Consider the following 57,671-nt stretch of genomic DNA (forward strand, 5'->3'; position numbering starts at 1 on the left):
TCTACAGCGTCTCTTGTATCTGTCAAGCGGTTATTTTAAGAAGTTTTCAAAGTTTCCTTATCAACTTCAACCACTTGCGCTTCGTTCGACTTGGCGTCTCACGTCAGCGGGAGGCGAATTCTACAGCGTTACAACCTGCTGTCAACTGCCTTTTTCACCGCTGTCGATTCAAGCATCTGAACCGAAGCATTCCTCGCTGCTTACTTCGTCCAACTCTTTGATTATCAAGGAGTTTTCCGTTTCGTCTGCGCCGGAAGTGGGGCGAATTATAGACAGATCCAGAGGGGCGTCAAGCACTTATTTTCACTTACCGCCAATCAATGATATTCGCCGCCTTTGCTGATTAACCGACCTCAATTCATAGATTCCTATATGGAGTGTGAGGCTGGAGACCCACTCCACATGCGGCTCTGAGAAGCAAGCGGGAGCAACGCCATCGGCGTGATACACGATGTCACTGGCATTTGTCTCACTATTGAGCGATGTTTAGCCCGTGCGCCTTAACATGCGCGCCCTCTCCACACGGACGTGAACGTCGGCGGCAGCATGCGAATTCTGGATAGTCACTGACCGCAACGTGCCGGTCAGGTAAGGATATGAATGAAGTACTTTTTGATGGCACTGGCAGCATTGGCTGTCGCTGGATGCGCAGCGACATCTAAACCGGTCATGGGCAAACGCGGTATTCATATCAATTGCTCGGGGCTGTCGTCCTCATGGGAGCAGTGCTATGAAATGGCGACCAACTCCTGCGTTTCCAAGCAATATCGGGTAATCGCCAAATCCGGTGACGGCGCCGAAGACACTGGAGGCTACCCGCTCGGTCTCAATCCGGCCGGCTACACCAGCCGCAGCATGATCATTGTGTGCAAAAAGCCGACTAACCCCTAGTCGGCTACCTGCATACCACCCTCTGCTAACCCGGCAGGTTTCTAACGGCGCCTATAAAGAACGCCAAAGGCGTCTATATAGAAAGACGACGCCAGGCACACGACCCGCACGTGGTGCCACCGCCTACACAGCGGCGGCAGTGGCATCAGACCGCTTGAGTACGACCGTTCAGCCACGACAACGCGGCGCCCCCACTAAGGGACTGAGCCGCTGCCTGACCTGGGCGTGGTATTCATTCAGCCATTCACGCTCCTCTTTCGTCAGCAAACTGATTTCCAGGCAACGCGTGTCTATCGGGCACAGCGTGAGGGTCTCGAACTTGAGAAACTCGCCGAACTCGGTCTTGCCCGCCTCCTGATTGATCACCAGGTTTTCAATGCGCACGCCCCACTGTCCCGGCCGATAGGTGCCCGGCTCGATCGACGTGATCATCCCCGGCTGCATCGCGGTTTGCGGTGTAGCGGCGGCTTGATAGGCAATCACCTGCGGGCCTTCGTGCACGTTCAGGAAGTAGCCGACGCCATGACCGGTGCCGTGGCCGTAGTTGACACCCTCGGCCCAGATCGGTGCGCGAGCGATGGCGTCGAGCAGCGGCGAAAGAATGCCGCGCGGAAAGTGCGCACGAGACAACGCGATGACGCCCTTCAGAACGCGCGTGCAGTCGCGCTTCTGCTCCGCCGTCGGCGTGCCGATGGGCACCATGCGGGTGATATCGGTCGTGCCGCCCAGGTATTGGCCGCCGGAATCGATGAGCAGCAAGCCATCACCTTCGATTCGCGCGTGCTCTTCTTCGGTGGCGCGGTAGTGAGGCATCGCCCCGTTACCGTTGAAGCCGGCAATGGTGGCGAAACTCTGGGACACGTAGCCCGGACGACGGGCCCGCGCCGCGCTGAGCTTCTCGTCGATGGTCAGTTCGCTGACGGGCTCGTTACCCAGCGCTGAATCCAGCCAGGCGAAGAACTCGCACAGCGCCGCGCCGTCCTGCTCCATCGCCTGGCGGATATGCCGGGTGTCGGCAGCGCTCTTCTGCGACTTGAACAGCGTGGTCGGGTTCAAACCTTCGACCAGGGTGACTTCGCTGTCCAGGTAATCCAGCAGGCCACAGGTGACCCGCGCCGGATCCACCAGCAGACGCGCGTCCTTAGGCACGTTGCGCAACGCAGTGCCGATGCGGGTGTATTCATGCAGGGTGATGCCTTCTTGCTCCAGCGTGCTGCGCAGCGCGGCATCGACTTTCTCTGATGCGACAAACAGATTGATGCTGTTCGGGCCGATCAGGGCGAAGGAGATGAACACCGGGTTGTAGGAGACATCGGCGCCACGCAGGTTAAATAGCCAGGCGATGTCGTCCAGCGTCGCGAGGAAATGCCAGTCTGCGCCGCGCTCGGTCATCACTGTGCGCAGTCGAGTCAGTTTGTCGGTGCGGGTTTCGGTAGCGTGGGGCGCCGCGTGCTCATAGACAGGCTGGGCCGGCAACGCAGGCCGGTCGTTCCACAGCTCCGTTAAAGGGTCGAGGTCGGTGCGAAGCCGCGCGCCTTTTTCGTACAAGTTGGCAGCCAACGTACGCGACGACGCTACGGCTAATACCGCACCATCCACAGCGACGACGGAATCCGCCTTTGCCTGGCCAGCCAGCCATTCAAGTGGGCCGGTCTGGCCGGGCTGCAGCTTGACCAGTTCGATACCGCTGCCTGCCAGTTCCTTGCTCGCCTGCTCCCAATAACGGCTGTCTGCCCAGAGGCCGGCGAAGTCCTGAGTGATGATCAAGGTGCCGACGGAACCGTGGAAGCCGGACAGCCACTGCCGCCCTTGCCAGTAACCGGGCAGATATTCAGAGAGATGAGGGTCGGCCGACGGCACCAGCCAAGCGTCGATGCCTTCACGGCTCATCAGGGCGCGCGCCTGCGCAAGGCGTTGCATCGCCACTCCAGTGGTTTTCGACTGCGTATTCATTGAATCTCCTGGTGACCCGAATTGTTTGCATCGCAGACCCGGATAATGGAGCAGCGATCAAAGCTGAGCAACCGCAGCGCCGCCTCCACCGTCGGGCGCAGTAAGGGCGCGTAGGATCCACTTCCTGGCGCACTGATGAAAGCTTCGTCATATCAACCACTTCACCCGCGTCGATTTATATATAACCGAACACAGTTCCATCTATAAAACTGCAACACCGCTGTGGTCGCTTAATTAACCACTTACCGCTCAGTGGATTAGTTACTCAACCGCACCATTACGTTTGTATGACGGGATTCAATCATTGAGCGCCATAAAACCGTTAACCCCACCCGCGCCCAAGTTCTGACGTTGGAAAAACGTCTTTCCGGCTATTTTTGACGGCCAGTTAGGTGGTCTTCAGGAGTGCCTAAAAAGCGTCGCGCACCACGACGGGGCGATGATGTTTTATTGACTCACAATAAAATCAACGACTTAGCGATGCTGACGGCCCGCTTATCAAAAATCTAACAGAATGATGGCGAAATAATTTGACAGAAACTCCGCCTCCGTCGATATATAGGCACGTCCAATGTTTTTCCGTTTTTGCAGTGCGGCCCTAGAGCTGTGCGCCGAGAGCATTCCGACTTAATTACCCTGCGACTGCCCAAAAAGTTGACGATTCAAACGGTGTGAAATCAGCGCCGGTGGGCAGTTTTTGGTTCAGAGAAAGGTTTTTTCGAATTACTGAATTTGCTCGGTGGGGCGGTAGCTTTGCCCAACGCTTTAGTCAGCCAGTGCTGAATAAGGCCGCCGTTTGAATGCACGCCTAATTAATACAACGGCAGGATCTGCAGATTCGGGCGGTAGCGTGCCTGAAGCGCAATCTACCCCCTGCCCTGCACTCCTCACTCTCTCCGAGGGCCTGATGCAATGCCTTTATCTTTCGACATGGATGAGCAGCTGGTTCAGCGACTGGCTGACGAAATCGATACCAACGGCTTTGCAAAACTGAACGCGGCCGTTCCGGACTCGGACCTGCAGCAGCTACAGGCCTGGACTGACGAGCAGGCGCAGAAACACCGGGGCGAATACTTTGCCTACCACGGCGAAGCTGCACTGAGCGAAAGCCTGCTGGCGAGCTACTGGTCTGACCCGCGTTTCAAGGCGCTGCTGGGTCGTCTCTATAAGCATGCAGCCCGCCGCGACGCTGCCAGTGACCGCATCTTCCCGGTCCTGCGCTGCGTGCAGGGCAATCAGGGCAAGCGCGAATCCAACAGCTTCCATTACGACGCCAGCCTGGTGACCGCGCTGATCCCGGTGTTTATCCCCAGCGAAGGCGAAGGACGCGGCGATCTGATGCTGTTTCCCAACATCCGTCGGGTGCGCTCATGGGTGTTATTCAACGTGATCGAGAAAGCTCTGCTGCAGAACAAGATCACCCGCGGCTGGATCATCAAAGGCATGCAGCGCAACTGGCTTAAGCCATATGTCCTGCGCCTGGAGCCGGGCAGCGTTTATTTCTTCTGGGGTTATCGCAGCCTGCACGCCAATCAGGCCTGCCGGCCGGACGTGAAGCGCGCCACCGCGCTCTTCCACTTCGGTGACCCCCATACCGGCAGCCTGGCCACCCGGTTGATCCTGAAAATCAATCAAGGCCGCGCGCGGCGGATGAGCAACAAGGCAGGCAACCCGCCGCCGGCATCCACCCCCAACTGATTCCCCTTGAACCTGGCGTTGACGGCCCGGCGTCAGACCGGCGCCACCGCATCACTGCCCAAAAGCCTTTTAAAAGCTTTGCATCTGAAATGGAGAATTCGATGATCAACGTCACCAAGACTTACCTGGGCGATATCGACAAGTTCAAGGGCTACGTCGAGGGCATTTATGCGCGCGGCTGGCTGACCAACCACGGGCCGCTGGTGTGCGAGCTCGAACAACGCCTGAAAGAATATCTGGGCGTCAAACACGTCATCCTCACCAACAACGGCACCCTCGCCCTGCAGGTCGCTTATCGCGCGCTGGGCCTGAGCGGCAGCGCAGTGACCACGCCGTTCAGCTTCGTCGCGACCAGCAGTTCGCTGCAGTGGGAAGGCATTCGACCGATCTTCGCTGACATCGACGCCCAGACCTGGAACATCTCGCCCGACCACATCGAGAGCCGCATCGTCTCCGACACCACCGCCATTGTCGGCACCCACGTGTTCGGCAACCCGTGCGCTGTTGAGCGCATCGAAGAGATCGCCCGTCGGCGTAATCTGAAAGTCGTGTACGACGGCGCCCATGCCTTCGCCGTGCGCCACGCTGGCCAGTCGGTGCTCAACTGGGGCGACATCAGCACCCTGAGCTTTCACGCCACCAAGCTGTTTCACACCATCGAAGGCGGCGCGATCATCACCAACGATGACGAAACAGCGCGCCGGGTTCACCTGCTGTGCAACTTCGGCATCGTTGACGTCGACAAGATCGAAGGCATCGGCATCAACGCCAAGCTCAACGAATTCTCCGCCGCGATGGGCCTGTGCATTCTCGACGACATCGAGAACATTCTTCAGGAACGTGCCGAAATCGCTGACCGCTACACCACTCGCCTGGGCGATTACGTCGACCTGCAGCGGCCGGAAAACAACAGCCAGCTCAATCACAGCTATTACCCGATCGCCCTGAGCGACGAACAGCAACTGCTGCGTTTGCGTTCAGCGCTGAACACCAACGGGATCAACCCGCGCCGCTACTTCTATCCCTCGCTGGACACCCTTGAGTACTTGCAGCCGCAAGCGGCACAAACCGCTTCGCGTTCATTGAGCGAGCGCGTGCTGTGTCTGCCGATTTACCCGGGCCTGCTGCGCGACGATCAGGACCGCGTGATCAGCACGGTGATCGCCGAAACCAGCGGCGCCCACTCGCCCTACCGTGTGCCGTCCCTCGCGCAGGTCATGTAACACCGCCGGGCCAGCCATTGCGCCATTCACCCTGTTTCGCCGGAAGGACTTTCGATGCAAACCAAGCGCTCAGTCATACGCAACACTGCGTTGAGCTATGCAGGCCAGGCCTACACGCTGCTCGTAGGGATCCTGATCATGCCGTTCTATCTCGGCCACATGGGCGCCGAGGCATACGGGCTGATCGGGTTCTTCTCAGTGCTGCAGGCCTGGCTGCAATTGCTGGATGCGGGGTTGTCGCCAAGTCTGGTCAGGGCAGTGGCGCATCGACAAGGCAGTGAAGGACTGGATCGCTACACAGGTCGCCTGCTGCGCTCGTTCGAAATCATTTTCCTGCCACTGGCGGGGTTCTGCTGCGTGGCGATGTACGCCGGCAGCGAATGGATCGCCGTGCACTGGCTCAATGCTCAGCAATTGTCGACCGAGACGCTGGTGCAGTGCATTGGGCTGATGGGCATCGTCATCGCCCTGCGCCTGTTTTCAACGCTCTATAAAAGCGGAATTCAAGGCCTTGAACAGCATGCATGGCTGAACATCGCCAACGTGATCATCGCCACGCTGCGCTACTTCGGTGGCCTGCTGCTGGTGAGCACGATTTCCAACGACCCGGTGCACTTCTTCGAATTCCAGGCGCTGGTGGGACTGATCGAAGCTGTGATCTTCGCGGCCCGTGCCTATCAGCAGATGCCGACGCCATCGCCGCTGACCGGTTTTGACTGGGATCTGGTCAAGCCGATCATCCCGTTCGCGGCGAGCATGTCCGGCACCGCGGTGCTGTGGATCGTGCTGACCCAGATCGACAAGGTGCTGCTCTCAGAGCTACTGCCGCTCAATGAATATGGTTACTTCTCGCTGGTGGCGCTGATCACCACCGGGATCATGATGCTCTCCAACCCGCTGGCGCAGACGCTGCTGCCGCGCCTCACCGTGTTGATGGCCGAAGGACGCCGGGACGACATGCATCAGCTGTATCTGGCGGCCAACCGGTTTGTGTGCACGTTCCTGTTTCCGCTCGCGGCGCTGATCGCGCTGCACGCCGACGAAATGGTCTTTGCCTGGTCGGGGATCGCCCTGCTGCCGACTGGAGCCGAACGATTCTGCCGTGGTACTCGCTGGGCAGCGCCATCATGGCCGTCAGTGCCTTCCAGTTTTATCTGCAATACGCCTACGGGCGCATGCACCTGCATGTCTGGTACAGCATCGTTTCGGCGCTGATCACGGTGCCGGTGATGTTTCTGGCAATTCGTGGTTATGGCGCTTACGGCGCGGCGATCGCCTGGTTCGTGTTGCGCGTCGTGTCCATCGCCGTCTGGCCGGTCATCGTCCACCAGCGCCTGGCCCCGGGCATTCACAGCCAATGGCTGCGCGACATCATCCGCATCAGCGTGATGACCGGCGTGGGCCTTGCGATCACCGAGCCCTTGCTGCGCCTGATCGCCAATGAAAACCGCATCAGCATCTTCCTGGGTCTGGCCGTCAGCGGCCTGCTCACGCTGCTGATTGTGGCCGCCAGCTACAAGCCGCTGGTCATGAAGATTTCCGTTCTGTTCAGCAAACCCAGTGTTTAACTCCGAGTACCCAAGCCATGGATGCTAATAGCAATAAGACGAGCACCTCGCCGTCCGCCGCGCCCTTGGTCAGCATCGTCTGTCCAGCCTACAACCAGGAAGCCTACGTCGCGCAGACGCTGGAAGGCTTCCTGATGCAGCAAACCACGTTCGCCTTCGAAATCCTGGTGAACGACGATGCCTCCACGGATGGTACTGCCCGCATCATTGCCGATTACGCCAAGCGCTTCCCGACGCTGATCCGGCCCTTCTATCACGAGACCAATCAGTACTCGCAGAACAACCCGCCGGTGCCGCGCCTGTTCGGCGAAGCGCGGGGCCGCTACATCGCCTACTGCGAAGGCGACGATTACTGGACTGACCCGCGCAAGCTGCAGATCCAGGTGGACTTCCTCGAAAAAACCCGGATTACGTGCTGACCTACCACGACGCGATCCCCTTCGACATCAGCGGCCAGTACCCTATTCAGCTGCAAGGCAAGCTGCGCGGGGATGCCACGGCGCTGGAGCTGCAGAAGGCGCGGCCGATCTCGACGTTGACCACGGTATTCCGCAACGTCTTCGATTCGTTGCCACCCGAACTGCGCGCCGCGCCACTCAACGATCTGGTCTGGTGGTCGCTGCTCGGTGCCTACGGCAAGGGCAAATTCATGGGTGAGGTCAAGCCGGCGATGTATCGGTTGCACCCGGGGGCGTGTTTTCCATGCGCTCCAACAAACGCAAGCTGCACATGGCGCTGCAGACCTCCGGCGCCCTGGCCAACTACTACAACCGGCTCGGCAATCAGGAGCTGTATGAGCACTTCCTGATGGAGCTGGTCGAGTATTCGCTGTCGGCGATTACCCCGAAACGCAAGATGCAGACGCTCCTGGCAGTCGGGCAGAACTTCAGCACCAACATCAGCAAGAGACTGATGACGAGCCTCAGCAAAGGTCATGTTCAGTAACGTACTGGTGGTCTGCGTCGGCAATATCTGTCGCAGCCCCATGGCCGAAGCCATGTTCCGACAACGGATGCCGAACGCACGCGTCCAGATCTCGTCGGCCGGGACCCACGCCATGCTCAGCTCCACCATTGACCCGCTGGCTCAGGCCGTGCTGCTGGTCAATGGCGTTCCCGCCCACAAACATCGAAGCCGTCAGATCGATCGGCAGATGCTCCACGAAGCAGAGCTGATTCTGGTCATGGAGCATCGTCAGACCCAGAGCGTCCTCAAGCTGGCCCCCGAGGTACGCGGCAAGACGTTTCTGATTGGCAAATGGCAACAAGCGCTGGAAATCGCCGACCCCTACCGGCGCCCGAAACTAGCCTTTGAACAGACCTACGAGCAGCTTTCGCGTTGCGTCGACGACTGGCTTCCTTATCTTCAGTCAGGAGATCCAAGATAAATGACCGCTATGAACCGTACTTCTCTGGACGAGGTCCAGGACTCCCGGATCGATCTGGCGACTATCTTGCGCACACTTTTCGATCACAAAGGATTGATTGCGTCGATTGTCGGCATCTGCGTCCTGCTCGGCGCCACCTACGCCATTCTCGCCACGCCGATCTTCCAGGCCAACGCGATGATTCAGATCGAGCCGCGCAAAGTCGGCATCGAGGGTCGCACCGAAGTCTCCAGCAAACCGCTGTCGGTTTCCCAGGCGACCACCGAAATCGAGCTGATCAAATCCCGCGCGGTGCTGGGCAAGGTCGTTGATGACCTCAAGTTGTACATCGTGCAGAAGCCCAAATACATCCCGGGCCTGGGCAGCTACATGGCGCGTCGGTTCAAGCCCGAGCGTGAAGGCGCGCTGGCCGATCCGATGTTCGGCCTGAACAGCTACGCCTGGGGCGGCGAAAAAATCGACGTCTTTCAGCTGGACGTGCCGGACGCACTGCTGGGCGAAAAGATGACCATGGTGGCGGGCAAACCGGGCACCTTCACCCTGTATGACGAAGACCGCAACAAGCTGCTCAGCGGCCCTGTCGGTCAGACCGTCGAAGGCAGCGGCATCAAAATCCAGGTGGCTGCGCTCAACGCCCGTCCGGGCACCGAGTTCACCGTGGTGCGTCAACGCACCCTGACCGCCGCGCTGGATTATCAGGACCGTCTGAAAATCATGGAAGCGGGCAAGGACTCCGGGATCGTCTACCTGTCGATTCAGGACCCCGACCCGGCACTGGCCAAGCGCATCCTCAACGAAGTCAGTCGCCTGTATGTGCGCCAGAACGTCGAGCGCAGTTCGGCCGAAGCCGCCCAGCGTCTGGAATTCCTGCGTTCGCAACTGCCTGCCGTGCGCAAGCAGCTGGAGCAGTCGGAAATCGCGCTGAACAACTTCCAGATGGGCGCCAAGTCGGTTGACCTGAGCGTTGAGACCAAATCGGTTCTGGATCAGGTGGTCAAGCTGGAAGGCACCCTGTCGGACCTGAAAATGAAGCGCGTCGATGTCGAGCGTCTGTACACGCCGGAGCATCCGACCTACCGCGCCCTGATGACTCAGATCGGCCAGGTTGAAGCACAGAAAACTACGCTGCTGAAGAAGATCGAAGCCCTGCCGGCCACGCAACAAGAGCTGCTGCGCCTGAACCGTGACATGCAGGTCACCTCGCAGACCTACACCCTGCTGCTGGACAAGAGCCAGGAGCAGGACATTCTGCGCGCCGGCAGCATCGGCAACGTCCGCATCATCGACAACGCCGACGCCAACGTCGAAGAGCCGGTCAAGCCGATGCGCAAAATCATCGTGCTGGTCGCCGCCCTGATCGGCCTGCTGCTGGCCGTTGCCACCGTGTTCGTGCGCCAGGCGTTCTACCGCGGCGTGGACAACCCGGAAGTCATCGAAAACCTCGGCATGCCGGTGTACGCGTCGCTGCCGTATTCGCGACTGCAGGAACGCATGGAAAAGGCCGCTCAGAGCCGTTCGACAAGCAAAGAGCCACGCCTGCTGAGTGTCAGCGCGCCGACGGAACTGGCAATCGAAGCGTTGCGCAGCCTGCGCACCAGCCTGCACTTCGCCATGCTCGAAGCCCGCAACAACGTGCTGATGATTTCCAGCCCGACGCCGGGCGTGGGCAAGTCGTTCGTCTCCAGCAACCTGGCGGTGATCATTGCGCAGACCGGCAAACGCGTGTTGCTGATCGACGCCGACATGCGCAAAGGCTACCTGCACAAGATGTTCAACCTGACGCCCAAGCATGGTTTGTCGGACACCCTCGCTGCGCGTCTGGGCAGCAAGGAAGTCATCAACCACACCGAAGTGCGGAACCTGGATTTCATCTCCTGCGGTTACGCGGCGCCGAACCCGTCCGAGCTGTTGATGCACGACAACTTCAACAAAATGATCAGCGAGCTGTCGCCGCTGTATGACCTGGTGATCATCGACACCCCGCCGATTCTGGCCGTGACCGATGCCACGCTGGTCGGCCGTCAGTCCGGCACCTGCCTGCTGGTGACCCGCTTCGGCCTGAGCACCGCCAAGGAAATCGAAGCGTGCAAACGCCGCCTGATGCACAACGGCATTCTGATCAAGGGCGCGATCTTCAACGGCGTCCTGCGCAAGGCGTCGACCGCCGACTACGACTGCGCCGCATACGGTTACGACTACACCACGGTCCGCAAGTAAATCGACACGCACGCCAAGGAGAAACACATGGCCAGGACCCTTGCAGTGATGCAGCCCTATCTGTTCCCGTACCTGGGCTACTTTCAGCTCATCGCTGCTGCAGACGTCTTCGTCCTGGGAGATGATCTGCAGTATGTGCGGTCCGGCTGGGTCAATCGCAATCGCATCCTGCACAACGGCGCGGCCAGGCTGATCAGCTTCCCGTTGAAGAAAGACCGCTTTCAGCTGCAGATCAATCAGCGCCAACTGTGTGAGCATTTCAGCGATGAAGCGCCACGGCTGATCGATCTGCTCGCCGAGAACTACCGAGAGGCGCCCTACTTCGCGCAGGTCATGCCGCTGCTGGAACGGTTGATCCGTTTCCCCCAGCAGAACATCGCGCTGTATGCCGAACACGCCATCCGTGAAATGTGTGCTTATCTCCACATCGTGACGCCGATCCTGCGCAGCTCGGACCTGATATTAGGTAGCGCTGCGGACAAGCAAGAGCGCATTATCCGCATCGCTCACACGTTTGAAGCCACCACGTTCATTACCCCGGAAGGCGGCTCGGTGCTCTACGACCGTGATCACTTTGCCCGCAACGGTTTGCTGGTGCGGTTTTTCCGGATGAACCCCGTGGCGTATCGGCAGTTCGGGCAACCTTTCGTCGCCAACCTGTCGATTATTGATGTGCTGATGTTCAACTGCGTCGAGCAGGTGCAGCAACTGTTGACCGAATACGGGCTGGACAAAAATCCACCCTGCGCAAGGCCCGTCATGATGCACGGGCTGGCGCAAAAACCTGACGTTGTCCTGACCGGGTCGCACCGGATCGCAGTGGAGTGAAGTGTATGTCTGAAGTCGTCAATAGCTCCGGTGGCTCCGCGCGCTGGTACCTCATCCAGACCAAACCCCGTCAGGAAGCACGTGCGGCAGAGCACCTGCAACGTCAGCAGTTCGAGTGCTACCGCCCGGTCAAGCACGGTGAGAAAAAACGCGGCTCACGGGCGCCAGCCGAAGAAGAGCTGTTCCCCGGTTACCTGTTCATCCACATGGACCAGGCCAGCGACAACTGGTACCCGATCCGCTCGACCCGGGGCGTGGCGCGCATCGTTACGTTCGGCGGCATGCCGGTTCCGGTGCAGGATGCGTTGATCGAGCAGATTCGCCAGCGTCTGTTGGCGCCGCCGGCCAGGGTCGCCTTTCAAGAAGGCGAAACGGTGCGGGTCACGGCCGAGGGCTTCAACGACGTCGAAGCGATCTTCCTCGCCGCCGACGGTGATGAACGTGCGGTGATTCTGCTCAACCTGCTGCAACGCGAGCAAAAGGTCACCCTGCCGGTCAGCAGCCTGTCGCGGATGCAAGCGCAGGCGTGAGCCGTTAGCGTTGTCCGTACTGATCCACACATTCTGACCCACACATCCTGATTCCCACGGGGCTGATGCTTTCAGCCTCTTGACCCCCTTCGCCCGGAACTCGCCATGACCCAGAAAACCACACTGGTGACGCTCACCTATGGTGATCGTTTCAACTACCTGCACACGCTGGTCAGCCGCTCGCTGGAAAGCCCGCTGATCGACCGCGTGATCATTGTCAGCAACGCATCCACCGCGCCGCTGGACACCCTGCGCCGCAACTGGCCGAACCAGGTCAGCGTGATCTACATGCATGAGAACACCGGTTCTGCGCGGGGTTATTCAGTGGGGATTCAGGCCGCGCTGGACGCCGGGGCCGAGCACATCTGGCTGATGGACGACGACAACGCGCCGACCATCAACGCCATTGCCACGCTGCATCAGGTGCTCGAAGAACGTAAACGCGTCGACGGCGAGGACAAGGCCGCCGTACTGGGCTTTCGTCCGACCCATCAGGCGGATATCGCCGCCGGCGTGCCGAATCGCTTCGCCATTCAGCGCCGTTCGAGCTTTTTCGGTTTTCACATCGCGCAGCTGCCGTACAAGGTCTGGCGTCGCCTGCCATGGGGCGCGCCGCAAAGCCCCCATCGCAAACTGCCGATGGTGCAATTGCCATTCGCTACTTACGGCGGCCTGCTCGCCCATCGCAACCTGTATCGCCGCATCGGCCTGCCGCTGGATGCGTTGATGCTCTATGCCGACGACAGCGAATACACCTTTCGCATCACCGCCGGTGGCGGCCGGATCTTCCTGGTGCCGGATGCCTTGCTCGATGATCTGGAAAGCTCGTGGAACATCAAGGCGCGCACCAACAACATCTACGAGAGCTTCCTGCTGGGCGGCTCGGACTTGCGCGCCTACTACGGCGCGCGCAACCAGGCCTGGTTCGACAAGAACATCTGGGCCAATTCGTCGCTGCTGTACGGCCTCAACCGCTGGGTGTTCTTCCGCCTGCTGCGGCTGATCGCCAAGCGACGCGGTGCCGAGGAACGCCTGGGCCTGATCGAAAAAGCCATCCGTGACGGTGAGTCCGGGGTACTGGGTCTGAATCAGTCGTATCCATTATGAAAATACTGTTCATCAGCAGCCTGTATGCCCCTCACATTGGAGGCGGCGCGGAAATCATTCTTCAGCGTACCGTCGAAGGCCTGCAGCAGCGCGGCTGTGAAGTCAGCGTGCTGGTGACCGGTCCCGACGCAGGTTTGAGCGTTGAAGCGGTGAACGGCGTCAAGGTCTACCGCGCCGGCCTGCGTAACTTTTACTGGCATTTCGGTGCGCAGCGGCCTGGCCGTCTGGCGCGCCTGGGCTGGCATCTGCGCGACCGCTACAACGGCGCGATGCGCAGCTACGTTAAAAAGGTCATCGGCAACGAGCAGCCGCAACTGGTGGTCTGCCACAACCTGGCCGGCTGGTCGGTGTCCGTCTGGGACGAGATCACCGCTGCAAAGCTGCCGATCGTTCAGGTGCTGCATGACATGTACCTGATGTGCCCGAGCAGCAACATGTTCAAACGCGGCCAATGCTGCCAACAGCAATGCGGCAGTTGCCAGACCTTTCGCAAGGGCCACGATGTTCGGTCGGCACAGGTCGCGGCGGTGGTCGGGGTCAGTCGCTTCATTCTTGAAAAGCTGCAGTTGCGCGGATATTTCAGCAACGCCAGCCCGTACGTCGTGCACAACGCCAGCCCGTTCACCCCGCCGACCGCCTCGCCCCATCAGCGGCGGCAAACGGATCTCACAGTGAAAAAAGCGCCGTTGCGCTTCGGCTACATGGGCACGCTGTCCCACCAGAAAGGCGTGGCCTGGCTGATCGAGCAATTTCAGCGACTGCCCTTCGACGCCACGCTGCAGATCGCAGGACGTGGCCAGACGGATGACGAAGCCACGTTCAAGGCCCTGGCGAATTCGTCGAAGATCAGCTTCGTCGGTTATCAGACGCCTGAAACGTTCTACCGCCAGATCGACGTCGCCGTGGTGCCTTCGCTGTGGAACGAGCCGTTCGGCATGGTTGCCGTCGAAGCCTGCGCCCACTCGGTGCCGGTGATTGCCAGCCGCATGGGCGGTTTGCCTGAAATCATTCAGGACCCGCTCAACGGTTTGCTGTGCGACCCGCAGGATCCCGACTCACTGGGCCAGGCGATGTTGCAGTTGCACCAGAACCCGGAATTACTGGCGCGTCTGAGCGGGGAGGCGCGGGTCAGCGTGGCGTCGTTACTGAACCTGGAGCTGATGCTCGACAGTTACCAAAGTATTTTCGACCAGACGCTGCTGGACGATGTCGCCCAAGGCAACCGGCACTCACTGCCCTACCCGGTTTGAGACACATTCGTTTGAGCACGCCGGCATGCACCTGCGTCATGCCGACATTACCGCCGACGGCCCGCGACCTACCTGAGCAAGCGCTCCGGACCGTGCCTCTTCATTGAGACAAGCCATGTTTATCCCTTACCTGCCCCGGTTACGACGACCCTCGGCGGTCCTGTTGCTGGGTTTGTTGATCAGCTGCATCACGCGGGCGGACGAAGCGTTCATCATCGGCGTGGACACGCACTTGATGAACAAACCCGGCACCTCCGTCCGCGCATTGCAGCTGCTGAAAGCGGCGGGTGTCGACTCGGTGCGCGACGATGCCTATTGGTCCAGCGCCGAGCCCCGACGAGGGTCGTTGAAGATCGAGCCTTCGTGGCAGTCATTCCTGAGCGCCGCCCAGGAAAACCGTTTGCGACCGCTGTTGGTGCTGGGCTACGGCAACCCGTTTTACGAGAACTACGCCAAACCGCGAAAACCTTCGGTGCGCGATGCTTACGGCAACTACGCCAGCTTCGTCACCCGCCAGCTCACCGACAGCGTGGACTTCTACGAAATCTGGAATGAGTGGGACAAGGAAAACCCGGTCGACCCGGCGTTCGCCAGGGACTACAGCCTCCTCATCGAGCAAACGGCCAAGCGCATTCGCGCCAACCAGCGGCCGATGGTGATTCTGGCCGGCGCCGTGACCAGTCAGGGCATGGACCTGGGGTTCGCCGACCGGCTGGTGGAATCGGGGCTGTTGAACCATGTCGACGGGTTGTCGCTTCATCCGTATGTGTATTGCCGTTCGGATGAGCGCAACACCCCGGAAAACTGGATTGCCTGGCTGCGACGAATCAGCGAGGACCTGACGGACAGGAACCGCAACAAAGGCCCGGTGCCGCTGTACCTCACCGAGATGGGCTGGCCCAGCAACGACGGGCGTTGCGGCGGTGACGAGAAGACCCAGGCAGCGTTCCTGGCGCGCAGTTTCTTCCTTGCGCAGACGATGCCCAACATCAAGGGCATGTGGTGGAACGGCCTGCTGAACGACGGGCCCGATGGCACTGACCCGGAGCAGAACTTCGGCCTGCTCAATCAGGACCTGGGCATCAAGCAGGCGTACCTGACGCTGAAGGCCATCAGCCCGACGCTGCATCAGTTCCGCTACGACGCTGAAAAGAGTCGCGAAATCGACTCGCAATACCTGCTGCGATTCGCCAAGGGGTCAGAGCAGATCATGGTCGCCTGGACCGCCGGGCTGCCGCGATCGATCAAGGTCGACGCCAGCAGTGTGCTGCGCGGCAACGTGCAATACATCGACACCCGCCAGCCACAACGGGGGCAGGTCGACAGCGGTATCCCCTGGAACTGCAACGACGGGCGTTGCTCGGCGCAAGTGCCGATTGATGACTTCCCGAAAATAATAAGCCTGGGCACACGCCCGGCACTGTTTGCCTTGCCCTGAATTCTGCCTTTTTTTGGCCCGCCTTTCGAGCGCCCCTTCATTCAGGGCGCTGACGGCTCTTGACTGAGCGCGCTGAAGGCGCCTGCGCACGACCCCTTTATCTCTTCTACAGGTCGACCACAATGATTGTGATCAATGCACGTTTCCTGACCCAGGAATTGCGTGGCGTTCAACGCTTCGCCGAACAGATCTGCCTGGCCCTCAAGCAACTGCGCGACGACGTGGTGTTTGTGGCCCCCACGGCATTCAGATGCACGAGAGCGCCAAAGCCCTCGACGTGCAATGCATCGGCAGTCACAGCGGCCACCTGTGGGAGCAACTGGACCTGCCGCTGTACCTGCGCCGTCAGGGCAACCCGCTGCTGATTTCGCTGTGCAGCACCGCGCCGCTGTTGTACGGCAATCAGATCGCGACCCACCACGACGTCACCTATGTGCGTCACCCGGAAAGCTACACCAGCACCTTCCGGCTGCTCTACCGGACCATGACGCCGATCATGCTGTCGCGGATCAAGTCGCTGCTGACGGTGAGCGCCTTCTCCAAGGGCGAGATCTCGCAGTTCTACAAATTCCCGGAGAAGAAAATCTTCGTGGTGCCCAATGCCGTGAGCGGTGCGTTTCAACCGGGGCCGCCCCTTAAAGAGCAACAGGATTACCTGCTGGCGGTGTCTTCGCCCAGCGCCCACAAGAATTTCAGCCGGATGATTCAGGCGTTCCTGCTGCTGCGCGGCCACGATGATCTGCAGCTGCGCATCGTCGGTGGCGCCAGCGGGATTTTCAGCGACGACAACCTGCAACGCCTGGCCAGTCGTGACCCGCGCATCCGCTTTCTGGGTCGCCTGAGCGATGACGAACTGATCAGCCAGTACCAGGGCGCCACGGCGTTTGTGTTTCCGTCGCTGTACGAAGGCTTCGGCATTCCGCCCCTGGAAGCACAGGCCTGCGGTTGCCCGGTGCTGGCGGCCAATGCGGCGTCGATCCCTGAAGTGCTTCAGGCCAGCGCGCTGTATTTCGACCCGCTGGACATTGAACACATGGCCGCCGCCATGGAACGCATCCTGACGGACATGCCGCTGCGCCAGTCGCTGCGCCGGCGCGGACTGAACAACGTGGCGCGGTTTTCCTGGGAAGAGTCGGCACGCCAGGTTTCCCAACGCATCGACGCGCTGCTGAGTCCGGCCAGAGACCGGCGCAGCAGCCAGGGCAGCGATGCCCTGGGTCGCGAATCTTCCAGCAAGCTCTGAGGCATTGCCATGAAACGCCTTGCCTATCTCGACGCATTGCGCGGCATCGCCGCCTTGATGGTGGTTTTCACCCATTTGTATGCACCGGTCATCGGTCACGTCTGGGTGCTGGATTACCTGATCGACCCCGGCAAGTTGGGGGTGTTGTGGTTTTTCATGATCAGCGGCGTAGTGATTCCCTACAGCCTGAAGCCGGTCCCCGATGGCGCCCGGCGTTTTCTGATCTCACGCTTTATGCGCCTGTACCCGGCCTACTGGCTGTCACTGGTGCTGTTTGTGCTGATGCTTCAGCTGAGCGGCGCGCCGTTGCCATCCTGGCCGCAGATCGTCGCGAACCTGACCATGGTGCAGGCGGCACTGGGCTTCGACGACGTGGTCGGCCTGTACTGGACGCTGTTCATCGAACTGGTGTTCTACGGCCTGTGCCTGGCGTTGTTCATCGCCGGCAAGCTGTACGACCTGGCCTTCCGGGCGCGCTGTTCGCTGGTGTTTCTGCTCGCCGCGCTGGCGATGAGCGTGGCCCGCGCGCTGACTGAACACAAGTTGCCGGTGGCCCTGCCTCTTGCGTTGTCGCTGATGTTCTTTGGCTCCGTGTGGCGCCAGTGGTTGCTGGCGGAACACAGCCCGGCGCTGACGCGGAACCTGAAAATGCTGTTCGTGGCCTTCGCCGTGCTGTTACCGCCGACGCTGATCATGGCTTACAGCAAGGACATGGGCACCGGCGAAACCTGGGGGCGTTACTGCTTCACCTACGCCGTGGCCATTGTCAGCTTCGTGCTGCTGACCCGCAGTGTGCGTCTGAACCACCCGGCGCTGGTCTGGCTGGGCGCAGTGAGTTACTCGCTGTACCTGCTGCACCCGTCGATGGGCATGTTCAGCGAATTCCTGCTGCGCGGCACCGACGCACCGGGCCTGCTGGTGGCGCTGGTCGCGACAGTGCTGACCCTGGGCGCTGCCCATCTGTGCTTTCGCTACATCGAACACCCGTTCATACAGCTCGGAAAACGCCTTAATAACCGCAACGCCGAGACGCAGCCTGTCAGCGTCTGATTTAGCGCCTGCGCACATGGATAGGCATGGGATGGCCCTCGCGAGCCTGGCTCGACGTGCCGGGCGTCCCTCAGCCGTTAATGCAGAGAATTCCAATGAAGATTGCAATCGTCCACGACTGGTTGGTGACGTACGCCGGTGCCGAAAGGGTCTTGGCATCGCTGATCAAAATCTGGCCCGAGGCGGACCTGTTCTCCGTCATCGATTTCCTCAGCGACCAGGACCGCGCCCAATTGGGCGGCAAGGTCGCGAAGACCACGTTCATCCAGCGCCTGCCCAAGGCCAAAACCAAATACCAGCGCTACCTGCCGCTGATGCCGATGGCCATCGAGCAACTGGACCTGTCCGGTTACGACCTGATCATCAGCAGCAGCCACGCGGTGGCCAAAGGCGTCCTCTGCGGCCCGGACCAGTTGCACGTCAGCTACGTGCACTCGCCGATCCGCTACGCCTGGGACCTGCAGCATCAGTACCTCAAAGAGGCGAACCTGAGCACAGGTCTGAAAGGCAAAGTGGCGCGGATGATCCTGCACTACATGCGCATGTGGGATCAGCGCACGGCCGCAGGCGTCGATGACTTCATCGCCAACTCGCACTTCATCGGCGCGCGCATCACCAAGGCCTACCGCCGTGAATCCACGGTGATCTACCCGCCGGTGGACACCCGCGGTTTCGCCCTGCAGGAAGAGAAGCAGGACTACTACTTCACCGCCTCGCGCATGGTGCCGTACAAACGCATGCCGATGATCATCGAAGCCTTTGCGGCCATGCCGGGCAAGCGTCTGGTGGTGATCGGCGACGGCCCGGAAATGGAAAAGGCCAAGGCCGCTGCGGCCAACGCGCCGAACGTCACGCTGCTGGGTTATCAGCCGTTTGCGGTGTTGCAGGAACACATGAGCAACGCCAAGGCGTTCGTGTTTGCCGCCGAAGAAGATTTCGGCATCAGCCCTGTGGAGGCCCAGGCCTGCGGCACGCCGGTCATCGCGTTCGCCAAGGGTGGCGTGGTGGAAACGGTCTGCGGGCTGGATCATCCGCAGCCGACCGGGGTGCTCTACCCGGAGCAAAGTGTGGCGGCGCTGATGGCCGCCATCGAGACGTTCGAGATCAACGGTTCACGCATCACCGCACAAGCCTGTCGGACCAACGCCGAGCGCTTCAGCGAAGCCCGCTTCGAACTGGAAATGCGCCAGTTCGTCGAGACCCGCCTGAGTGCTGCGCGTCAAAGCCGCCAGCCTGCGCACATCCGGCCGATGCAGATCGCGCCGACGCTGGTCAGCAGCGACCTCTCCGCCCGCGTTGTTCCGATCAAATCCGTCTGAGCGAGCCCAGCCTATGCGCACTCCATTAAGGGGCATCCTGCATGCCCATTCATCGTCGCTGTCCGTCGCTCACCGGCTGCTTGATCTGGCGGTCATCGCGGTTGGCGGTTACGGCGTCAACCTGCTCACTGGTATGGCGATGAGCAGCGAAGCCTGGATGCAGATTCTGCTGGCGGCGGTCGCCTTTCACTGGCTGGCCGAATACCACCAGTTGTACGGCTCGTGGCGTGGCGAGCGCATTGCGCGCGAGCTGCTGAAGGTCGCCAATTACTGGGGCCTGGCCTTCGTGCTGCTGCTGTTCGTCGACTACCTGCTGTTGCAGCCCGACGATCTGGCGGACAACAGCCAGATGGCCTGGTTTGCCGTCGTGCTGGTGGCGTTGTGTGGCTATCGCCTGGCGATCCGCAGCGTGCTGCACACTTTGCGCGCCCAGGGTTTCAACACCCGCCGCGTGGCGATCGTCGGCACCGGCCATTGCGGCGAACGCCTGGCAATGTCCATCGAACGCGCGCCGTGGATGGGCCTGAACCTGCTGGGTTTCTATGACGAAGCGCCGCAGCAGATCGACCTGGCGCGCATCGGCCGACGCATTTCGGTGCTGGGCGATCTGGATCAACTGATCCAGGACGCCCGCGACGGCAAGATCGACAAGGTGTACATCACCCTCGAACTGGGCGCGCAGGCGCGTCTGCAGGAGTTGATCAAAGGCTTGAGCGACACCACCGCGTCGGTCTACGTGATCCCCGACGTGTTCATGTTCGAGTTGCTGCACGCTCGCAGCGAGAGCATCAATGGTTTGCCGAGCATCAGCATTTTCGATTCGCCCATGGATGGCGCCTGGAGCGTGGTCAAGCGTCTGGAAGACATCGTGCTGTCGAGCCTCATTCTGGCGATGATCGCCCTGCCGCTGATGCTGATCGCTCTGGCGATCAAGCTCACCTCGCCAGGCCCGGTGCTATTCCGTCAACGCCGTTATGGCCTGGACGGTCGGCCGATCATGGTGTGGAAATTCCGCAGCATGAGCGTGCAGGAAAACGGCGCCGTGGTGACCCAGGCCACGCGCAACGACAGCCGCATCACGCCGCTGGGCGCTTTCCTGCGTCGCACTTCGCTGGACGAGCTGCCGCAGTTCTTCAATGTGCTGCTCGGCGACATGTCCGTCGTCGGCCCGCGCCCCCATGCCGTGGCGCACAACGAGCAATACCGCAAGCAGGTGTCGGGCTACATGCTGCGGCACAAGGTCAAGCCGGGCATCACCGGCTGGGCACAGATCAACGGCTGGCGTGGCGAAACGGACACGCTGGACAAGATGCAGAAACGCGTTGAATTCGACCTGCAGTACATCGAGCACTGGTCGGTCTGGCTGGACCTGAAAATCATCCTGCTGACGCTCTTCAAAGGCTTCGTCAACAAGAACGCCTTCTAAAAAAATCTGCCAATTACAACAAACATGGCCAAGGGCTAGTAAGCTCGGCGGGAGGTGCACGGGTGCATGAGCGAATGTGATCCGATGTTCGGTGTAAGTAAGGGATGCAAAGAAATCACTGCGGTGCCAGTACGCACCTATTAGGATTAGAAGGAACATTCATATGAAAGTAACGTTAGCGGTCGTGCTGCTTTCCAGTCTGGTATTGCAAGGCTGCGCATTCGCCCCCGGTCAATACATGTCATACAGCGATGTCACCGACAAAGACCCCGACGGTCCCGAGGTCACGCTGATCAACATCACCCCCGCCACGCTTGCGCAGCAGCAGAAAACCGCGGACGCAGCGGCCAAACCGCTGCCCCCGGAATTGCTGAGCTACAAGACGCCTGAATACGTCGTCGGCCCCGGCGACGCCTTGCTGGTGACCGTGTTCGAACACCCTGAACTGACCGCGCCGGGCTCCCAGGAACAACTGGATGCCAACAGCCGCGAAGTGCTGAACGACGGCACCGTGTTCTTCCCGTACGTGGGCCGTATCCAGGCCGCCGGCAAGACCGTTTCACAGATCCGCGACCAACTGCGCATGGGTCTGGCGCCGCAATACACCGAAGTGAAAGTCGACGTCAAAGTGCTGCGTTACAACAGCCAGCGCGTTCTGCTCTCGGGTGCCTTCAAATCGGCGGGCCCGCAACCGATCACCAACATTCCGCTGAGCCTGGTTCAGGCCATCAGCCAGGCCGGTCTTGATTCGACCGACGCCAACCTTGCCGGTCTGACCCTGCGTCGCGACGGCAAGGATTACGTGATCGATGTTGACTCGCTGAACCGCAAGGATTCGCAGATCAGCAAGATCTTCCTGAAGGACGGCGATTACCTGCACCTCAACAGCAATTCGAAGAACAAAATCTACGTACTGGGCGAAGTTCAGCGCCCACAGGTGATCTCGTTCAGCACCACCAGCGTGACGTTGCTGGAAGCCCTCGGCACCTCCGGCGGCCTGAGCCCCGATGCGGCAGATGGCGACGCGGTGTATGTGATTCGTGCACAGGATGCCACCCACGGTGCGACGGTGTTTCACCTGGCGGCGAAGAAGCCGACCAGTTATGCACTGGCGAAAGGCTTCGAGCTGGCCGCCCAGGACGTGGTGTTTGTCGGCCCGGCCAACATCACCCGCTGGAGCCGTTACGTGAGCCAGTTGCTGGGTTCGAACAACATCATCCAGACGGGTGCGATGTTCAGGAATTGAGTGCCAGCTTCAAGCCGCAAGTCTGAAGCTTCAAGCTGACAGCAGAGCAACAGAGAAATCCCCGCAGTGGTCCGACTGCGGGGATTTTTTTGGGCTTGATTTGATGAGGGCAAGTGTCGCTGGGGAAACAGTGGATCAACAGTTGCGTGCGCCTGGATCAACAGTTTGGGGGGTGGTTGGCAGGATTACAGCTGTGGGTGCTCGCTGGATTGACGGGGGCGGCGGGCGATGGAGAGCGCTGGCACGCATGCTGCTTCAGTCCTGGCAAAGGGTCTTCACGCCCATTACTTTCGCGTTGAACGCGGCCTGCTCGGTGCCTGGCACCTCGGGTGACTGACCCTAAGGAAACAACCCATGTTAGTAGTCTCGATTTCAGGTAGCCCGTCCACACGATCGCGCTCGGGCGTAGTGCTGCAACATGCCGCGCACTGGCTCAAGGACCGTGGCGTGGACGTGAACGGTGTGCGCATTCAGGATTTTGCAGCCGAGGATCTGCTCTACGCAAAGTTCGACAGCCCGCAGGTCGTGGCTTTCATCGACGCGGTGGCGAAGGCCGACGGCTTGCTGATTGGCACGCCAGTGTACAAGGCGTCGTTTTCGGGGGCGCTGAAGACGTTGCTCGACCTGCTGCCGGAGCGTTCACTGCACGGCAAAGTGGTCTTGCCGATCGCCACGGGCGGGAGCATCGCCCACATGCTGGCGGTGGACTACGCACTTAAACCGGTGCTGTCCGCGCTGAAATGCCAGGAAGTGCTGCATGGCGTGTTCGCCATCGACAGCCAGATCAGCTACGGCGAAAACGCGTTGGGCGGTGAGTTGGATGAACTGCTGACCCAGCGTCTGCATGACGGTCTGGATCACTTCTTACTGGGCCTGCAACACCGGACCCAGGCGCGTTACAAGGAAGCGGGCGGGCATTTGAAGCTGGCGTTGTAAGCCTTCGACTTAACCCTGACGTGCTTTCGAAGGGAGGCTGACTTCGGCGTTCACTTCGCCACGGTTATCGAACTCGTGGGCGCGTTGCAGTTGAGGCTGTTCCATCAGCTGGGCTTTGCGGGCCTGAAATTCGTCGTAGGACAAGCCGCGACGGTTGAGGTCTTCGAGGGCCAACTGGTGGGTTTCCTCTGCGCTGTAGGGGCGCAGTTCAGGATGATTGCCAGCGGCACAACCGGCGAGAACGGAGGCGGAGAGTAACAGGGAGAGGGCAAGAAGACGGTTCATTGGGAGCCTCCATTCGGCTCGTTTCTGGAATGAAGCCAAGGCTACGCGCCGGGCCTTTCCAGCAGAAATCAGTCGTCTTGATAGTGGCTATCGGGTTTGGTGCGTATGCGGGGTTGCCGCGGTGCATCTGCCTGCATAGAAACTGCGGGCTCTGATCATAATCACACCGAAGATGTATCTGACGACGCAGATCCTGTGGGAGCGAGCTTGCTCGCGAATGCATTCTGCCTGCGACGAATCAATCGCCTGACACGCCACCTTCGCGAGCAAGCTCGCTCCCACATCTACGGTGTTCGCACGACGGGGATCCCCGACATGGATCTGCGTGAGACCGGAAGATCGTCAGACCAGGAAATGCCACAACAGCGACGTACCGATCAGCCCCACCACCGACACAATCGTCTGCAGCACAGACCACACCCAGATCGTCTGCTTCAGTTGCAGGCCGAAATACTCGCGGACCATCCAGAACCCGGCGTCGTTGACGTGGCAGAAGAACACCGAGCCTGCGCCGATCACCAGCGCCACCAGTGACGCTTCCACCGGCGCCAGCCCGGCCATCATCGGCGCGAGAATGCCCGCCGTGGTGGTGGTCGCAACGGTGGCCGAGCCGGTTGCCTGCCGCAGCGCGACCGCAATCAACCAGGCCAGCAGCAGATACGGCATGTGCGCGCCTTCGGCCACTTTACTGATGGTCTGGCTGACGCCGGCGTCCAGCAAGGTTTGCTTCAAGCCGCCGCCCGCGCCGATGGTCAACAGCAGCACGGCAATCGGCGCCAGGCTTTTACGCAAGGTGCCGCCCACGTGCTCGCGGGAAATGCCGTTGGCCCAGCCGAGACACACCGTCGCCGCCAGCACCGCAATGCCCAGCGCCACCAGCGGTTCACCGAGGAACTTCAGGGTCAGCGCGATGTTGCTTTCCGGTTCCATGGCGATTTTCGCCAGGGTGCTGCCGAGCATCAGGATCACCGGCAGCAGAATGATCAGCAACGAGATAGCGAAGCTCGGTTGACGGGAGGCACTGGGTTTGGCCGAGAACAGCTCGCCCAGCTCCGCCGGTTCCTCAATGTGCATGCGCTTCGACAGCCAGTTGCCGTACAAAGGGCCTGCCAGAATCACCGCGGGCACTGCCACGCAGAAACCCAGCAACATGGTCAGGCCGAGATCGGCGTGTAACGCGCTGACAGCGATCAGCGGCCCAGGGTGCGGCGGCATCAGGGCGTGCAGCGTGGTCATGCCGGCCAACGCCGGAATCGCGATTTTCAGCAGCGGCTGATTCGACTGGCGGGCCATGACGAAGATGATCGGCACCATCATCACCAGACCCACTTCGAAGAACAGCGGCAGGCCGATGACCATGGCCACCAGGGCCATGACCCACGGCAGCGCCTTGCCCTTGCCCAGCCCCAGCAGCGTCGACGCGATGCGGTCGGCCGCGCCCGACTCGGCCATCAGCGCGCCGAGCATGGCACCGAGGGCAATGATGATCCCGGCCTCACCGAGAATCCCGCCCGCGCCCTTGCTGAACGCCTTCGCCACTGCCTCCGCTGGCAACCCCGCGCCTATCCCTGCGATGAATGTGCCCACCAGAATCGACAGAAACGGCGGAAGTTTGGTAGCGCTGATCAGCACGATGATGGTAGCAATGGCGATCAGGCAGCAGATGATCAGACGAGTGTCATGAAACACCCAGGCAGCAGACGACAGATCCAACGCGGAACCCCTTATAGTTCGGTTTTTATTTCAGGAAGGTTTGAAACAATATGTTTCAACCGGCCGAACCATACCGGATGCGGCATTGCGTCGCAGTTAAATTTTCACAGGATCTGGCCGTTTCGCCACCGGCCCCTACTTGAACCGCAGCATCACGCAGGGGTGCGAGCTTGCTCGCGAAACCAGCATTTGAGTCACGCGCGCATTCGATCAACACCTCGCGCAACCCCTGAGCGGCGGCTGACAACTGGTGGTCCGCCTGGGTCATCAAGCCAATGCGACGCTCGATGCGCGGGCCTTCCAATGCGATGCAGCGGGCACCGAGTTCTTCCATCTGCGCGATGCACAGCGACGGCACCGCGCTGACGCCCAAGCCGTTGGCGACCATGCGGCCCACTGTCGACAGTTGATGGCTTTCGAACGCCACCGACAGCTTGCCGTGCTGGCTCTGCAGGTCCTGCTCCAGCAGCAAGCGCACGGCGGACGGGCGTTGCAGGGTGATGAAGTCGTGATGCAACAGTTCGTCCCAACTCACTTCGCGGCGCGCGGCCAGCGGGGAATCCTTCGGCACCACGGCAACAAACCGATCCATGTAAAACGGCGTGAAGATCAGGTTGTTGCCCGCTTCGGGCTCAAAGCCGATGCCCAGCTCGACGCGCCGATGCCCGACCATTTCCACCACTTGCTCGTTGATCACGTCGTGCACCGCGACGTTTACGCGAGGGTAGCGCTCGCGAAAAATCTTCAGCGCGATCGGCAGCGAATTGCCCGCGTAGGACGGCATGGCGGCCACCGATACTTTGCCCATTTGCAGGGTGAAACGCTGTCGCAGCAGCTCTTCGGTGTTGTCCCAGTCGGCGAGCAGCTGCCGGGCCAGCGGCAGCAAGGCCTCGCCCTCGGGCGTCAGGCTGACATTGCGCGTGGTGCGGGTCAGCAACTGCCCGCCCAGGTCTTCCTCCAGCGCCTTGATGGTCAGGCTTAACGCTGGTTGCGACACATGCAACCGTTCGCCGGCCTGAGCGAAACTCAAGCACTGCGCCACTGCCAGAAAAGCCCGAAGCTGTTTCACATTCATATATTTGGATTACTTATCAATCTATCAAAAAAACAAAATTAACAAATCAGTGCATGCGAGAGAAGATGCGGCCAACGCTTTCCGATGCTTAGATTGTCGGACACAACTACAAATAAGGCGGGATCTCACCATGGCTGGACTCGACAAACGCGTGGCAACCTACGCTGAAGCCCTTGCCGGGCTGACTGACAACATGACGGTGCTCTCCGGCGGCTTCGGACTCTGCGGCATTCCCGAAAACCTCATCGCCGAAATCAAGCGCATGGGCGTGAAAGGCCTGACGGTGGTTTCCAATAACTGCGGCGTCGACGGATTTGGCCTCGGCATCCTTCTGGAAGACCGGCAGATTCGCAAAATGGTCGCGTCCTACGTGGGTGAAAATGCCCTGTTCGAGCGGCAGTTGCTCAGCGGCGAGCTGGAAGTCGAGCTCACCCCCAAGGCACCCTGGCGGAAAAAATGCGCGCAGGCGGCGCCGGCATTCCTGCGTTCTACACCGCCACCGGCTACGGCACCCCCGTTGCGGAAGGCAAGGAAACCCGCCAGTTCAATGGCCGCAACGTGATCTTGGAAGAAGCCATCACCGGCGACTTCGCCATCGTTAAAGGCTGGAAGGCTGACCACTTCGGTAACGTGGTCTACCGTCACACCGCACAGAACTTCAATCCGGTCGTGGCCACGGCCGGCAAGATCACCGTGGTGGAGGTCGAAGAAATCGTCGAGCCCGGCGTGCTTTTACCCACCGAGATCCACACCCCCGGCATCTATGTCGATCGCGTGATCCTGGGCACGTTCGAGAAGCGCATCGAGCAGCGAACCGTCAGAAAAGCCTGACATCAGCGTCGTACTCGAACCGATTTCCCCTTTGTATCTCCGGCGCCGGGGCTTCCACGGACCGGACAGAATAAAAGAGACCCAAGACCATGGCACTCTCCCGCGAACAAATGGCACAGCGCGTTGCGCGCGAACTGCAAGACGGCTTCTACGTGAACCTGGGCATCGGCATTCCCACCCTGGTCGCCAACTACGTCCCGGACGGCATCGACGTGATGCTGCAATCGGAAAACGGCCTGCTCGGCATGGGCGCCTTTCCCACCGAAGAAACCATCGACGCCGACATGATCAACGCAGGCAAACAGACCGTGACCGCGCGCAAGGGCGCGTCGATTTTCTCATCCGCCGAATCCTTCGCCATGATCCGTGGCGGCCACGTCGACCTGACCGTGCTCGGCGCGTTCGAAGTGGACGTCGAAGGCAACATTGCCTCGTGGATGATCCCCGGCAAGCTGGTCAAGGGCATGGGCGGCGCGATGGACCTGGTGGCCGGCGCCGACAACATCATCGTCACCATGACCCACGCGTCCAAGGACGGCGAATCCAAGTTGCTGTCGCGCTGCAGCCTGCCGCTGACCGGCGCAGGCTGCATCAAGAAAGTGCTGACCGACCTTGCGTATCTAGAGATCGAAAACGGCGCCTTCGTGCTGCGCGAAACCGCACCGGGCGTGACCGTCGATGAAATCATCGCCAAGACCGCCGGCAAATTGATCGTGCCGGATGACGTGGTTGAAATGACGTTCTGATGGACCCGGCAACGGCGCGGTTCTGCAGGATCCGCGTCATGCCCCACGTTTTCGCCGCAGCATAAGCATTCGACACACCCGCACCTTTGGTCAGACCGCCCTGCCCCTTCAGCGATGAAGGGGCTTTGCTGTATCTGAGCCGGTGCTTTTTTGCGTCACCGCCAGCACTTGAAACTGCCGTCCAAAAACCTGAACAATAACTCCAAGAGGTAATAAACGTGGCCGCCGACATCGAAGAAAGCCGCTCCGCCCGCTTTGCCCTGCGTTGCGCCAAATGGGCAGAACGCTGGTTCCCGGACTCGTGGGTGTTCGCCGCCCTGGCCGTGGTCATCGTCACGCTTGCCACGCTGGTCATCGGCGCCAAACCCGCCGACACCGCCAAAGCCTTCGGCGACGGCTTCTGGAGCCTGATCCCGTTCACCATGCAAATGGCCTTCGTGGTCATCGGCGGCTATGTCGTCGCCAGCTCACCGCCTGCGGTCAAGCTGATCGACCGGCTGGCCCGCCTCCCGAAAAACGGCCGTTCGGCCGTGGCCTGGGTCGCGCTGATCAGCATGGTGGCGTCGTTGCTCAACTGGGGTTTGTCGCTGGTCTTCGGCGGTTTGCTGGTAAGGGCCCTCGCGCGGCGTACTGACTTGAAAATGGACTACCGCGCCGCCGGTGCCGCGGCTTATCTGGGCCTGGGCGCGGTGTGGGCTTTGGGCCTGTCGTCGTCCGCCGCGCAGTTGCAAGCCAACCCGGCCAGCCTGCCGCCGTCGATCCTGGCCATCACCGGGGTGATTCCGTTCACCCAGACCATCTTCCTCTGGCAGTCCGGCGTGATGCTGCTGGCCTTGGTGGTGGTCTCGATCATCGTCGCCTACGCCACGGCGCCCGGTCCGGCCAACGCCCGCGACGCCAAAGAGTGCGGGATTGACCCGAGCTTCAGCCTGCCACCGCTGCCGCCGCGCACCCGCCCGGGGGAATGGCTGGAATACAGCCCGCTGCTGATCATTCTGATGGTCGCGCTGGCGTCCGGCTGGTTGTACAACGAGTTCAGCACCAAGCCGGCAATCACCGCGATTTCCGGCCTGAACACCTATAACTTCCTGTTCATCATGGTCGGCGCGCTGTTGCACTGGCGTCCGCGCAGTTTCCTCGACGCCGTGGCTCGCGCCGTGCCGACCACCACCGGCGTGCTGATCCAGTTTCCGTTGTACGGATCGATCGCCGCCCTGCTGACCACGGTCAAGGGCGGCGATGCGCAAACCGTCGCGCACCACATCTCGACCTTCTTCACCAGCATCGCCTCCCACGACACCTATGCGCTGCTGATGGGTGTGTACTCGGCGATTCTCGGGTTCTTCATTCCGTCGGGTGGCGGCAAGTGGATCATCGAAGCGCCTTACGTGATGCAGGTCGCGAACGACCTCAAATATCACCTCGGCTGGGCGGTGCAGATCTACAACGCCGCCGAAGCGCTGCCGAACCTGATCAACCCCTTCTACATGCTGCCGCTGCTGGGCGTGCTTGGCTTGAAGGCGCGGGATTTGATCGGCTTCTCGTTCGTGCAGCTGTTGGTGCATACGCCGCTGGTGCTGTTCCTGTTGTGGGTGCTGGGCACGACCTTGGCGTACGTGCCGCCGGTGATGCCTTGATTGAGTGAATAACGCCGGCGGGTAAATGTAGGACCGGCTTTAGCCGGGAAGGCGTCGGCGGCGGCAACACAAAACCGATGGCGCCAACACCGGCCCCTTCCCGGCTGAAGCCGGTCCTACAAAAGCACCACAGAGGGCACCACAGGGGGGACTGATTCACAAAGGGGACAGATTTATTTACAGCGCTTCACCGTAAATTAATCTGTCCCCGGCTACGGTACTTCAACTGCCAAAACTGTATTCCCGCTCCACTCTGGAAACCCGAGTGGTGCATCGCCGATACCAGGTCGAACGGCCGCGCTCGCGGATTTCCCGGTGTTCCGGATGCTGCTTCCACGCCAGGATCGCGGCCTCGTCCCCCCAGTAAGACACGGTGATCCCGAGCCCATCTTCGCCCCGTACCGATTCCACACCGAGAAACCCTGGCTGCTGACGAACGAGTTCGAGCATCCGCCGGGCCGCGTCGTCATATTCCTGTGCATCGAGCTCAGTGCGGACCGAAGTGAAGATCACCGCGTAATGCGGCGCGCCGAAGGTGTTTGCCATCATCATGTCAAATCAACTCCGCCGCGCAGGCCAGGACAAACGCCTTCACCAGTGGCGGGTTGCTGCCCTCCAGCGCGGCGCGTTCCGGTTGAAACAACGTCGCGACGAAGAACGGATGACCGTCGAGCTCCATCGCGCGGACCTCGTCGTCTTCGTCATAGCCCGACACTTTAAGCGGGCCGGCAGACACGTCGGCCTCCAGTTCCTTGCGCAAACCATAGCGGCAGCGGTAGCGCTCCTGCGTTTCCAGCGCGTCGTAGGCGGCGGCAATCCGCGAACCCGGCCGCAGACGGATCGGCGCGAAGGCTTCGACCAGCGAGCAACTCAAGGGTGTGATGATGGCGTTCTCCGATTCCGGCGCGGTCTCGGCGTGCTCGGCATCGGCCCACCCCAGATAATTGCGCGCGTACTCCAGCAACGCATGCTGAAAGCCGCCGCACGTGCCGAGGAAGGGAACCTGCCGCTCGCGGGCGAAACGAATTGCCGTCAGCGCGCCGTCCATGTTGCGGTAGGGGCTGGCCGGCACACACCAGATGCCATCGAACGCCTGCAAGCCCACGCCATCCCCGATCTCCGTCGTCGGCACCCACCTTGCCTGAACGTCGAGCCCGGTTTCGCTCGCCACCCTGTCCAGCGCCACCGGTATCGCCTGATGCGCTGGCACACTCGGTTCGTAGTCACCTACCAACGCGATCTGGATTTTTTGCCCTTGAGTCATGTGTGCTCCCTGATATCAAAACGCTTTGCATGAGGTCCGGGGGCGACTATAAGCTTGTCGCTCTGCAATCAGAATTGGCGTCCAGGCAAGTGATCAATGCAGCCGCGCACTATCGAATCAATCATGCCGACCTCACCCTCATCCTAGCGCTGGTGCGTGGGCGGACGCTGGCCAAGGCTGCTGAACTGCTGAAGGTCGATGTCTCGACGGTATTCCGCGCAGTGCGTCGGATGGAGAAAGCGGTGGGCACGGCGCTCTTCGACAAGAGCCGTGCGGGGTATGTGCCGACCAGCGCAGCCCTGGCGCTCGCCCAGCAGGCCGAAAGCGCCGAGAACGCCCTGGCGCTGGCGCAATTGAGCCTTGAGCAGGGCCGACAGGTTGTCAGTGGCACCGTGCGCCTGACCTGCACGGAAGCCGTATTGCAAAGCCTGCTGCTTCCCGCCTTGAGCCGTTTCATGCCGGACTACCCGGGCCTGCGCCTGGAGCTGAACACCTCCAGCACCTTCGCGAACCTGAGCCGCCGCGACGCCGATATTGCGCTACGGCTGACCAACACACCGCCTGAGCATCTGGTGGGCACTCGATTGGGCACGGTTGCGTATCGGATCTGTTCGAGCGCGGCCTACGCGGGACGCATCGGTGATCTGGCCCTCGACGACATGGCCTGGATCGCCCCCGATGATTTCCTCCTGATCACCCGACCGTGGTGTGGCGGCGGCAGCATCTGCCCGGCGTGAACCTCGCCTACCGCTGCAGCTCCATGCTGGCCGTGGCCCAACTGGTGCGCGCAGGCATGGGCGTAGCAGCCCTGCCGGATTTCATGCTTAAGGACAGCGAGGTTAAGCCCATCAGCGAAGCAATCGAAGGGCATGACACCGGGCTGTGGCTGCTGACGCGGCCGGATTGCCGGGCGCTGCGCTCGGTATCGGCGCTGTTCAGCGAGCTGACCAGGGCGATTGAGTGGTAAAAAGCGTCTCGCCCCTGCGATACAAAACCTGTGGGAGTGAGCTTGCTCACGAAGGGGCCGGTACATCCGCTAGATTACTCGCGGATGGAAGGCAGCCTTCGCGAGCAAGCTCACTCCCACAAGGGCCGCGTTCGCTGAAGAAGATGTGGAGTGGAACCGATCAACAACTCGCCAACCCCTCTCAACCACCCCGCCGCTCCCGGCGAAACTGTCCCGGCGGCATTCCGTGGGCTTTGCGGAAGCGCCGCGAAAAATACGCTTCGTCGGCAAACCCGCAGATCTCGGCGATGTGGCTCAAGGGTTTGCTGCTGTTCATCAGATGCGTGCGCGCCAGCCGCATGCGCCGCTCCAGGACCAGTTCGGAAAAGCTGTTGCCGGTTTCCTTGCGCAGCAGGTGGGTCAGGTAATTGGGCGACAGAAAGGCCGCCGCCGCCGCATCGGTAAGGGTCATGGCCGGATCGGCGATGTGTTCGCGAATGTAGTCGATCACCCGGCTCATCGCATCGCGCCGTCCACGCCGCTCGGCCTTGTTCGCCGACAGCGCCAGCAACTGCGCTTCGTAGCGATTGCACACCGTGCCGATCAATTGCAGCAGGCATCCCCGCAGGATGGCGCCTGAGCCCAACTGCCTGGCGCGATCCATCTCGCGCATCTGCGCCAGCAGCGCGGTCACTTCGGCGAAGTCGGTGTCATCGAGGGTGAAATCCAGATGTTCCTGAAAGCGGAACGGCGCCAGTTCAGGCGCCTCGGCGACGGGCACGTCTTCAAGGTCCATCGGGTCGCACTGCAGGTGTTGCAGGAGAAATTCCTGAGAAAAGTTGATGACGACAAAATTGCCTTCTTCCGGGTGCGGAATCACGTGCAGGCGATGGGGCAGGATGAACGCCAGGGTGTTGCGCGGAAAAGGCCTGACCGCGCCACCGATGTGCTGCACGGTGTCGCCGCCGAGGTTGATCTGGATCTGGAAATAGTCGTGACGATGGGGCGCGGTCAGCGCGGGCCGGGCGGACTTGTCACGGATGTAGAAATCCATGCGGTCGCTGCGCTGCTGCATGCCGTAGGTCTGGATGCGGGAGGGATGGGCCATCGCTGAAACACCTGAAATCGCCGGTTCGGACTGCCCCATGGTAGGGCAACGGCGGCAGCCGAACCAAAGGATTCTCAGGCGGGCTTGAACCTGGGATCAGCCAATCGTCACACTCAGTTCGGCAAGGCCTTCGATCCCGGCGCTGACCACATCGCCGCGCTGCAACGCGCCCACCCCGGCTGGCGTTCCGGTATAGATCAGGTCGCCCGCCTTGACCCCGACCGACTGCGACAGGTACGCGATCACGTCCCTGACCGCCCAGATCTGGTCAGACAGATCGCCACGCTGGCGGCGCTCGCCATTGACGTCGAGCCAGATCGCACCGGCTTCCGGGTGGCCGATCTCGCTGACCGGGCGCAGCGGCGTGGCGGGCGCGGAGGCGTCGAATGCTTTGGCCCACTCCCACGGCCGGCCCATCTTCTTGGCCTGCGCCTGCAAGTCGCGGCGTGTGAGGTCCAGACCAACGCCATAGCCCCAGACGTGGGTCAGGGCGTCCTGCGGGTCGATGTTCACACCGTCCTTGCCGATCGCAACGACCAGCTCAATCTCGTGATGCAGGTCCTCGGTGAGCGGCGGGTAGGCAATCTGGCCTTCTGCGGGCACCACGGCGTCGGCCGGCTTCATGAAGAAGAACGGCGGCTCGCGGTCAGGGTCATGGCCCATTTCCCGGGCGTGATCGGAGTAATTGCGACCGACGCAGAAAACCCGACGAATCGGAAAGCGGCTGGCAGTCCCGGCTACGGCCAGGGACGGTGTGGCAACGGGGGCGATAACGAACTCGGTCATGGCGGTGTCCTCGATCTAAGGTGGCTCGGCATGGGTTGAGTGTGGCGATTGATCGCTTAGCCAGGTTGGACGGATCCCACCAGGTTTTGGACAAAACAACGCAACCACTAGCACCGATGATCAGCCACGGCCCACAAACGGCATGCCACTGGCCATGACGGTCATGTTCAGCACGTTGGCGGACAATGGCAGCCCGGCCATGTAGCTCACCGCTTCAGCCACATGCTGCACGTTCATGGTCGGCTCGACCTGCAGCTCGCCGTTGGGCTGCAAAACGCCCTTGGTCATGCGATCAGTCATTTCGGTGAGGGCGTTGCCGATGTCGATCTGGCCGCAGGCGATGTTGAACTGCCGACCGTCCAGCGCGGTGCTTATGGTCAGGCCCAACACGGCGTGTTTGCTGGACGTATAAGGCGAGCTGAACAACCGGGGCGTGTGCGCCGAAATCGAGCCGTTGTTGATGATCCGGCCACCCTGAGGCACCTGACGCCGCATCAGGCCGAACGCGGCGCGCACGCACAAAAACATCCCGGTGACGTTGGTGTCGATGACGTTCTTCCACTGCTCGACCGACAACTCGTCCATCGGCACGGCCGGTGCGCCAATGCCCGCGTTATTGAACGACACGTCCAGTCGACCGAACGTGCTTTCAATGGTCGCGAACAGCGCTTCGACGCTGGCAGGATCACGCACATCCGTCGGCACCGCCAGCGCCCGCTGTCCAGCAGACTCGGCCTGTTCGACCAGCTTCTGCAACGGCTCGGGCCGACGCCCCGCCAGCACCACGGCAAAGCCTTCAGCCAGCAGTTGCAGGGCAACGGCACGGCCAATGCCGCTCCCGGCGCCCGTCACCAAAGCAACTTTCAATACAGGAGATGAAGACATGCACGATTCCTTTTTGTTAGAGAAGACCAGGCAACTGATCGTCAGCTGTGAACAGGCGTCAACACCGGCTGCCCGGCGTAAAACGCCAGCAGGTTGTCGGCGACCATTTTCACGGTGTCGCGCGACGCTTCCGGCGACAACCCCGCCAAGTGCGGCGTGAGAACCACGTTGTTCAAGGTTTTCAAGGCATCGGGGACGTGGGGCTCGTCGTCGAATACGTCTAGCGCCGCACCGGCAAGACGGCCGTGCTGAAGCGCGTCGATCAGCGCATCGTTGTCGACGACGCTGGCACGCGCGATGTTGACGAGAAAGCCGTCAGCGCCCAACGCTGCGATGGCCGCCTTGTCGATCAGGTGCCGCGTCGACCCGCCACCCGGCGTCGCCACCACCAGAAAGTCCGACGCTTCGGCCAGTGCCAGCGGGGTCGCGCAATAGTTGAAATCCACGCCCGCGCGCGGCGAGCGGCTGTGATAGTGGATGACCATATCAAACCCCTGCGCGCGTTTGGCGATGGCCATCCCGACCGAACCAAGGCCGAGAATGCCCAGGCGTTTGCCGGCGAACGAGGGCCGTGTGACCTTGCGCCATTCGTTGCGGCGCACCGACACGTCGGCCTGGGGAATGTCGCGAACCGCCGCCAGCAGCAAGGCCATCGCGTGGTCTGCCACCGTCGGGGCATTCACCCCTGCCCCGTTGGTCACCACAATCCCCCGCGCCTCGGCGGCTTCGAGGTCGACACGTTCGTAGCCCGCGCCAATCACACAGATGATGCCGAGCTTCGGCAGCGCGGCCATTTCCTCGGCAGTGAACCCCAGCGGCCCGCGGGTCAGCACGGCGTCAATCTCCTCGCCCCCGTTCGCCACCGCCTCGGCACGCATCGCCGGCGTCGGCGCCAGAATCAGGCGAAAGCCGCTGCTTTCCAGAATCGGCAAATACATGTTCACGCTTTCCACCAGCACCAACACCGTTTTCATCATCCCTCCGCCAGGCAAAATTCGTGGTGCTGACAGTAGCGCGAGTGAGAGCGGTTGGGCAGAGGCGGACATGAAAATCCAGGGTCCTGACAAAACGCGTTAGCCCGGCAGACCCATTAACGTCACAAGCAACGCGGACACTTTCACGCACCCGATACCGAGTGAACGGAGCAGCCGAGGTCTTTACGATCTCCTTCAAAACGACAGCAATCCCCCTCGAAACGACAATCCCCGTTGCCCGAGACGCGCTTTGCTGTTTAAGGTCTGAGCCCTGCGACACCTGATTTTTCACGACAAAACGATGTGCCACGCGGTGCGGCAACGGCTGCGCCATGAACGGACATGCAGAAAAGGAACGTCAGAACCATGTTGAAAGGATTATCCAGAACGATTAGCGGCGCCGCGATTGCCGGTGTGTTGTTGTCTTCCGCGGTGGCCCTGGCCGCCGTAGACACCGGCAAGGAACCGGGTCGGGCACTGGCGGCGAAGATCGGCGTACCGTGGCCGGCAGTGATTGCCCATCGTGGCGCATCGTTCAATGCGCCCGAAGAGACGGTTCCTTCCTACACCCTGGCCCGCGAACTGGGCGCGGATTACCTGGAGATGGACATCCAGCGCACCAAGGATGGCGTGCTCATCGCGCTGCACGACAACACGCTGGAGCGCACGACGAATGTCGCAGAGGTCTACCCGCAGCGTGCCAAAGACCCGCTTAACACCTTCACGCTGGAAGAAATCAAACGTCTGGACGCCGGCTCGTGGTTCAACAAGGCCTACCCGGATCGCGCCCGCGCCGCCTACGTCGGGCTGAAGATTCTGACGCTGGATGAGGTCATCGACATCGCCGAAGGCGGAAAGAACAAGCCCGGTCTGTACATCGAAACCAAGGTGCCGGCGCAGTTTCCGGGCATTGAAGAAGATTTAAAGAAGAAGCTCGATCAGCGCGGTTGGCTGAGCCAGCGTCCTGCCGCCGACAAAGGCTACGTCAACGTCGCCCACATGCCGGGCCGCGTGGTGCTGCAGACCTTTGAAAAACCAAGCTTGGAATTGCTGCAGAAGGCCATGCCCGACACGCCGAAAGTCCTGCTGCTGTGGCTGGGTGACGGCTCCATCGAAACGGCTTCGGGCAAGACGTTCAAGGATTCGGGCGCCAAGGACAAAGCCAGCTTCTACGCCAGCCAGCAGGTGAAATCCAAAGAAGAGTTCGCCGCCTGGATGGATTGGGCCAAGGCCCACGGCGCCGTAGGGACTGGGCCGTCGGCGGCGCTGAAGAACGGCGGTGACCAGAGCTACAGTGACCTGGTGCAGCCGTGGATGAACAAGATGGCCCATGATCGCGGAATGATCGTCCACCCGTACACCGTCGATGACGCGGTGGATTTCAAAGCGATCAGCGAACAGGGCGTGGACGGGTTCTTTACCAACCGTGCTTCGGAACTGCTGAAATTCTACGGTCGACCGTCGAAGGAAAGCATGGACTCGATCCTGAAACGCAGCGGCTTTTGAGCCAGAACCGCCGGCATTTGCCGGCGATTCAACTGCAAGAGCGGATCAAGCCAACTCTGCCACCACCGCCGCCAACGCTTTCGCCGGATCGGCCGCCTGGCTGATCGGGCGGCCGATGACCAGATAGTCGGAGCCTGCATCCAGCGCCTGGCGCGGCGTCAGAATGCGGCGCTGATCGTCCAGCGCGCTGCCGGCAGGCCGAATGCCCGGCGTCACCAGTTGCAGCGACGGATGCGCGGCTTTCAGCGCCTGCGCTTCCAGCGCGGAACACACCAGACCGTCCATCCCGGCTTTTTCAGCCAGCGCCGCCAACCGAAGCACCTGCTCCAGGGGTTCGATGTCCAGACCGATCCCGGCCAGGTCTTCGCGCTCCATGCTGGTCAGCACGGTGACCCCGATCAACAGCGGCTTGGGGCCGGTACGCTGATCCAGCACGTCACGGCAGGCCGCCATCATGCGCAGGCCGCCGGAGCAATGCACATTGACCATCCAGACGCCCATTTCAGCGGCAGCCTTGACCGCCATCGCCGTGGTGTTGGGAATGTCGTGGAATTTGAGGTCCAGGAACACCTCGAAGCCTTTGGCGTTGAGGGTTTCAACGATGTCTGATGCGCAGCTGGTGAACAGCTCTTTGCCTACTTTGACCCGGCACAGTTTGGGGTCCAGTTGATCAGCCAGGTTCAACGCGGCTTCGCGGGTCGGAAAATCCAGGGCGACGATGATGGGGGTCTGGCAGGCGGACATGAGCGGGTTCTCTGGCAAGTCGAAATCGGCGCGCATTGTAGCCGAACATCCCGCAGGGCGGGACCCGGCAATCGGTAAATGCCTGCCCCATGCGCGCCAGGCGTCGGACATCTCCTACAATTGAACCACTGGACAGCGTCGCTGCTCCAACCCTTATCACAAGAAGGAGAGCGTTATGCCCTGGTATGCCTGGTTAATTCTGCTCGTTGCAATCGGCTCGATCGTCGGTGGTCTGCTGATGCTCAAGGATTCAGCGAAGAAACTGCCCCTGACCGATGAACAACTCAAACGCGTCCACGAGCGCAATGCCGAGATGGACGCAAAAGAAGCGCGAGATCGCTGAGTCACTTTGGCGACGCTGACCGACATCGTTCAAGCACATAGTGGGAGCGCGCACTCAGCGCCCTCCCACTATGTGCTCGCCAATCATTCGCCAATCACCCGCCGCGCGTCCCCAGCCGGTAATACGTGCCTTCGTCAGTCCCTTTACCGATCTTCGCCCTGAGCCACCGCGTGATGAGTTGCCTGCGGTGTCACAGCGATCCGAAACGGCTGGAAGATCTTGAACATTTCCCCGTTCTCCCGAAGCTGCCGGAGCAATTCGCTGAAGCGCTCGCCGCTGATGGGTGCATCCGGGCGCAGCAGCGCATAGTGCCGATAGACCTGGTCCACGCGGTCCGAGACAAGGAACTGTTCGGCGTCCTGCGGGTTGTTCGACATGAACGTGCTCAGATAGGAGCGCGTCACCAGCGCGATGTCCGCGCGGTCACGCAGCACCATCAGCAGGTTGCTGTCGTGGGAATAGGTCAGCGTGGCGTTGTAGTTATCGGCCAGAAATTTAGGGTCGGCGTCGAACCGCGCGAACGCGTAGTGATAGCCGCTGAACAATGCGAGGCGCTTGCCGTGAAGCTCATCGAAATACGTCTGGGTCCTGCCCTGCAACCGGTGGGCGACAAACACTTCGGCGTCTTCGAGCCCCATGTCGACATCTTGATGGGGAATGCCTTTCCAGCCCCAGGCAGGGTTTTCGAAAATGGCCATGTCGAAGCGCGCCTGCTGGAAATCGCGAAACCGGCGCGGGATGGAAGTGGGCACTGCCTCGAAGTGGTAGTCGTTCTGCATCGCGTTCAGTGCGCTGATCATTTGCGGCAGCAATCCGGTGTCTTCGCCGCGCTCGGGACGAATCGTATACGGCGGAAAATGCGCCGCACCAATGCGCACGATCTGCGTCGCACCCGCCTGCCAGGCCCACAGTGTTGTGGTCGTGAACAGCAGGGTTTTAAAAGCCATCCGCATCGGCGTGGACATCAAGACAGGGCACCTCAGGCGAAACGGAGTGCGTAAGCTATGCGTTCGCGATCATTTAGACAACGGTCAAACGGAGGCTAAATCACCTCTGTCGTTCCAATTCTCGCCCTCCTTGCGCCTTGCTGCCCCCTTTCCCTTGCGGCCTTTCCGGCCCTTTCCCGGCTGAAGCCGGTCCTGCCAAAAGCGCTGAAGCTGTCCGTGTCCTTTGCGTTATCGACCGCGCCGCGCTTTATATGAGGACCGGACGCACATGCAATTTATGCCGAGGCGCGTTGGCCAGGCAAGCGCTGTCCCGGCCATATGCGGGTCAGGGACTACAAAAGACGCTGCGCCTGCAAACCTTCCGGCATGTCACGAGTCCCAATCATGGATCATCTGCGCCGGGCAGTTGGACGTGACGGCCGTCATCTGGCTACGCTCAAGGACGCTGCCGCAGGTTACGAAACAGGAGTTGAAGATGTCCTACTGGCTGGTGATAGACCTGGAGGCCACCACCGAAGAGGGCGGATGGCCGGTGGCGGAGATGGAAATCATCGAAATCGGTGCGTCACTGGTCAATCAGGACGGGCGGGAAATCGATCATTTCGAACGTTTCGTGCGGCCCGTACGCCGGCCGTTGCTGACGCCCTTCTGCCGTGAGCTGACGCACATTCAGCAGAGCTTCATCGACAGCGCCTCGATGCTGCCCGCTGTATGGCCACAGTTCGAACGCTGGATTGCTCAACACCGGGAGCGGCTGGTCGCCTGGACAAGCTGGGGGGATTACGACCGTCAGCAGCTGCAACAGGATTGGCGTCAGCACCAGCTCACCAGCGAACTGGCGACCCTGCCCCACATCAACCTGAAACAACGTTTCGCCAAAGCACGTCACCTGCAAAAACCCTGCGGCCTGAACACCGCGCTGCAACTGGCGGGAATGCATTTCAACGGTCCGCAACACCGGGCACTGTCGGACGCGCGCAATACCGCACGCTTGTTACCGCTGGTGATGCCAGGCTGAACGGTGGCGCATTTACCAAAGCGGATGACGGCCTTTTGTACGTTCGGCATACTGTCCGGCCTTTTCCAGCCCTTTCCAAGGAGATCAGCCATGTTCAAGGTCAACGAGTATTTCGACGGTACCGTCAAATCCATCGCCTTCAAGCAAGCAGAAGGCGACGCGACCATCGGCGTCATGGCTCCCGGAAAATACAACTTCGGCACCAGCGACCGAGAAATCATGCATGTGATTTCAGGCGAGCTGAAGGTGCTGCTACCGGGCGCTGATGATTGGGAAACCTTCGAAGCCGGCACGGATTTCAAGATTCCGGCGAACGTCAAATTCGACGTCGAAGCGACCGAAGAAACCGCCTACCTCTGTGAATACCGCAAGGACTGATACGCAGATGCAGGTCGGCACTCAGTCGACCTGCTCCACCCCGGCATTGAACTGCAAGGCGGCCAGCCGCGCGTACAGCGGGTTGCTGGCGATCAGCTCCCGGTGGGTTCCCACCGCGACCAATTTCCCTGATCCATGACCGCAATGCGGTCTGCGTTCTGCACCGTCGCCAGCCGATGGGCGATCACCAGGGTCGTGCGGCCCTTCATCAACGTCGGCAGTGCCTGCTGAATCAGGTACTCGCTCTGGGCATCCAGTGCGCTGGTGGCTTCGTCGAGCAGCAGAATCGGCGCATCGGCCAGCAAGGCCCGAGCAATCGCAAGACGTTGACGCTGCCCGCCCGACAAGCCCATGCCGCCGTCCCCCAGATGGGTCTGATAACCCTGTGGCAGCAGTTGAACGAACTCATGGGCATGGGCAATCCGCGCTGCCGCTTCCACTTGCTCGACGCTGGCCGCCGGGTTGCCGTAGCGAATGTTGTCCTCCACCGAGCCGAAAAACAGCGCAGGGGTTTGCGACACCCAGGCGAAGCAACGGCGCAGATCCAGCGGATCGAGGCGTTCGGCAGGCATGCCTTCAATCAGCACGCGCCCCTGTTGCGGGTCATAGAAGCGCAGCAGCAGGTCGAACAGCGTCGACTTGCCCGCACCGGAAGGCCCGACCAGCGCCAGGGTTCTCCCGCTTCGACGGTCAGGCTCAAGCCGTCCACGGCATTGCGCTCCGGCCGTGAGGGGTAGGCGAAACTGAGGTTTTCCAGCGCCAGGCGACCACTGATGCGTTCGGGCAGCGTGAGCAGATCGCTGGCGGGCGCAGTGATTTCGCTGCGCGCCTGCAGCAATTCGGTGATGCGCTCTGCCGCGCCCGCTGCCCGTTGCATCTCACCGATGACCTCGCTGAGGGTGCCGAACGCGCTGCCGACGATCAAGCTGTAGAACACGAATGCCGCCAGCTCGCCGCCGGAGATGCGGCCGGCAATCACATCCATGCCGCCGACCCAGAGCATCACGCCGACCGCGCCCAGCACCAGCACGATCACCAGGGTAATCAGCCACGAGCGCTGCAGAATTCGTTTGCGCGCCGTCTCGAACGCGTCTTCGGCGGTCTGCGCGAAACGCTGACGATCCTGCTCCTGATGGTTGTAGGCCTGAACGGTCTTGATTTGCCCCAGCGCCTCGGACACGTAGCTGCCGACATCCGCCACGCGGTCCTGGCTCTCGCGCGACAGACTGCGCACACGGCGCCCGAAAACCAGAATCGGCGCGATCACCAGAGGCAGGGCGACGACCACGATGCTGGTGAGCTTGGGGTTGGTGAAGAACAGCAGGATGATGCCGCCGATGACCATCAGCGCGTTGCGCAGGAACATCGACAGCGACGAGCCGATCACCGATTGCAGCAGTGTGGTGTCGGCCGTCAGGCGCGACTGGATTTCCGAGCTGCGATTGTTCTCGTAGAAACCGGGATGCAGGCTGACGAGGTGGTCGAACACCTGCTTGCGCAAATCGGCGACCACCCGCTCGCCGATCCACGACACCAGATAAAAGCGCGCGAAGGTGCCGACCGCGAGGGCGACCACCAGCCCCATGAACAGGCCGATGGTTTCATTGAGCAGGGTTGGTGAACGGGTCATGAAGCCCTGATCGACCATCAGCCGTATGCCTTGCCCCATAGACAGGGTGATGCCTGCGGTGACCACCAACGCCACCAACGCACCGACGGCTTGCTTGCGATACGGCGCGATCATGCGCAGGGCAAGACGAATGGCATGCCGCTGACGGCCGGAAAAGACTGAAGCCATGGAAGACACCCGGTAGACGAATCAGCCGCAGAGCCTACACCTCCCTCCCCGTGTACGCTCGTCACCTTTCGCTGAACTCTGCAGGCGGGTTTCAGTCAAGGAATGCTGTCACGGCCTGGTCATGCAGCCGTGATTACTATCGACGCGCACGTATTTGATGAGGAGACAGGCCATGACCTTGCACAGCGGCAGCAATCAAGAACCCGTGTTCCGCCCTCAGCCCGAGCTGCAACTGGGCGGCGCGATTCTCGATAGAAACGGGCAGGAAATCCTGATCACTGAAGAAATGGTTCAGGCAGCCTGCCAGGAATGCGAGAAGTACTGGGTGCAGCCCGAAAAACAAAGTTGATGTGCAGATTTGCTTGAAACCCGGCCCGGTTGCCGGGTTTTTATGGGCGCCGATCAGCCGTCCACAACCGTCGCGCCCAGGGCCTCGACGATCTGACGCAGGGCCGCCGACTCGCCGTTGATGCGCACCTGCAGGCCGTCGATCTCCCGACGCGGCGGGTAATGCTTGCGCAACGCATCGAAGGCCAGCCGCTGGCTCTCGGCATCGCCCACCAGACTGCGGCGGAAATCGGCGTCGTCGCGGCGAGGATCGTACACGCCGCGACACAGCGTATTCAGCGCCCACACCGGGTCGGTGGCGGCATCCAGGGTGACCTGCGCCAGCCAAGGCTTGGGCAGCAGGTCTTCAAGCCTGATGCTCGCCGGTTGGCCGAGGTGCGCGCACAGGGCCTGATAGATCTGCGCCGTGCCGCGCTGTCGCCCGTCGAGGCTGTAGCCGGCGATGTGTGGGGTGCCGATGACGCACAGATCGGCCAGTTCGACGTCGACCGCCGGTTCTTTCTCCCAGACGTCCAGCACCGCTTGCAGGTCTTCACGTTCCAGCAGCACTTCGCGCAGGGCGCTGTTGTCGACCACCGGGCCGCGCGCGGCGTTGATCAGCCAGGCGCCCTGCTTGAGCTGCTGCAAGCGGGCGCGGTCGAACAGGTGCCAGGTGGGCGTGTCGCCGGTTTTATCCAGCGGTGTGTGCAGGCTGATCACATCGCAACGGGCGATGATCTCGTCGAGGCTGACGTAATCGCCGCCTTCGCTGGCCTGTCGGGGCGGGTCGCAGACCAGAACGTTCCAGCCCAGGCCGCGCAAAACCTTGATCAAGCGACCGCCGACCTGCCCCGCACCCACGACGCCATACGTGCGGCTGGCAAGCTCGACGCCTTCGATTTCCGCCAGGGTCAGCAAGCTGCCCAGCACGTAGTCCACCACGCCACGGGCGTTGCAGCCCGGGGCGCTGGACCATCGAATGCCGGCTTCCTTGAAGTAATCGAGGTCGAGGTGATCGGTGCCGATGGTGCAGGTGCCGACAAAGCGCACCGGCGTCCCTTCGAGCAATGCCCGGTCGACCCGGGTCACCGAGCGCACCAGCAGAATATCGGCCTCGGCGACGGCGGCGCGGTCGAGCGTACGGCCCGGATAGCGATGGATGTCACCGATGCCTGCGAAAAAAGCGTCGAGCAAGGGAATGTTTTCGTCGGCAACTATGCGCATGTCAGGGCTCCTGGAGTGGCCGCAGTGTAGGCGTCAGCGCCCCGACGAGCCAGCGGGATGCGAAACGCGTCCGCGGAGGCAGAACCTGATCAGTCGAGCTTTTTGCGAATCCAGTACAGGAACTCGCCGTCGCCGGCCTGTTTGTCCACCAGCTCGTGGCCGAGGAACACACAGAATTTGGGGATATCGCGCTGGGTGGACGGATCGGTGGCGATCACTTTCAGCAAGCCGCCGGGCGGCAGGTCACGCACCTTCTGGTGCAGCATCATGACCGGCTCGGGGCAGTTGAGGCCGGTGGCGTCGAGCACGGCATCGACGGCAGGGCTTTCAATGGGATCAGACATGGGGGTGATCGAATCAGACATGAGGGGGCTCCGAAAACAGGCCGGCATTGTCGCCTAATCGGTACAGGTCGCCAATCGGCACTTTGCCCCGACCCTTCGCGAGCGAGCTCGCTCGCTCGCTCCCACAATAGGGCAGATAGCCGCCAACCTTACGCGACACAGACTGTCAACTACGCTGCTGCCTACAAACTTTGTAGGATTCTGCGACATCTTGGCGTTTGGTCATCCCGGACCCGGCACGTATGATCCTTGACATTTCTCCGCAGATTAGAAGCCTATGTCCCTGATAGTTCTACTGCTTCTGCCTTTCATCGGCAGCTGTCTGGCGGCGCTCTTGCCGCACAACGCACGCAACAGTGAATCCATTCTCGCCGGCCTGATCGCCTTGATCGGCGCGGTGCAGGTCGCACTGTGGTATCCACAGATCGCCCATGGCGGGGTCATCAGAGAAGAGTTTTTCTGGCTGCCGAGCCTGGGCCTGAACTTCGTCCTGCGCCTGGACGGCTTTGCCTGGCTGTTCTCGATGCTGGTCTTGGGGATCGGCGCGCTGGTGTCGCTGTATGCGCGTTATTACATGTCGCCGGACGACCCGGTGCCGCGCTTCTTCTCTTTCTTTCTGGCATTCATGGGCGCCATGCTCGGGCTGGTCATGTCCGGCAACCTCATTCAGATCGTGTTTTTCTGGGAGCTGACCAGCGTCTTCTCGTTCCTGCTGATTGGCTACTGGCACCACCGCGCCGACGCCCGGCGCGGCGCTTACATGGCGCTGATGGTCACCGGTGCCGGCGGCCTGGCGCTGCTGGTCGGGATGATGCTGCTCGGGCACGTCGTCGGCAGCTATGACCTGGATCGCGTCCTGGCCTCGGGCGACGCCATCCGCGCCCACGCGCTGTACCCCGTGCTGCTGACGCTGATTCTGATCGGCGCGCTGAGCAAGAGCGCGCAATTCCCCTTCCATTTCTGGCTGCCCCACGCCATGGCAGCGCCCACACCGGTATCGGCCTATCTTCACTCGGCGACCATGGTCAAGGCCGGGGTATTCCTGCTGGCGCGCCTGTGGCCGTCGCTGTCCGGAAGCGAACAGTGGTTCTGGATGGTCAGCGGCGCCGGTGCCTGCACGCTGGTGATCGGCGCTTACTCGGCCATCTTTCAGAACGACCTCAAGGGCCTGCTGGCCTACTCCACCATCAGTCACCTGGGGCTGATCACCCTGCTGCTGGGCCTGAACAGTCCATTGGCAACCGTTGCAGCGGTATTCCACATCCTCAATCACGCCACATTCAAGGCGTCGCTGTTCATGGCGGCGGGGATCATCGACCACGAAAGCGGCACCCGCGACATCCGCAAACTCAGTGGGCTGATCAAGCTGATGCCCTACACCGCGACCTTGGCGATGGTCGCCAGCGCGTCAATGGCCGGGGTGCCGCTGCTGAATGGCTTCCTGTCCAAGGAAATGTTCTTCGCGGAAACGGTGTTCATCACCTCGACCGACTGGGTGGAAATCGCTCTGCCGGTGATCGCCACGATCGCCGGGATTTTCAGCGTGGCGTATTCCCTGCGCTTTACCGTCGATGTGTTCTTCGGCCCGAAAGCCACGCGCCTGCCGCACACGCCCCACGAGCCGCCGCGCTGGATGCGCCTGCCGGTGGAATTGCTGGTGCTGGCCTGCCTGATCGTCGGCATTTTTCCCACGCACTCCGTCGGCCCATTGCTCGCCGCCGCGGCACAGCCGGTGGTGGGCGGTGAGCTCCCCGAATACAGCCTGGCGATCTGGCACGGGTTGAACGCGCCGATGATCATGAGCCTGATCGCCATGGCGGCTGGCATCGTTCTGTATCTGCTGCTCCGTGGCCCGATCAAGCGCAAGCAAGTCAATGGGCCGCCGCTGATGTGGCGTCTGAACGGCAAGCGCATGTTCGAGCGCGTGCTGGTGTGGAAGATGCGCGGCGCCCGCCGACTGATGAGGCTGCTGACCACACGTCGTTTGCAGGCGCAGTTGTTCCTGATGGTTCTGGCCGCGCTGGTCGCCGGTTTCGTGCCAATGTACGAGAGCGGGCTGAGCTGGGGTGATCGACCGAAGATCCCCGGTTCCGGCGTCTTTGTGATGCTCTGGCTGATCGCGATTGCCTGCGCCATCGGCGCGGCGTGGCAGGCCAAATATCACCGGCTGGCGGCCGTGACCATGGTCAGCGTCTGTGGGCTGATGACCTGTGTGACCTTTGTCTGGTTCTCCGCGCCGGACCTGGCACTGACCCAACTGGCGGTGGAAGTCGTCACCACGGTGTTGATCCTGCTGGGCCTGCGCTGGCTGCCGCGACGCAACGAAAACGTGCCGCCACCGTCCCAGGCGCGACGCCGGGCCAAGGTGCGCAGGATCCGCGATTTCGTCCTGGCCGTGGCGGTGGGCGGCGGCATGGCGGTGTTGTCCTACGCGATGCTGACGCGGCCGACGCCGAACGCCATTTCCGAGTTTTACCTGAGCCGCGCCCTGGCCCAGGGCGGCGGCACCAACGCCGTCAACGTCATGCTGGTGGACTTCCGCGGCTTCGATACCTTCGGCGAAATCACCGTGCTGGCGGTCGTGGCGTTGACCGTCTTCGCGCTGCTGCGCCGCTTCCGTCCGCCAAAAGAAAGCATCGCCCTGCCGGCACAACAGCGCCTGCTCGCCCGCGACGTGGTCACCGATCTGGTCAACCCGCGTCACGCTGCCGACACGGCACTGGGCTTCATGATGGTGCCGGCGGTGCTGGTGCGACTGCTCTTGCCGGTGGCCTTCGTGGTGTCGATGTACCTGTTCATGCGCGGGCATAACCAGCCGGGTGGCGGTTTCGTCGCAGGACTGGTGATGTCGGTGGCGTTCATCCTGCAATACATGGTGGCCGGCACTCAGTGGGTCGAGGCCAACATGAGCCTGCGGCCGTTGCGCTGGATGGGCACCGGGCTGTTCTTCGCGCTGGCCACGGGTCTGGGCTCGATGGCCCTGGGTTATCCGTTCATGACCACCCACACCGCGCACGTAGTCCTGCCGATACTGGGTGACCTGCACATCGCCAGCGCCCTGTTTTTCGACATCGGCGTGTACGCCGTGGTGGTCGGATCGACCCTGTTGATCCTCACGGCACTGGCTCACCAATCGGTGCGCAGCCATCGCCCGACCTCGCTGCCGCCGCCCATTGAGCCGGTCCCGACCGACAGCCCGATTTCACAAGGAGCCATCTGATGGAAGAAGTCATCGCCATTGCCATCGGCGTGCTCGCCGCTTCCGGCGTGTGGCTGATCCTGCGTCCACGGACCTTTCAGGTCGTGATGGGCCTGTGCCTGCTGTCCTACGGCGTCAATCTGTTCATCTTCAGCATGGGCAGCCTGTTCATCGGCAAGGAGCCGATCATCAAGGACGGCGTGCCCCAGGACCTGCTCAACTACACCGATCCCCTGCCCCAGGCGCTGGTGCTGACGGCCATCGTCATCAGCTTCGCCATGACCGCGCTGTTTCTGGTGGTGCTGCTGGCGTCGCGCGGCCTGACCGGCAACGACCACGTCGACGGCCGGGAGCTGGGTGAATGAGTGTGATGAACCAACTGATCGTCGCGCCGATCCTGTTGCCGGTGCTCACCGCTGCGCTGGTGCTGTGGCTCGGCGAGAAACACCGCCCGCTGAAAGCGCGGATCAACCTGTTCTCCACCGGCCTCGGCTTGGCGATCGCCATCACGCTGATGATGTGGGTGCAGAAAACCGGCACCACCGGCTCCATCGGCGTGTATCTGCCGGGCAACTGGGAAGCGCCGTTCGGCATCGTGCTGGTGGTCGATCATTTGTCAGCATTGATGCTGGTGCTGACCGGCATCGTCGCCTTCAGCGCGCTGCTCTTCGCCCTGGCCCGCTGGGATCGCGCCGGCGCCAGTTTCCACGCCCTGTTTCAGATTCAGCTGATGGGGCTGTATGGCGCGTTTCTCACCGCCGACCTGTTCAACCTGTTCGTGTTCTTCGAAGTCCTGCTGGCCGCATCCTACGGCCTGATGCTGCACGGCTCTGGACGGGCGCGGGTATCGGCGGGCCTGCATTACATCACCATCAACCTGCTGGCCTCGTCGCTGTTCCTGATCGGCGCAGCGCTGATCTACGGCGTCACCGGCACGCTGAACCTGGCCGACCTGGCGGTGAAAATTCCTCAGGTGCCGGACGGCGATCTGGGCTTGCTGCACGCTGGCGCGGCCATTCTGGCGGTCGCGTTTCTGGCCAAGGCCGGCATGTGGCCGCTGAATTTCTGGCTGGTGCCGGCGTATTCTGCTGCCAGCGCACCGGTGGCGGCGCTGTTCGCGATCATGACCAAAGTTGGCTTCTACACACTGCTGCGGTTGTGGACGCTGCTGTTTTCCGGTCAGGCCGGCGCCTCGGCGTTCTTCGGCGGGGACTGGCTGATCTGGGGCGGGATGGCGACCGTTGCTGTGGCGGCGATTTCCGTGGTGGCGGCCCAGCGCCTGGAGCGCATGGCCAGTCTGAGCATTCTGGTGTCGGCGGGCATTCTGCTCTCGGCGGTCGGTTTCGCGCAGCCGAGCCTGACTGCTGGCGCGCTGTTTTATCTGGTCAGCTCGACGCTGGCGCTGAGCGCGCTGTTCCTGCTGGCGGAGCTGATCGAACGTTCGCGCTCGGCCAATGACATCGCCCTCGATGACGACGCCGACCAGTTGCCCAAGGCGCTGGAGTCGTTGCACCCGGTGCCGGGCACCAATCTGGATGACGAACAAAAAGCCGTGGTCGGCCATGTCATCCCCTGGACCATGGCGTTCCTGGGCCTGAGTTTCATCGCTTGCGCGCTGTTGATCATCGGCATGCCGCCGCTGTCAGGCTTCCTCGGCAAGCTGACACTAATCAGCGCCCTGCTCAATCCGCTGGGCCTTGATGTGGCGAAGGACGAAGCCATTCGTGGCGACAGCTGGACGCTGGTGGCCCTGCTGATTATTTCCGGACTGACGTCACTGTTTGCGTTTGTGCGTGTCGGCATCAAACGTTTCTGGACGCCTCAGGAACACGCGGCGCCGCTGCTGCGGCTCAACGAATGCCTGCCGATTGCCTTGCTGGTGGGTTGCGCCATTGTGCTGACGTTCAAGGCTCAGGCGCTGTTGCACTACACCCAGGACACCGCACAGGCGCTGCACGATCCGCAGCAATACGTGCTGTCAGTCAAGGCAGCCAGACCGATACCGGGGCCTGCGTCGTCAGCGGCGGAGGTGCAGCCATGAAGCGCCTGTTTCCCGCACCGCTGTTGTCGCTGTGCCTGTGGGGTTTGTGGCTGTTGCTCAACCTGTCCCTGAGCCCGGGCAATCTGCTGCTGGGCGCACTGCTCGGCTTTTTCGCGCCCTACATTTTCGCGCCGTTGCGCCCGTCGCCGTCGCGAATTCGCAAACCCGGTGTCGCCCTGCGCCTGTTTCTGCTGGTCGGTCGCGATGTGGTGGTGTCCAATCTGGCCGTCGCCTGGGGCGTGCTGCGCGCAGGTCGCCGTCCGCCCCGCTCGGCCTTCGTCAAGGTCCCGCTGGAGCTGCACGATGCCCACGGTCTGGCGGCGCTGGCGATGATCTGCACGGTGGTGCCGGGAACGGTCTGGTCTGAACTGGCGCTGGATCGCAGCGTGCTGCTGATGCACGTGTTCGACCTGGACGACGAAGCGCGCTTCATCGCGCATTTCAAAAGCACGTACGAACGGCCACTGATGGAGATCTTCCAATGAGCGCTCTGCTCACAAACGCGATTCTGTTTACGCTGTCGGTGTTCACCCTCGCCATGGTCATGACCCTGATCCGGCTGTTCAAAGGCCCGTCGGCGCAGGACCGGGTACTCGCCCTGGACTACCTGTACATCCTGGCAATGCTGATGATGCTGGTGCTGGGCATTCGTTACGCCAGTGACACCTACTTCGAGGCCGCGCTGCTGATCGCGCTGTTCGGCTTCGTCGGCTCATTCGCGCTGGCCAAATTTCTGTTGCGCGGCGAGGTGATCGAATGAATTCGTTGCAGGTTCTGCCGTTCTGGGTCGAAGTGCTGACCGCCGCCCTACTGGTGCTCAGCAGCCTGTTCGGCCTGATCGGCGCGTTGGGTCTGTTGCGCCTGAAGGACTTTTTCAGCGCATGCACCCGCCCGCGCTGGCCTCGACCCTCGGCGCATGGTGCGTGGCGCTGGCGTCGATCGTCTACTTTTCTGCCCTGAAGGAAGGGCCCGTGTTGCATGCCTGGCTGATCCCGATCCTGCTCGCAATCACCGTCCCCGTGACCACCTTGCTGCTGGCGCGCACCGGGCTGTTCCGCAAGCGCATGGCCGGTGACGACGTGCCACCCGAGGTCAGCGACGGCAGACAGCAGGGGCATTGAGCCCGGTCTGCGGATTTGCAGCGCGCAGGCGGCCCCGTCACCCGCCGCTTGGGACATGGGGGATGTGGGCGCGTTCCGTGTGCAGGTTTTGCTGAAGGGGTGCTCTTATTCGCTGGCCTTGAACGTCAGTTCGCCTTTGCGCCATTTGGCTGCTTTGGCGGTCGCTGCTTTGAGGACTTTGCTCAGGCCGGACTGGATCTGTTCGTGGGCGGCAAACACCATGAAGATGCTGTGGGATTCTTTGAAGACGATGCCGTGGCCTTCGGGCACTTCGACAAACGCGTATTCGCCCAGGCCGTAGATGGTCATCTTGATGTCGCGGAAACGGAGTTCGAACTTGCCGCCTTCGCGGCTGGGCAATACCGCGGCACGGAAGTGGTCACCCACTTTGAGTTCCAGCCCGGGCTTGTCATCGACCACCAGTGCGGTTTCGGTGTCGATCTCCGACATGTAAATGCCTTCAGGGGATTGTTCGATGACATAAACGAATCGCGCCTGGAACAGCTTCACCAACTTTGCGCGCACGTCGCCGAGCACGAATAACGCATGGGTATCCAGATTACCTACTGCCAATGTACAAACTCCCAACATGATAGGAACTCGCCCGTACAGCGAACCGGGCGAGAAAGAAACGAGAAAGGTGCGCCCTGAAACCGGACGCTGGCGTGAGCATGGATTCTACTGGCAGTGAGTCTATAGGGGATATATCCCTTTCGTCCGCAGTAATGAAGTTTTTGACGCCGTAGGCTGTTTCAGTTGACCTGGCCCTACACAGCAAGACGCCATGGGATGTTTGAGTGGGACCGGCTTCAGCGGGAAAGAGGCCGGTTTGGGCACCCTCAATTTCGCCGTGTGACACCAGCCGCGCTGCCGGCTAACGCCAGTCCTGCTAAAGCGCGCGGTGTGTCAGTGGCCCTTCAGGCAATCAGTTAGAACTCTTGTCCTCTCCGGGCACTCCCATGCAACAGAAGGTTACTCACTGACCACGCCAATCCGGGTCCTCGACCCGTCCGGGAGAAAAAATGGAAATCATGACACCGTCGCTTGAGTTGTTGTTCGAACAACTGGGGCTGGAATCCGATCAGGCCAGCATCGACGCGTTCGTCGCCGGGCATCATCTGCCTGAAGGCGTGAAAGTGTCCGAAGCCGATTTCTGGACGGACAATCAAGCGGCCTTGCTCAAGGAAAAGATCCAGCTGGATGATGACTGGGCACCCATCGTCGACGAACTGAACGTTTTGCTGCACACGCCGACCTGACACGTCGCGCTTATAAAAAATGACGGCCCCGGAGGCCGTCATTTTTTCCTGCTCCGCCATCATCGCCACCGGTTCGTTTGACGCGCTCTGCTCACTGTGGATAACCGGGCTGACCCATATTGGTAAACATCTGCCGCCCTTCGAGCGCAGGGGCATGCACGAACAACCCGTCCACCAGCGCGTCGCGTCGGAAATTGTTCCAGTGGGCCGAGCGATGGATGTAGCGCCGGTACAACAGGGTTTGCTCAGCATCACTCAACGCACCGCCCTCCCCTTTGGCGCAACTCAGCAGCTTGGCGGCAATGGGACGCAACTCCGGCGGCAGGCTTATTTCCGCGGAGTCCTTGATGGTTAGGAACGGCACGCCCTCTTCGCTCGCCAGCGCGTGCATCACCCGCAGGTAAACAAGGGCAAGATGGTTGTAGACACGGCGCTCCAGCGTCACTGTCGCGACGACTGTCTTGACGCCTCGTGAGGTGCTGCCGGACCGCTCGAAACACTCCACGCCCAGCGAGGCGCTTTCATCCGCAGGGTCGAGCAAGCGTTGTGCATCGAGCGTGGACAGCTCGGCGTGGGCCTGCTGCCAGGCATCTGTGGCATCGTACGGCGTATTGACGCTGACCAGACTGCGGCGAGGCCGGAACAGCGACACTTTCTCCACTTCCTGGGGCTGGTAGCCGCCGCCAATGTCCGAATGGCTGCCGGGGAGCACGATTTCCCGGGGCCAGTCGGGCTTGACGCTGTTAAGCACGAAGTTGCGCCGATGCTCGTCGCCGGCGACCAGGTGCAGCACCTGCTGCGCACACCCTGGCGGCAGAAACAGATTGACCCGTTTATTGACGGCATCGCGAACGCTACCCAGGTCGGAAATCCCCCCACGGCGGCCACCGTATCGAACAGCCCAATGACCTTCAGCCGCACGCTGCCGCTGGCCCATGAAAAGCTGTCCGACAGCGGCAGCTTGCGGGGATCGAGAACCGGGTCCAGCGCCCCCGGGATTTTTTCAGCACTTCGTTGGCCAGATGCCGGGCCGACGCCGCACCCCGACTGAAGCCAAACACGTCCAGTTCCAGCGCCCCGATGACACAACCCGGGTTATCGCTCTCAAACATGTGGAGTTCGTCGGCAAGTTTTTTGATGCCCCACGACACTTTCGCCACCACGCCGGTAGTACCGCGCCCAAAGCCCTGACCCGACAGGCGGGAATCGCGCCCGCCAGAGGTAGTACCAACACCACTGACATACACCGCGCCATACACATAAGCGCCATCGGCGTTAATGATTGCCTTGCGTTGCCGTGCATATAACCCGGCCAGTCTTGCGATATTGGTGAGGCTGTTGCTGTAACTGCTGCCAGGGTCAGTGTGTCGACCCCCGCATTCTTTTGTATGCACGCCACCATTCACTTCCGCCATGGCCTGGCAGTCGGCGCCTATCTGGCTATTGACCCGGTTGTTACCGGTCCCGTCGAAGAACACGCCGAGGCGAACGGTGACTTGGGGCGCGTCGGTGCGGGAATCGCTTGCTACGTGAGTATTGGATATTTTTGTCATTTGATTCATCCGTGAGTACTGACATGAGTCCCGAACAAGTACTTACATATTCGGACATATACTCACAGGATGATCGCAGTTGACGCTCCGTCAACCGATGGAACTGCACTTCAGACGCGTCCTACTCCAATATCGGACGGTTGATTAGTCTCTGGAGCTGCAAGCTACAAGTTGCAAGCTACAAGTGGCCCGCTCTTCGCTCGTAGCTCTTCACTTGCAGCTTGAAGCTTGCAACTTGAAACTTGCCGCTCAGCTTTTCTCCGGCCTATAGCCCAGCCGCAGCCCGCCCCAATGCCGGCCCTTGACGATGATGGGCACGGAAAGATCGTGCATCAGTTCGCCGGTGTCGCGGGTGTAGGTCTGCAGCAGAACCGGCTGCTGGTGACTGCCGCAGCGGATGCCGGTGCGGTCGTCGAATTTGCGCTTGGTGCGGTTGTTTATCGCGTCGACCGCCGTGTCGCCCGTCAACGGTCGGCTGAACACCTGATTGTGGGTCGGCACGTAACCCTGCTGGGTGCAAGCGATGGCAAAAACCAGCCCTTCGTGACGGGTCAGCAGCGGCTCTTGAATGGCCGGCAGCGTCTGATCGGTGTAGCGGTCAAAGCGCGTCTGGTACTTGGCCGGCGAAGTGTTGGCGATGGGCTGATAGGTGCGGTCGAACAGGTCGGTCAGGCTGACCCGGCCCTGATCGATGTCTTGCTCGAACTTCGCGGCAATCTGGCCGGCGCCTTCCCGGGCGAGGTCGTAAATGCGCTGGTGGTAGTCATCGAGGCCGACCTGGGCCAGGCGTTCGCTGATGGTTTCCGCCTGTTCTTCCATTTGCAAGGCCGACTGCGCCAGGCGCCGGGTCTGGTCATCGCTGACGGCAAGGTCGCTGCGCATTTGCTCGACGGCCACGAACAGGCTGCTCAATTGCTCCTGATTGGTCTGGGCGCCCCGTGCGATTTCACCGACCTGTTGCTCCACGCCAACGGCCAGCTCGGCGATGTTCGCCAACTGCTTCCCGGTGGATTCAACCTGGGCCACGCCGCCACTCAAGTCGCCCGACAACTGGCGAATCTGCTCGACCACCTGACGGGTGCGCTGCTGAATATCAACCACCATCTCCCCGACCTCATTGGTCGCCGTCGCCGTGCGCCCGGCCAGCCCGCGCACTTCATCGGCCACCACGGCAAAGCCACGGCCGTGTTCACCGGCGCGCGCGGCTTCGATGGCAGCGTTCAGGGCGAGCAGATTGGTCTGGCTGGCGATGGACTGGATCACCGCCGTGACACGCTGAATGTCTTCGCTGCGCTGGCTGAGTGCTTCGATCAGTTCACGGCTGCTGTCAGCCCGTTCACTCAGTTGGTGCATCAGACCAATGGATTCATTGAGGACGCTGAGCCCGGCACCGCTGCTCTCCCGCGCCTGACTGGCAGCGCTGAGCGCTTGCTGGCTCAGGGTCGACGTGGCGCGCTCGGTGGTGATCATCACATCAGCGCTGCTGACGATTTGCTCGGCCGCATTGACCTGGGACTGCAGCTTGCCCGCCAGTTGCCTGACGGAAAACGCTACGGCCGCAGCAGACAACGCGTTGTGACTGGTGCTTCGGGACAGATCCCGGGTCAGACGTGTCATGCCGTCTTCGCTGGTACCTGCCACGGCCCTTGGCGTTTGACTCGCGAACAGCGTCGGTAACCACAAGACCAACAGCGCAACGGGCAGACTCACATAGACAGACACATCGACCCAGGCCATCGCCGCAAACAGCAGGCACAGACCAAGGCTTTGCAGGGCGGGCGTCAGCCAGCGCGAACCGGTACGAACCTGCCCGTCAGCAGACGCGTGCGCCGGGTGGGAGGGTGTTGCTGCGTGACGACCTTTCGCATCCATGTCCGGGACCTGCCCTGCTTTCATTATTGTGAAAGCATTAGACGCCCAAATAGCGGCCATGCGCCATGAGTCATTGGTGGTAGTCGGTCGGAATGTGCGGTGACGGGGAACTTGAATGGGCGCAGCAGACGGTGCGCAATGGAACGGCTCGACCACCCGTTGCGGGCGGTCGAACCCGAGGGATCACGCCTGACGCTGGTGGCGGTCGATCTGCTCGTGGCGTTCCTGAGCTTCGATGCAGTACTTGGTGGTCGGGCTGATCAGCAGGCGCTTGAGGCCAATAGGCTCGCCGCTGTCTTCGCACCAGCCGAAGCTGTCGTCAGCGATGCGGCTCAAGGCCATTTCCAGCTGAGGCAGCATGCGCTGGTCACGGTCAATCACGTTCACCAGCCAGTGACGCTCTTCTTCCACGGAAGCGGCGTCGGCTGGGTCAGCCGGGGTGTCCAGGCTTTCGATCGCGATACGGCTCTGCTCGATACGCTCGTGGATTTCGACTTTCATGGCTTGCAACAGGTCGACGAAGAACGCGTGCTGCTCGGCGTTCATGTAGTCATCGGCCGGCATCGCCAGCAACTTTTCCTTGGTCATTGATTTCTCTATAAAAAAACGTGCATTAAGGCGATCTCAAAGGTGCGCCTCAACCTGGCATAAAGAGCGCCGTAGTCTCGAAGCGCCGCTTGGCACTCAATTTACGAGGGGCGGCAGTCTAAGGCCGGGTTCGGTACTCGGCAACATAATTGATCAGGATTCGTCCAACAAGGGTTTGAATACCCGGTGGCATTGGGTCGCGCCGGGATTTCAACGCGTGCTCGCCCGGTCGGGGTGCGCTCGAAAAGCGGCAGATGGTGTCTGACCGGCCATTGCGTGATCGGTTCAAACCGATGAAAAACGAAAAGGGCCTGATATCAGGCCCTTTAAGCAGCACGTCTATAGCTTAGCGCTTGAGCTTGCGCTTGTTGCGGTACTGATCGATAACCACGGCGACGACGATGATCAGGCCCTTGATGATGTCCTGGACGTAGGCATCGACGCCGACGAAGGTAAAGCCGCTGGCCATGACACCGAGAATCAAGGCGCCGATGACCGTGCCGGTGATCCGCCCGACGCCCCCGGCCAGGCTCGTGCCGCCGATGACCGCAGCCGCAATGGCGTCCAGTTCGTAGGAAACGCCCATGCCGGCCTGCCCGGTGGCTGCCCGCGCCGACGCCACCACCCCGGCCAGCCCTGCCAGCAGACCGGCGATGCTGTAGACGATGATCAGGTGACGCTTGACGTTGATCCCCGAGGTACGCGCCGCCTGCATGTTGCCGCCGATGGCGTAGGTGTATTTGCCGTACTTCGTGTAACGCAGGGCGATGTGAAAAATCACCGCCACCACCAGAAAGATGATGACAGGCATGGCGCCCTGGCCGATCGCCGTGTAGGAATCATTCAGCATGCTCACCGGCTGACCACCGGTGTAGTAGCGGGCCAGGCCCCGCGCCGAGACCATCATCCCCAGTGTGGCAATGAATGGCGGGATGCCGGTGATGGCGATAATGCTGCCGTTGATCGCACCGGCGAGCAGCCCCACCCCGAGCCCCGCGATCACCGGCGCCCACACCGGCAGATCGGTCAGCGACGGAAACACCGCGCGGGTGTAGTCCGACGACTGCGCCAGGCTGGCGGCAATCATCGCCGACAGCGCCAGCACCGAGCCTGACGACAAGTCGATGCCGGTGGTGATGATGACTTGGGTCACGCCGATGGCCAGCAGGCCGATGATCGACACCTGCAGAATCATCAGCACCAGCCGCTGGGAGTTCATCAGAAAGCTCTGATCGCGGACGATCCAGCCGAACAGCTCGAAAATCAGGCCAATGCCGATCAGCACCAGGAAAATGCTCAGTTCGGTGGGCAGCCGGCGCTTGTGCTTGCGGGGCGCCAGCGCGGGTTTGTTTTCCAGTATCGCGTTCATCTTCATGTGTGCCTCTTGTTCTTTTTCGACCCGACTGGGTCCTGGCGCAGTGCTCGAATTGGAGCTTCAACAGCCCGAAATTCAGTGAACAGGGTTTCCGGACGCCAGGTGCATGACCCGCTCCTGAGTGGCCTCGGCGCGGTCGAGGGTGCCCATCATTTCGCCTTCGTGCATAACCATGACCCGGTCGCTCATGCCCAGCACTTCCGGCAGTTCGGAAGAAATCATGATCACCGCCATGCCTTCGCTGGCGAGCAGGGAAATCAGCCGGTAGATCTCCGCCTTGGCGCCGACGTCGATGCCACGGGTCGGCTCATCGAGAATCAGCACCCGCGGGTTGGTCATCAGCCAGCGCGCCAGCAACGCCTTCTGCTGATTGCCGCCGGACAGCGTATCGATGCAATGCTCCAGGGACGGCGTCTTCACCCGCAGTTTTTTGCACATGTCTTCGCACAGCACGCGCAGGGCTTTCTGATGGAC

44 protein-coding genes and 11 pseudogenes (1 of these 55 only partly in view) are annotated in these 57,671 nt (G+C 61.4%); 34 read left to right on the forward strand and 21 right to left on the reverse strand.

From position 1 onward, the window contains the following. Positions 1 to 600 precede the first annotated feature (600 nt). Entirely contained in the window at positions 601 to 891 is a 291-nt protein-coding gene (locus JN403_RS21855; protein ID WP_122537798.1) for a hypothetical protein, read from the forward strand. 145 nt (positions 892 to 1,036) lie between these two features. Here JN403_RS21855 and JN403_RS21860 read toward each other — a convergent pair. Then, positions 1,037 to 2,844 (reverse strand): annotated as a pseudogene (locus JN403_RS21860) (aminopeptidase P family protein). Positions 2,845 to 3,756: 912 nt separating this feature from the next. Between JN403_RS21860 and JN403_RS21865 the strand changes: the two are divergent. The 17 genes and pseudogenes from JN403_RS21865 (at position 3,757) to ssuE (ending at position 23,310) form a co-directional block, all read left to right on the forward strand. Beyond that, positions 3,757 to 4,542 carry a hypothetical protein gene (locus JN403_RS21865; RefSeq protein WP_172611441.1) on the forward strand — a complete coding sequence of 262 codons (786 nt, stop codon included), beginning with the start codon at positions 3,757 to 3,759 and terminating at the stop codon, positions 4,540 to 4,542. A 101-nt stretch (positions 4,543 to 4,643) separates the two neighbouring features. Continuing rightward, entirely contained in the window at positions 4,644 to 5,765 is a 1,122-nt protein-coding gene (locus tag JN403_RS21870; RefSeq protein ID WP_172611440.1) for a DegT/DnrJ/EryC1/StrS family aminotransferase, read from the forward strand. 54 nt (positions 5,766 to 5,819) lie between these two features. Then, positions 5,820 to 7,333, forward strand: a pseudogene (locus JN403_RS21875) (oligosaccharide flippase family protein). A 17-nt stretch (positions 7,334 to 7,350) separates the two neighbouring features. Beyond that, a pseudogene (locus JN403_RS21880) lies at positions 7,351 to 8,278 on the forward strand (glycosyltransferase family A protein). Further along, positions 8,268 to 8,720 carry a low molecular weight protein-tyrosine-phosphatase gene (locus JN403_RS21885; protein ID WP_205484236.1) on the forward strand — a complete coding sequence of 151 codons (453 nt, stop codon included), beginning with the start codon at positions 8,268 to 8,270 and terminating at the stop codon, positions 8,718 to 8,720. The pseudogene JN403_RS21880 and the gene JN403_RS21885 overlap by 11 nt, the downstream one beginning before the upstream one ends. Further along, entirely contained in the window at positions 8,721 to 10,937 is a 2,217-nt protein-coding gene (locus JN403_RS21890; RefSeq protein WP_205484238.1) for a polysaccharide biosynthesis tyrosine autokinase, read from the forward strand. Between the two features lie 27 nt (positions 10,938 to 10,964). Beyond that, positions 10,965 to 11,765: a WbqC family protein gene (locus tag JN403_RS21895; protein ID WP_205484240.1), complete on the forward strand. Its 801-nt coding sequence runs from the start codon at positions 10,965 to 10,967 to the stop codon at positions 11,763 to 11,765. Positions 11,766 to 11,770: 5 nt separating this feature from the next. Then, a complete protein-coding gene (gene rfaH, locus JN403_RS21900; RefSeq protein ID WP_205484242.1) occupies positions 11,771 to 12,295 on the forward strand; it encodes a transcription/translation regulatory transformer protein RfaH in 525 nt (174 codons plus the stop codon). A 105-nt stretch (positions 12,296 to 12,400) separates the two neighbouring features. After that, positions 12,401 to 13,402 (forward strand): glycosyltransferase, encoded by a 1,002-nt coding sequence (locus JN403_RS21905; RefSeq protein ID WP_172611435.1) that lies wholly within the window; start codon positions 12,401 to 12,403, stop codon positions 13,400 to 13,402. Further along, positions 13,399 to 14,652, forward strand: a complete 1,254-nt coding sequence (locus JN403_RS21910; RefSeq protein WP_205484244.1) for a glycosyltransferase family 4 protein — start codon at positions 13,399 to 13,401, stop codon at positions 14,650 to 14,652. The genes JN403_RS21905 and JN403_RS21910 overlap by 4 nt, the downstream gene beginning before the upstream one ends. 115 nt (positions 14,653 to 14,767) lie before the next feature. Next, on the forward strand, positions 14,768 to 16,090 hold the full coding sequence (locus JN403_RS21915) for a hypothetical protein (RefSeq protein ID WP_205484246.1): 1,323 nt from the start codon (positions 14,768 to 14,770) through the stop codon (positions 16,088 to 16,090). A gap of 122 nt (positions 16,091 to 16,212) precedes the next feature. Continuing rightward, positions 16,213 to 17,333 (forward strand): annotated as a pseudogene (locus JN403_RS21920) (glycosyltransferase family 1 protein). 9 nt (positions 17,334 to 17,342) lie between these two features. After that, positions 17,343 to 18,383: an acyltransferase gene (locus JN403_RS21925; protein WP_205484247.1), complete on the forward strand. Its 1,041-nt coding sequence runs from the start codon at positions 17,343 to 17,345 to the stop codon at positions 18,381 to 18,383. Positions 18,384 to 18,478: 95 nt separating this feature from the next. Beyond that, positions 18,479 to 19,702: a glycosyltransferase family 4 protein gene (locus JN403_RS21930; protein WP_205484248.1), complete on the forward strand. Its 1,224-nt coding sequence runs from the start codon at positions 18,479 to 18,481 to the stop codon at positions 19,700 to 19,702. Between the two features lie 13 nt (positions 19,703 to 19,715). Next, on the forward strand, positions 19,716 to 21,128 hold the full coding sequence (locus JN403_RS21935) for an undecaprenyl-phosphate glucose phosphotransferase (protein ID WP_205484250.1): 1,413 nt from the start codon (positions 19,716 to 19,718) through the stop codon (positions 21,126 to 21,128). Positions 21,129 to 21,291: 163 nt separating this feature from the next. Continuing rightward, complete coding sequence (locus tag JN403_RS21940) at positions 21,292 to 22,374, forward strand: polysaccharide biosynthesis/export family protein (RefSeq protein WP_122537776.1); 1,083 nt, start codon at positions 21,292 to 21,294, stop codon at positions 22,372 to 22,374. Between the two features lie 354 nt (positions 22,375 to 22,728). Beyond that, positions 22,729 to 23,310, forward strand: coding sequence for an NADPH-dependent FMN reductase (ssuE, locus tag JN403_RS21945; protein ID WP_205484253.1), 582 nt, complete (start codon positions 22,729 to 22,731; stop codon positions 23,308 to 23,310). A 9-nt stretch (positions 23,311 to 23,319) separates the two neighbouring features. Here the strand turns inward: ssuE and JN403_RS21950 are convergent, their stop codons facing one another. The 3 genes and pseudogenes from JN403_RS21950 to JN403_RS21960 form a co-directional block, all read right to left on the reverse strand. Beyond that, positions 23,320 to 23,595 (reverse strand): hypothetical protein, encoded by a 276-nt coding sequence (locus tag JN403_RS21950; protein WP_122537774.1) that lies wholly within the window; start codon positions 23,593 to 23,595, stop codon positions 23,320 to 23,322. Positions 23,596 to 23,937: 342 nt separating this feature from the next. Then, the gene (locus JN403_RS21955; RefSeq protein ID WP_205484255.1) at positions 23,938 to 25,308 is read right to left on the reverse strand and encodes a gluconate:H+ symporter; all 1,371 of its coding nucleotides are present in this window, start codon (positions 25,306 to 25,308) and stop codon (positions 23,938 to 23,940) included. 190 nt (positions 25,309 to 25,498) lie between these two features. Further along, positions 25,499 to 26,383 (reverse strand): annotated as a pseudogene (locus JN403_RS21960) (LysR family transcriptional regulator); the annotation flags it as partial. A gap of 130 nt (positions 26,384 to 26,513) precedes the next feature. Here JN403_RS21960 and JN403_RS21965 point away from each other — a divergent pair. The 3 genes and pseudogenes from JN403_RS21965 (at position 26,514) to JN403_RS21975 (ending at position 29,597) form a co-directional block, all read left to right on the forward strand. Next, a pseudogene (locus tag JN403_RS21965) lies at positions 26,514 to 27,214 on the forward strand (CoA transferase subunit A). Positions 27,215 to 27,303: 89 nt separating this feature from the next. Then, complete coding sequence (locus tag JN403_RS21970) at positions 27,304 to 27,960, forward strand: CoA transferase subunit B (RefSeq protein WP_192174022.1); 657 nt, start codon at positions 27,304 to 27,306, stop codon at positions 27,958 to 27,960. Between the two features lie 218 nt (positions 27,961 to 28,178). Continuing rightward, positions 28,179 to 29,597 carry a TIGR00366 family protein gene (locus JN403_RS21975; RefSeq protein ID WP_205484259.1) on the forward strand — a complete coding sequence of 473 codons (1,419 nt, stop codon included), beginning with the start codon at positions 28,179 to 28,181 and terminating at the stop codon, positions 29,595 to 29,597. Positions 29,598 to 29,819: 222 nt separating this feature from the next. Here JN403_RS21975 and JN403_RS21980 read toward each other — a convergent pair whose 3' ends face one another. Both JN403_RS21980 and JN403_RS21985 read right to left on the reverse strand, forming a co-directional pair. Next, positions 29,820 to 30,146 (reverse strand): antibiotic biosynthesis monooxygenase, encoded by a 327-nt coding sequence (locus JN403_RS21980; protein ID WP_205487614.1) that lies wholly within the window; start codon positions 30,144 to 30,146, stop codon positions 29,820 to 29,822. A 4-nt stretch (positions 30,147 to 30,150) separates the two neighbouring features. Beyond that, on the reverse strand, positions 30,151 to 30,861 hold the full coding sequence (locus JN403_RS21985) for a CTP synthase (RefSeq protein WP_205484260.1): 711 nt from the start codon (positions 30,859 to 30,861) through the stop codon (positions 30,151 to 30,153). Between the two features lie 29 nt (positions 30,862 to 30,890). On the opposite strand from JN403_RS21985, the pseudogene JN403_RS21990 reads away from it, so the two are divergent. Next, positions 30,891 to 31,828: pseudogene (locus JN403_RS21990) on the forward strand (LysR family transcriptional regulator). A 181-nt stretch (positions 31,829 to 32,009) separates the two neighbouring features. On the opposite strand, the gene JN403_RS21995 reads toward JN403_RS21990, so the two are convergent. The 4 genes from JN403_RS21995 to JN403_RS22010 all read right to left on the reverse strand — a co-directional run bounded on the left by JN403_RS21995 (position 32,010) and on the right by JN403_RS22010 (position 35,560). Next, complete coding sequence (locus JN403_RS21995) at positions 32,010 to 32,915, reverse strand: AraC family transcriptional regulator (protein ID WP_205484262.1); 906 nt, start codon at positions 32,913 to 32,915, stop codon at positions 32,010 to 32,012. 96 nt (positions 32,916 to 33,011) lie between these two features. Beyond that, entirely contained in the window at positions 33,012 to 33,701 is a 690-nt protein-coding gene (locus JN403_RS22000) for a fumarylacetoacetate hydrolase family protein (RefSeq protein ID WP_205484264.1), read from the reverse strand. Between the two features lie 120 nt (positions 33,702 to 33,821). Continuing rightward, positions 33,822 to 34,586: an SDR family oxidoreductase gene (locus JN403_RS22005; RefSeq protein WP_205484266.1), complete on the reverse strand. Its 765-nt coding sequence runs from the start codon at positions 34,584 to 34,586 to the stop codon at positions 33,822 to 33,824. A gap of 41 nt (positions 34,587 to 34,627) precedes the next feature. Next, the gene (locus JN403_RS22010) at positions 34,628 to 35,560 is read right to left on the reverse strand and encodes a 2-hydroxyacid dehydrogenase (RefSeq protein WP_205487617.1); all 933 of its coding nucleotides are present in this window, start codon (positions 35,558 to 35,560) and stop codon (positions 34,628 to 34,630) included. A 366-nt stretch (positions 35,561 to 35,926) separates the two neighbouring features. Between JN403_RS22010 and JN403_RS22015 the strand changes: the two genes are divergently transcribed. Then, on the forward strand, positions 35,927 to 37,066 hold the full coding sequence (locus JN403_RS22015; RefSeq protein WP_205484268.1) for a glycerophosphodiester phosphodiesterase: 1,140 nt from the start codon (positions 35,927 to 35,929) through the stop codon (positions 37,064 to 37,066). Between the two features lie 45 nt (positions 37,067 to 37,111). Here JN403_RS22015 and pyrF read toward each other — a convergent pair whose 3' ends face one another. Beyond that, positions 37,112 to 37,810 (reverse strand): orotidine-5'-phosphate decarboxylase, encoded by a 699-nt coding sequence (pyrF, locus tag JN403_RS22020; protein ID WP_205487619.1) that lies wholly within the window; start codon positions 37,808 to 37,810, stop codon positions 37,112 to 37,114. Between the two features lie 175 nt (positions 37,811 to 37,985). On the opposite strand from pyrF, the gene JN403_RS22025 reads away from it, so the two are divergent. Then, entirely contained in the window at positions 37,986 to 38,153 is a 168-nt protein-coding gene (locus JN403_RS22025) for a DUF2897 family protein (RefSeq protein ID WP_122537759.1), read from the forward strand. Positions 38,154 to 38,296: 143 nt separating this feature from the next. Here the strand turns inward: JN403_RS22025 and JN403_RS22030 are convergent, their stop codons facing one another. Continuing rightward, positions 38,297 to 39,118 (reverse strand): amino acid ABC transporter substrate-binding protein, encoded by an 822-nt coding sequence (locus tag JN403_RS22030; protein ID WP_205484270.1) that lies wholly within the window; start codon positions 39,116 to 39,118, stop codon positions 38,297 to 38,299. Positions 39,119 to 39,575: 457 nt separating this feature from the next. Between JN403_RS22030 and JN403_RS22035 the strand changes: the two genes are divergently transcribed. Both JN403_RS22035 and JN403_RS22040 read left to right on the forward strand, forming a co-directional pair. Further along, positions 39,576 to 40,118 carry an exonuclease domain-containing protein gene (locus JN403_RS22035; protein WP_205484272.1) on the forward strand — a complete coding sequence of 181 codons (543 nt, stop codon included), beginning with the start codon at positions 39,576 to 39,578 and terminating at the stop codon, positions 40,116 to 40,118. 90 nt (positions 40,119 to 40,208) lie between these two features. Next, positions 40,209 to 40,496, forward strand: coding sequence for a pyrimidine/purine nucleoside phosphorylase (locus JN403_RS22040; protein ID WP_172611415.1), 288 nt, complete (start codon positions 40,209 to 40,211; stop codon positions 40,494 to 40,496). A gap of 21 nt (positions 40,497 to 40,517) precedes the next feature. Here JN403_RS22040 and JN403_RS22045 read toward each other — a convergent pair. Next, positions 40,518 to 42,294, reverse strand: a pseudogene (locus JN403_RS22045) (ABC transporter transmembrane domain-containing protein). Between the two features lie 172 nt (positions 42,295 to 42,466). Between JN403_RS22045 and JN403_RS22050 the strand changes: the two are divergent. Next, positions 42,467 to 42,643, forward strand: coding sequence for a PA1571 family protein (locus JN403_RS22050; protein ID WP_205484274.1), 177 nt, complete (start codon positions 42,467 to 42,469; stop codon positions 42,641 to 42,643). A 53-nt stretch (positions 42,644 to 42,696) separates the two neighbouring features. On the opposite strand, the gene pdxB is transcribed toward JN403_RS22050, so the two are convergent. Then, a complete protein-coding gene (gene pdxB / locus JN403_RS22055) occupies positions 42,697 to 43,845 on the reverse strand; it encodes a 4-phosphoerythronate dehydrogenase PdxB (protein ID WP_205484276.1) in 1,149 nt (382 codons plus the stop codon). Between the two features lie 89 nt (positions 43,846 to 43,934). Next, complete coding sequence (gene tusA / locus JN403_RS22060; RefSeq protein ID WP_065986265.1) at positions 43,935 to 44,189, reverse strand: sulfurtransferase TusA; 255 nt, start codon at positions 44,187 to 44,189, stop codon at positions 43,935 to 43,937. Positions 44,190 to 44,466: 277 nt separating this feature from the next. Between tusA and JN403_RS22065 the strand changes: the two genes are divergently transcribed. The 6 genes and pseudogenes from JN403_RS22065 (at position 44,467) to JN403_RS22090 (ending at position 50,550) form a co-directional block, all read left to right on the forward strand. Beyond that, the gene (locus JN403_RS22065) at positions 44,467 to 47,409 is read left to right on the forward strand and encodes a monovalent cation/H+ antiporter subunit A (protein ID WP_122537753.1); all 2,943 of its coding nucleotides are present in this window, start codon (positions 44,467 to 44,469) and stop codon (positions 47,407 to 47,409) included. Continuing rightward, the gene (locus JN403_RS22070) at positions 47,409 to 47,753 is read left to right on the forward strand and encodes a Na+/H+ antiporter subunit C (protein ID WP_065986226.1); all 345 of its coding nucleotides are present in this window, start codon (positions 47,409 to 47,411) and stop codon (positions 47,751 to 47,753) included. The genes JN403_RS22065 and JN403_RS22070 overlap by 1 nt, the downstream gene beginning before the upstream one ends. After that, a complete protein-coding gene (locus tag JN403_RS22075) occupies positions 47,750 to 49,429 on the forward strand; it encodes a monovalent cation/H+ antiporter subunit D (RefSeq protein ID WP_205484278.1) in 1,680 nt (559 codons plus the stop codon). The genes JN403_RS22070 and JN403_RS22075 overlap by 4 nt, the downstream gene beginning before the upstream one ends. Next, positions 49,426 to 49,914: a Na+/H+ antiporter subunit E gene (locus tag JN403_RS22080; protein WP_172611408.1), complete on the forward strand. Its 489-nt coding sequence runs from the start codon at positions 49,426 to 49,428 to the stop codon at positions 49,912 to 49,914. Before JN403_RS22075 ends, JN403_RS22080 begins: the two co-directional genes overlap by 4 nt. Beyond that, a complete protein-coding gene (locus tag JN403_RS22085; RefSeq protein ID WP_122537750.1) occupies positions 49,911 to 50,189 on the forward strand; it encodes a K+/H+ antiporter subunit F in 279 nt (92 codons plus the stop codon). Before JN403_RS22080 ends, JN403_RS22085 begins: the two co-directional genes overlap by 4 nt. Beyond that, positions 50,186 to 50,550, forward strand: a pseudogene (locus JN403_RS22090) (Na+/H+ antiporter subunit G). Before JN403_RS22085 ends, JN403_RS22090 begins: the two are co-directional and overlap by 4 nt. A gap of 105 nt (positions 50,551 to 50,655) precedes the next feature. On the opposite strand, the gene JN403_RS22095 reads toward JN403_RS22090, so the two are convergent. Further along, complete coding sequence (locus JN403_RS22095) at positions 50,656 to 51,123, reverse strand: hypothetical protein (RefSeq protein ID WP_122537748.1); 468 nt, start codon at positions 51,121 to 51,123, stop codon at positions 50,656 to 50,658. Positions 51,124 to 51,572: 449 nt separating this feature from the next. On the opposite strand from JN403_RS22095, the gene JN403_RS22100 reads away from it, so the two are divergent. After that, positions 51,573 to 51,809, forward strand: coding sequence for a DUF2789 domain-containing protein (locus JN403_RS22100; protein WP_122537747.1), 237 nt, complete (start codon positions 51,573 to 51,575; stop codon positions 51,807 to 51,809). 91 nt (positions 51,810 to 51,900) lie between these two features. Here the strand turns inward: JN403_RS22100 and JN403_RS22105 are convergent. The 5 genes and pseudogenes from JN403_RS22105 to JN403_RS22125 all read right to left on the reverse strand — a co-directional run. Then, positions 51,901 to 53,362 (reverse strand): annotated as a pseudogene (locus JN403_RS22105) (DUF2235 domain-containing protein). A gap of 249 nt (positions 53,363 to 53,611) precedes the next feature. Then, on the reverse strand, positions 53,612 to 55,099 hold the full coding sequence (locus tag JN403_RS22110; protein WP_275900186.1) for a methyl-accepting chemotaxis protein: 1,488 nt from the start codon (positions 55,097 to 55,099) through the stop codon (positions 53,612 to 53,614). 318 nt (positions 55,100 to 55,417) lie between these two features. Then, positions 55,418 to 55,822 (reverse strand): TraR/DksA C4-type zinc finger protein, encoded by a 405-nt coding sequence (locus JN403_RS22115; protein ID WP_122537744.1) that lies wholly within the window; start codon positions 55,820 to 55,822, stop codon positions 55,418 to 55,420. Positions 55,823 to 56,168: 346 nt separating this feature from the next. Beyond that, the gene (locus tag JN403_RS22120; protein WP_122537858.1) at positions 56,169 to 57,191 is read right to left on the reverse strand and encodes an ABC transporter permease; all 1,023 of its coding nucleotides are present in this window, start codon (positions 57,189 to 57,191) and stop codon (positions 56,169 to 56,171) included. Positions 57,192 to 57,272: 81 nt separating this feature from the next. Beyond that, positions 57,273 to 57,671: pseudogene (locus JN403_RS22125) on the reverse strand (sugar ABC transporter ATP-binding protein) (it continues 1,169 nt past the right edge of the window).

It is taken from the genome of Pseudomonas sp. 15A4, assembly GCF_016925575.1.
Lineage (GTDB): Bacteria > Pseudomonadota > Gammaproteobacteria > Pseudomonadales > Pseudomonadaceae > Aquipseudomonas.

Excerpts from the sequence above, each read along its gene's own strand:
- JN403_RS22120 (WP_122537858.1), bottom strand. The coding sequence starts at position 57,191 with ATGAACGCGATACTGGAAAACAAACCCGCGCTGGCGCCCCGCAAGCAC.
- JN403_RS21925 (WP_205484247.1), top strand. The coding sequence starts at position 17,343 with ATGAAACGCCTTGCCTATCTCGACGCATTGCGCGGCATCGCCGCCTTG.
- JN403_RS22030 (WP_205484270.1), bottom strand. The coding sequence starts at position 39,118 with ATGTCCACGCCGATGCGGATGGCTTTTAAAACCCTGCTGTTCACGACC.
- JN403_RS22005 (WP_205484266.1), bottom strand. The coding sequence starts at position 34,586 with ATGTCTTCATCTCCTGTATTGAAAGTTGCTTTGGTGACGGGCGCCGGG.
- JN403_RS21935 (WP_205484250.1), top strand. The coding sequence starts at position 19,716 with ATGCGCACTCCATTAAGGGGCATCCTGCATGCCCATTCATCGTCGCTG.
- JN403_RS21985 (WP_205484260.1), bottom strand. The coding sequence starts at position 30,861 with ATGACTCAAGGGCAAAAAATCCAGATCGCGTTGGTAGGTGACTACGAA.
- tusA (WP_065986265.1), bottom strand. The coding sequence starts at position 44,189 with ATGTCTGATCCCATTGAAAGCCCTGCCGTCGATGCCGTGCTCGACGCC.
- JN403_RS22050 (WP_205484274.1), top strand. The coding sequence starts at position 42,467 with ATGACCTTGCACAGCGGCAGCAATCAAGAACCCGTGTTCCGCCCTCAG.
- JN403_RS21930 (WP_205484248.1), top strand. The coding sequence starts at position 18,479 with ATGAAGATTGCAATCGTCCACGACTGGTTGGTGACGTACGCCGGTGCC.
- JN403_RS22100 (WP_122537747.1), top strand. The coding sequence starts at position 51,573 with ATGGAAATCATGACACCGTCGCTTGAGTTGTTGTTCGAACAACTGGGG.
- pdxB (WP_205484276.1), bottom strand. The coding sequence starts at position 43,845 with ATGCGCATAGTTGCCGACGAAAACATTCCCTTGCTCGACGCTTTTTTC.
- JN403_RS21870 (WP_172611440.1), top strand. The coding sequence starts at position 4,644 with ATGATCAACGTCACCAAGACTTACCTGGGCGATATCGACAAGTTCAAG.
- JN403_RS21970 (WP_192174022.1), top strand. The coding sequence starts at position 27,304 with ATGGCACTCTCCCGCGAACAAATGGCACAGCGCGTTGCGCGCGAACTG.
- JN403_RS21865 (WP_172611441.1), top strand. The coding sequence starts at position 3,757 with ATGCCTTTATCTTTCGACATGGATGAGCAGCTGGTTCAGCGACTGGCT.
- JN403_RS22040 (WP_172611415.1), top strand. The coding sequence starts at position 40,209 with ATGTTCAAGGTCAACGAGTATTTCGACGGTACCGTCAAATCCATCGCC.
- JN403_RS22115 (WP_122537744.1), bottom strand. The coding sequence starts at position 55,822 with ATGACCAAGGAAAAGTTGCTGGCGATGCCGGCCGATGACTACATGAAC.
- JN403_RS21950 (WP_122537774.1), bottom strand. The coding sequence starts at position 23,595 with ATGAACCGTCTTCTTGCCCTCTCCCTGTTACTCTCCGCCTCCGTTCTC.
- JN403_RS22085 (WP_122537750.1), top strand. The coding sequence starts at position 49,911 with ATGAGCGCTCTGCTCACAAACGCGATTCTGTTTACGCTGTCGGTGTTC.
- JN403_RS21905 (WP_172611435.1), top strand. The coding sequence starts at position 12,401 with ATGACCCAGAAAACCACACTGGTGACGCTCACCTATGGTGATCGTTTC.
- JN403_RS21890 (WP_205484238.1), top strand. The coding sequence starts at position 8,721 with ATGACCGCTATGAACCGTACTTCTCTGGACGAGGTCCAGGACTCCCGG.
- JN403_RS21855 (WP_122537798.1), top strand. The coding sequence starts at position 601 with ATGAAGTACTTTTTGATGGCACTGGCAGCATTGGCTGTCGCTGGATGC.
- JN403_RS22015 (WP_205484268.1), top strand. The coding sequence starts at position 35,927 with ATGTTGAAAGGATTATCCAGAACGATTAGCGGCGCCGCGATTGCCGGT.
- ssuE (WP_205484253.1), top strand. The coding sequence starts at position 22,729 with ATGTTAGTAGTCTCGATTTCAGGTAGCCCGTCCACACGATCGCGCTCG.
- JN403_RS21980 (WP_205487614.1), bottom strand. The coding sequence starts at position 30,146 with ATGATGGCAAACACCTTCGGCGCGCCGCATTACGCGGTGATCTTCACT.
- JN403_RS22035 (WP_205484272.1), top strand. The coding sequence starts at position 39,576 with ATGTCCTACTGGCTGGTGATAGACCTGGAGGCCACCACCGAAGAGGGC.
- pyrF (WP_205487619.1), bottom strand. The coding sequence starts at position 37,810 with ATGTCCGCCTGCCAGACCCCCATCATCGTCGCCCTGGATTTTCCGACC.
- JN403_RS21995 (WP_205484262.1), bottom strand. The coding sequence starts at position 32,915 with ATGGCCCATCCCTCCCGCATCCAGACCTACGGCATGCAGCAGCGCAGC.
- JN403_RS21915 (WP_205484246.1), top strand. The coding sequence starts at position 14,768 with ATGTTTATCCCTTACCTGCCCCGGTTACGACGACCCTCGGCGGTCCTG.
- JN403_RS21940 (WP_122537776.1), top strand. The coding sequence starts at position 21,292 with ATGAAAGTAACGTTAGCGGTCGTGCTGCTTTCCAGTCTGGTATTGCAA.
- JN403_RS22065 (WP_122537753.1), top strand. The coding sequence starts at position 44,467 with ATGTCCCTGATAGTTCTACTGCTTCTGCCTTTCATCGGCAGCTGTCTG.
- JN403_RS21895 (WP_205484240.1), top strand. The coding sequence starts at position 10,965 with ATGGCCAGGACCCTTGCAGTGATGCAGCCCTATCTGTTCCCGTACCTG.
- JN403_RS21910 (WP_205484244.1), top strand. The coding sequence starts at position 13,399 with ATGAAAATACTGTTCATCAGCAGCCTGTATGCCCCTCACATTGGAGGC.
- JN403_RS22010 (WP_205487617.1), bottom strand. The coding sequence starts at position 35,560 with ATGAAAACGGTGTTGGTGCTGGTGGAAAGCGTGAACATGTATTTGCCG.
- JN403_RS22080 (WP_172611408.1), top strand. The coding sequence starts at position 49,426 with ATGAAGCGCCTGTTTCCCGCACCGCTGTTGTCGCTGTGCCTGTGGGGT.
- JN403_RS22070 (WP_065986226.1), top strand. The coding sequence starts at position 47,409 with ATGGAAGAAGTCATCGCCATTGCCATCGGCGTGCTCGCCGCTTCCGGC.
- JN403_RS21885 (WP_205484236.1), top strand. The coding sequence starts at position 8,268 with ATGTTCAGTAACGTACTGGTGGTCTGCGTCGGCAATATCTGTCGCAGC.
- rfaH (WP_205484242.1), top strand. The coding sequence starts at position 11,771 with ATGTCTGAAGTCGTCAATAGCTCCGGTGGCTCCGCGCGCTGGTACCTC.
- JN403_RS22075 (WP_205484278.1), top strand. The coding sequence starts at position 47,750 with ATGAGTGTGATGAACCAACTGATCGTCGCGCCGATCCTGTTGCCGGTG.
- JN403_RS22025 (WP_122537759.1), top strand. The coding sequence starts at position 37,986 with ATGCCCTGGTATGCCTGGTTAATTCTGCTCGTTGCAATCGGCTCGATC.
- JN403_RS22000 (WP_205484264.1), bottom strand. The coding sequence starts at position 33,701 with ATGACCGAGTTCGTTATCGCCCCCGTTGCCACACCGTCCCTGGCCGTA.
- JN403_RS22110 (WP_275900186.1), bottom strand. The coding sequence starts at position 55,099 with ATGGCCTGGGTCGATGTGTCTGTCTATGTGAGTCTGCCCGTTGCGCTG.